General features: G+C 67.8%; 44 protein-coding genes and 1 tRNA gene (2 of these 45 running past the window's edge). 25 read left to right on the top strand and 20 right to left on the bottom strand.

Annotation, left to right across the window (positions count from 1 at the left end):
* From MJ603_RS13135 to MJ603_RS13110, 6 genes are all read right to left on the bottom strand, one after another.
* Positions 1–393 carry the start of a glycosyltransferase family 2 protein gene (locus MJ603_RS13135; RefSeq protein WP_243064170.1) on the bottom strand. The gene continues 486 nt to the left of window position 1, outside the view, so only the first 393 of its 879 coding nucleotides appear in the window; it begins with the start codon at positions 391–393; the stop codon falls past the left edge of the window.
* Positions 390–1,199, bottom strand: coding sequence for a CDP-alcohol phosphatidyltransferase family protein (locus MJ603_RS13130; RefSeq protein ID WP_243064169.1), 810 nt, complete (start codon positions 1,197–1,199; stop codon positions 390–392). The genes MJ603_RS13135 and MJ603_RS13130 overlap by 4 nt, the downstream gene beginning before the upstream one ends.
* Position 1,200: 1 nt before the next feature.
* Entirely contained in the window at positions 1,201–2,256 is a 1,056-nt protein-coding gene (locus MJ603_RS13125) for a glycosyltransferase family 2 protein (RefSeq protein WP_243064168.1), read from the bottom strand.
* Positions 2,257–2,354: 98 nt separating this feature from the next.
* Complete coding sequence (locus MJ603_RS13120; RefSeq protein ID WP_243064167.1) at positions 2,355–4,130, bottom strand: S1C family serine protease; 1,776 nt, start codon at positions 4,128–4,130, stop codon at positions 2,355–2,357.
* A gap of 193 nt (positions 4,131–4,323) precedes the next feature.
* Positions 4,324–5,067: a hypothetical protein gene (locus tag MJ603_RS13115; RefSeq protein ID WP_243064166.1), complete on the bottom strand. Its 744-nt coding sequence runs from the start codon at positions 5,065–5,067 to the stop codon at positions 4,324–4,326.
* A 32-nt stretch (positions 5,068–5,099) separates the two neighbouring features.
* Positions 5,100–5,651, bottom strand: a complete 552-nt coding sequence (locus MJ603_RS13110; protein ID WP_243064165.1) for a hypothetical protein — start codon at positions 5,649–5,651, stop codon at positions 5,100–5,102.
* Positions 5,652–5,742: 91 nt separating this feature from the next.
* Between MJ603_RS13110 and MJ603_RS13105 the strand changes: the two genes are divergently transcribed.
* Positions 5,743–6,948, top strand: coding sequence for a pyridoxal phosphate-dependent aminotransferase (locus MJ603_RS13105; protein ID WP_243064164.1), 1,206 nt, complete (start codon positions 5,743–5,745; stop codon positions 6,946–6,948).
* A 66-nt stretch (positions 6,949–7,014) separates the two neighbouring features.
* Here MJ603_RS13105 and MJ603_RS13100 read toward each other — a convergent pair whose 3' ends face one another.
* A complete protein-coding gene (locus MJ603_RS13100; RefSeq protein ID WP_243064163.1) occupies positions 7,015–7,845 on the bottom strand; it encodes a carbon-nitrogen hydrolase family protein in 831 nt (276 codons plus the stop codon).
* Between the two features lie 108 nt (positions 7,846–7,953).
* On the opposite strand from MJ603_RS13100, the gene MJ603_RS13095 reads away from it, so the two are divergent.
* The 3 genes from MJ603_RS13095 (at position 7,954) to MJ603_RS13085 (ending at position 9,657) form a co-directional block, all read left to right on the top strand.
* A tRNA-Met gene (locus MJ603_RS13095) sits at positions 7,954–8,027 on the top strand.
* A gap of 108 nt (positions 8,028–8,135) precedes the next feature.
* Positions 8,136–9,092, top strand: coding sequence for an NAD-dependent epimerase/dehydratase family protein (locus MJ603_RS13090; protein WP_243064162.1), 957 nt, complete (start codon positions 8,136–8,138; stop codon positions 9,090–9,092).
* Between the two features lie 70 nt (positions 9,093–9,162).
* Positions 9,163–9,657 carry a hypothetical protein gene (locus MJ603_RS13085; RefSeq protein ID WP_243064161.1) on the top strand — a complete coding sequence of 165 codons (495 nt, stop codon included), beginning with the start codon at positions 9,163–9,165 and terminating at the stop codon, positions 9,655–9,657.
* A gap of 29 nt (positions 9,658–9,686) precedes the next feature.
* Here the strand turns inward: MJ603_RS13085 and MJ603_RS13080 are convergent, their stop codons facing one another.
* Positions 9,687–10,361, bottom strand: a complete 675-nt coding sequence (locus MJ603_RS13080; protein WP_243064160.1) for a 2'-5' RNA ligase family protein — start codon at positions 10,359–10,361, stop codon at positions 9,687–9,689.
* A 171-nt stretch (positions 10,362–10,532) separates the two neighbouring features.
* On the opposite strand from MJ603_RS13080, the gene MJ603_RS13075 reads away from it, so the two are divergent.
* Positions 10,533–11,915, top strand: a complete 1,383-nt coding sequence (locus MJ603_RS13075) for an FAD-binding oxidoreductase (protein ID WP_243064159.1) — start codon at positions 10,533–10,535, stop codon at positions 11,913–11,915.
* Between the two features lie 105 nt (positions 11,916–12,020).
* Positions 12,021–12,971 carry an NADP-dependent oxidoreductase gene (locus tag MJ603_RS13070; RefSeq protein WP_243064158.1) on the top strand — a complete coding sequence of 317 codons (951 nt, stop codon included), beginning with the start codon at positions 12,021–12,023 and terminating at the stop codon, positions 12,969–12,971.
* Positions 12,972–13,010: 39 nt separating this feature from the next.
* Here the strand turns inward: MJ603_RS13070 and MJ603_RS13065 are convergent, their stop codons facing one another.
* Positions 13,011–13,784 (bottom strand): SDR family NAD(P)-dependent oxidoreductase, encoded by a 774-nt coding sequence (locus MJ603_RS13065; protein WP_243064157.1) that lies wholly within the window; start codon positions 13,782–13,784, stop codon positions 13,011–13,013.
* 204 nt (positions 13,785–13,988) lie between these two features.
* On the opposite strand from MJ603_RS13065, the gene MJ603_RS13060 reads away from it, so the two are divergent.
* The gene (locus MJ603_RS13060; RefSeq protein ID WP_243064156.1) at positions 13,989–16,673 is read left to right on the top strand and encodes an AAA family ATPase; all 2,685 of its coding nucleotides are present in this window, start codon (positions 13,989–13,991) and stop codon (positions 16,671–16,673) included.
* Positions 16,674–16,720: 47 nt separating this feature from the next.
* On the opposite strand, the gene MJ603_RS13055 is transcribed toward MJ603_RS13060, so the two are convergent.
* Positions 16,721–17,533 (bottom strand): carboxylesterase, encoded by an 813-nt coding sequence (locus MJ603_RS13055; RefSeq protein ID WP_243064155.1) that lies wholly within the window; start codon positions 17,531–17,533, stop codon positions 16,721–16,723.
* A 239-nt stretch (positions 17,534–17,772) separates the two neighbouring features.
* On the opposite strand from MJ603_RS13055, the gene helR reads away from it, so the two are divergent.
* The 11 genes from helR (at position 17,773) to MJ603_RS13000 (ending at position 33,664) form a co-directional block, all read left to right on the top strand.
* Positions 17,773–19,911 (top strand): RNA polymerase recycling motor ATPase HelR, encoded by a 2,139-nt coding sequence (helR, locus tag MJ603_RS13050; RefSeq protein WP_374230926.1) that lies wholly within the window; start codon positions 17,773–17,775, stop codon positions 19,909–19,911.
* 115 nt (positions 19,912–20,026) lie between these two features.
* Positions 20,027–21,640 carry a cytochrome b N-terminal domain-containing protein gene (locus tag MJ603_RS13045; RefSeq protein WP_243064153.1) on the top strand — a complete coding sequence of 538 codons (1,614 nt, stop codon included), beginning with the start codon at positions 20,027–20,029 and terminating at the stop codon, positions 21,638–21,640.
* 106 nt (positions 21,641–21,746) lie between these two features.
* Positions 21,747–24,134 carry an excinuclease ABC subunit UvrA gene (locus MJ603_RS13040; protein ID WP_243064152.1) on the top strand — a complete coding sequence of 796 codons (2,388 nt, stop codon included), beginning with the start codon at positions 21,747–21,749 and terminating at the stop codon, positions 24,132–24,134.
* 388 nt (positions 24,135–24,522) lie between these two features.
* The gene (locus tag MJ603_RS13035) at positions 24,523–26,082 is read left to right on the top strand and encodes an HNH endonuclease signature motif containing protein (RefSeq protein WP_243064151.1); all 1,560 of its coding nucleotides are present in this window, start codon (positions 24,523–24,525) and stop codon (positions 26,080–26,082) included.
* Positions 26,083–26,337: 255 nt separating this feature from the next.
* Complete coding sequence (locus MJ603_RS13030) at positions 26,338–27,285, top strand: cytochrome b/b6 domain-containing protein (RefSeq protein ID WP_243064150.1); 948 nt, start codon at positions 26,338–26,340, stop codon at positions 27,283–27,285.
* Positions 27,286–27,346: 61 nt separating this feature from the next.
* Positions 27,347–29,101 (top strand): adenosylhomocysteinase, encoded by a 1,755-nt coding sequence (locus MJ603_RS13025; RefSeq protein WP_243064149.1) that lies wholly within the window; start codon positions 27,347–27,349, stop codon positions 29,099–29,101.
* A 5-nt stretch (positions 29,102–29,106) separates the two neighbouring features.
* Positions 29,107–30,447: an amidohydrolase family protein gene (locus MJ603_RS13020; protein WP_243064285.1), complete on the top strand. Its 1,341-nt coding sequence runs from the start codon at positions 29,107–29,109 to the stop codon at positions 30,445–30,447.
* A 65-nt stretch (positions 30,448–30,512) separates the two neighbouring features.
* Positions 30,513–30,944 carry a cupin domain-containing protein gene (locus tag MJ603_RS13015; RefSeq protein ID WP_243064148.1) on the top strand — a complete coding sequence of 144 codons (432 nt, stop codon included), beginning with the start codon at positions 30,513–30,515 and terminating at the stop codon, positions 30,942–30,944.
* A gap of 247 nt (positions 30,945–31,191) precedes the next feature.
* Entirely contained in the window at positions 31,192–31,980 is a 789-nt protein-coding gene (locus MJ603_RS13010) for an ABC transporter substrate-binding protein (protein ID WP_243064147.1), read from the top strand.
* A gap of 29 nt (positions 31,981–32,009) precedes the next feature.
* Positions 32,010–32,909: an amino acid ABC transporter permease gene (locus tag MJ603_RS13005; RefSeq protein WP_243064146.1), complete on the top strand. Its 900-nt coding sequence runs from the start codon at positions 32,010–32,012 to the stop codon at positions 32,907–32,909.
* Positions 32,906–33,664, top strand: coding sequence for an amino acid ABC transporter ATP-binding protein (locus MJ603_RS13000; protein ID WP_279239290.1), 759 nt, complete (start codon positions 32,906–32,908; stop codon positions 33,662–33,664). The genes MJ603_RS13005 and MJ603_RS13000 overlap by 4 nt, the downstream gene beginning before the upstream one ends.
* Positions 33,665–33,712: 48 nt before the next feature.
* Here MJ603_RS13000 and MJ603_RS12995 read toward each other — a convergent pair whose 3' ends face one another.
* From MJ603_RS12995 to MJ603_RS12985, 3 genes are all read right to left on the bottom strand, one after another.
* Entirely contained in the window at positions 33,713–34,480 is a 768-nt protein-coding gene (locus tag MJ603_RS12995; protein ID WP_243064145.1) for an SDR family NAD(P)-dependent oxidoreductase, read from the bottom strand.
* Between the two features lie 5 nt (positions 34,481–34,485).
* On the bottom strand, positions 34,486–37,428 hold the full coding sequence (locus tag MJ603_RS12990) for a UPF0182 family protein (protein WP_243064144.1): 2,943 nt from the start codon (positions 37,426–37,428) through the stop codon (positions 34,486–34,488).
* Between the two features lie 200 nt (positions 37,429–37,628).
* Positions 37,629–38,807 carry a PDZ domain-containing protein gene (locus MJ603_RS12985; protein WP_308220598.1) on the bottom strand — a complete coding sequence of 393 codons (1,179 nt, stop codon included), beginning with the start codon at positions 38,805–38,807 and terminating at the stop codon, positions 37,629–37,631.
* 175 nt (positions 38,808–38,982) lie between these two features.
* On the opposite strand from MJ603_RS12985, the gene MJ603_RS12980 reads away from it, so the two are divergent.
* Positions 38,983–40,383 carry a zinc-dependent metalloprotease gene (locus tag MJ603_RS12980; RefSeq protein WP_243064143.1) on the top strand — a complete coding sequence of 467 codons (1,401 nt, stop codon included), beginning with the start codon at positions 38,983–38,985 and terminating at the stop codon, positions 40,381–40,383.
* A gap of 859 nt (positions 40,384–41,242) precedes the next feature.
* On the opposite strand, the gene MJ603_RS12975 is transcribed toward MJ603_RS12980, so the two are convergent.
* The 3 genes from MJ603_RS12975 to MJ603_RS12965 are packed head-to-tail and all read right to left on the bottom strand — an operon-like array spanning position 41,243 to position 44,162.
* Positions 41,243–43,045: an ATP-dependent helicase gene (locus tag MJ603_RS12975; RefSeq protein WP_243064142.1), complete on the bottom strand. Its 1,803-nt coding sequence runs from the start codon at positions 43,043–43,045 to the stop codon at positions 41,243–41,245.
* Entirely contained in the window at positions 43,042–44,010 is a 969-nt protein-coding gene (gene nudC / locus MJ603_RS12970; protein ID WP_243064141.1) for an NAD(+) diphosphatase, read from the bottom strand. Before nudC ends, MJ603_RS12975 begins: the two co-directional genes overlap by 4 nt.
* An 11-nt stretch (positions 44,011–44,021) precedes the next feature.
* On the bottom strand, positions 44,022–44,162 hold the full coding sequence (locus MJ603_RS12965) for a hypothetical protein (RefSeq protein ID WP_243064140.1): 141 nt from the start codon (positions 44,160–44,162) through the stop codon (positions 44,022–44,024).
* Positions 44,163–44,178: 16 nt separating this feature from the next.
* Here MJ603_RS12965 and MJ603_RS12960 point away from each other — a divergent pair, with 16 nt between their 5' ends.
* On the top strand, positions 44,179–45,261 hold the full coding sequence (locus MJ603_RS12960) for a macrolide 2'-phosphotransferase (protein ID WP_243064139.1): 1,083 nt from the start codon (positions 44,179–44,181) through the stop codon (positions 45,259–45,261).
* A 103-nt stretch (positions 45,262–45,364) separates the two neighbouring features.
* Here MJ603_RS12960 and MJ603_RS12955 read toward each other — a convergent pair whose 3' ends face one another.
* Positions 45,365–48,727, bottom strand: a complete 3,363-nt coding sequence (locus MJ603_RS12955; RefSeq protein ID WP_243064138.1) for an ATP-dependent DNA helicase — start codon at positions 48,725–48,727, stop codon at positions 45,365–45,367.
* A gap of 16 nt (positions 48,728–48,743) precedes the next feature.
* On the bottom strand, positions 48,744–51,818 hold the full coding sequence (locus MJ603_RS12950; protein ID WP_243064137.1) for a UrvD/REP family ATP-dependent DNA helicase: 3,075 nt from the start codon (positions 51,816–51,818) through the stop codon (positions 48,744–48,746).
* 243 nt (positions 51,819–52,061) lie between these two features.
* Here MJ603_RS12950 and MJ603_RS12945 point away from each other — a divergent pair, with 243 nt between their 5' ends.
* The 3 genes from MJ603_RS12945 to MJ603_RS12935 all read left to right on the top strand — a co-directional run bounded on the left by MJ603_RS12945 (position 52,062) and on the right by MJ603_RS12935 (position 53,552).
* Positions 52,062–52,286 (top strand): DUF3107 domain-containing protein, encoded by a 225-nt coding sequence (locus MJ603_RS12945; RefSeq protein WP_243064136.1) that lies wholly within the window; start codon positions 52,062–52,064, stop codon positions 52,284–52,286.
* 63 nt (positions 52,287–52,349) lie between these two features.
* Positions 52,350–52,661: a hypothetical protein gene (locus tag MJ603_RS12940; protein ID WP_243064135.1), complete on the top strand. Its 312-nt coding sequence runs from the start codon at positions 52,350–52,352 to the stop codon at positions 52,659–52,661.
* 18 nt (positions 52,662–52,679) lie between these two features.
* Entirely contained in the window at positions 52,680–53,552 is an 873-nt protein-coding gene (locus MJ603_RS12935) for a tyrosine-protein phosphatase (protein WP_243064134.1), read from the top strand.
* 47 nt (positions 53,553–53,599) lie between these two features.
* On the opposite strand, the gene MJ603_RS12930 is transcribed toward MJ603_RS12935, so the two are convergent.
* Positions 53,600–54,316, bottom strand: coding sequence for a ferritin-like fold-containing protein (locus tag MJ603_RS12930; RefSeq protein ID WP_243064133.1), 717 nt, complete (start codon positions 54,314–54,316; stop codon positions 53,600–53,602).
* A gap of 152 nt (positions 54,317–54,468) precedes the next feature.
* Here MJ603_RS12930 and MJ603_RS12925 point away from each other — a divergent pair, with 152 nt between their 5' ends.
* Positions 54,469–55,917 carry a DEAD/DEAH box helicase gene (locus MJ603_RS12925; protein ID WP_243064132.1) on the top strand — a complete coding sequence of 483 codons (1,449 nt, stop codon included), beginning with the start codon at positions 54,469–54,471 and terminating at the stop codon, positions 55,915–55,917.
* 85 nt (positions 55,918–56,002) lie between these two features.
* Here MJ603_RS12925 and MJ603_RS12920 read toward each other — a convergent pair whose 3' ends face one another.
* Positions 56,003–56,869 carry a PHP domain-containing protein gene (locus tag MJ603_RS12920; protein WP_243064131.1) on the bottom strand — a complete coding sequence of 289 codons (867 nt, stop codon included), beginning with the start codon at positions 56,867–56,869 and terminating at the stop codon, positions 56,003–56,005.
* A gap of 121 nt (positions 56,870–56,990) precedes the next feature.
* Here MJ603_RS12920 and MJ603_RS12915 point away from each other — a divergent pair, with 121 nt between their 5' ends.
* Positions 56,991–57,671: the 5' end (the start) of an aminopeptidase P family protein gene (locus MJ603_RS12915; RefSeq protein ID WP_243064130.1), read on the top strand. Its footprint extends 858 nt past the window's final position; the window shows 681 of its 1,539 coding nt (coding positions 1–681); its start codon is at positions 56,991–56,993; its stop codon lies beyond the right edge, outside the window.

Below are 57,671 nucleotides of genomic sequence, written 5' to 3'. Positions count from 1 at the left end.
CACCCAACGCCTGGGAGCCGGCGAATCATCGATGGTTCGCACCCGCGGCTGGAGGACACCGAGCGAGGCATCCGCGTCGAAACGCGCGATCGCGTCGATCAGAAAGGTCTCGCTTTCGACGTACTCGTCGTCGTCGAGAAAGAACAGATACTCCCCCACCGTCTTCGTCACGCCGGCATTGCGCCCAGCCGGAATGCCGATGTTCTCCGTCAGCCCGAGTGCCTGCACGCCCGCGGGAAGTCCTGTCGGCTGCCAACCGTTGCCGACGCAGACGATGTCGACGACCACGTCACGCTGGGCGAGCACGGATGCCAGTGCCCGCGCCAATTCCACGGGTCGCGTTCCCTGCGTGAGCACCACGACGCCGACAGCCGGGGCCACTCGCTCGGTCATGCTCGTAAACGCCTGGAACTCATGATCGCAAGGAAGTGCCCGATCAGAGCCAGTATCGCGAAGGCGAGCAACACGACCAAGTAGATACGCTCGGTGATCGGCGACCCGGTGAAGATCGCGATCACGGCGACGACGAACGTGAGCAGCGCGAGCTCGACGGAGTGGAACATCCGGTGGAACGGGAAGAACTTCACGGCTCGTCGAGCGAGCGCGATGAGACGCTGCTGCGGTGCGGCCTGCGCCTCCTCGTTTCCGAGGCGCGGCAGGCCGGCGTAGGCACGCGCGACCCGCATGAGATCGTTCAGCGCCTTGTTCAGCACGAGGACGAGGGCGAGGGCGAAGCCGAGCGTGGTCCAGAGATAGTCGTCGGGCGTCTCGAACGGCCAACCGGCAGCGCGGAGACCGAGCACGATCGCGATCAGCGTCTCCGTCGAATAATGGCCGACGGCATCCAGAAAATGGCCCGCCGGAGACGAGCTGTGCCGCCAACGAGCCACTTCACCATCGCAGCAGTCGAACAACATCTGCAGCTGTCCGAAGACGACGGCGAGCACAGCGCCCCAGATGCCGGGGATGAGCAGCGCGGCGGCGGTCAGCCAGCCGGACAGGATCATGAACCCCGTCACGCCGTTGGCGCTGATGCGCGTCTTGAGCAGCGCCCAGGTGAGGTACGGCGAGATGTCGCGCAGGTAGAGGTGCGCCGTCCAGTGCTCGGCGTTGCGGCGCTGACGAACCTCCGGCGGCTGAGTCACCTCGCGCAGTTCGGCGATCGACTGAGGCCGGCTGTACGAATCCGGAGCCGTCACACTACCTCCCAGATCGGCTGTGCAGGTCGTGCGACAACTCGAAGAAGCCGCCGATGAATCCGACACCCCAACTGATGTGGATGGTCGGCACGACGACGATGAATCGCAGCATAGCGGCGAACCCGTCCCTGGACGCGATCACCAGCGAGGCGATAACCACGAACAGCAGGTAGAGAACGGGAAGCGCGAAGGCCAAGGTCAGCCATCCGATGGAGGCACCGACGACGAGCCCGGCCAGCCCGACCAGTCCGATGACGATGGCGGCGACGAGCAGCACGACCAGTACGGGCGGCGCGAAATATCGCAGCGAACTCGCGGACGGGAAGCGCCGCACCAGTTCTCCGCGCCACATTCCGGTGGCGAAGAACTGATTGACGAGCGAACGGATGCTCGACCGCGGCTGGTAGGTGACCACCAGTCGCGGAGTGAACCACACCGTGCCACCCGCTGCGCGCAACCGCCGGTTGAGCTCCCAGTCCTGCCCCCGACGCACACCCTCGTCGAAAAGACCGGCCGCGACGAGCTTGTCGCGGCGGAAGGAACCGAGGTAAGCGGTCTGCGCCGGTCCTTCTTTGCCGCCGACGTGGTGCTGGGTTCCGCCGAGCCCCATGCGCGACTTGTAGGCGCGCGCGACGGCCTTCTCGAACGGCGTGGTGCCGCGGGCGTCCATCAGTCCGCCGACGTTGTCGGCGCCCGTGCGCTGCAACGTCTCCACGGCGATGCTCGTGTAGTCGGAGGGAAGCAGCGAATGCGCATCCACCCTGATCACGACGGGATGAGCGGATGCTCTGATCGCCGCGTTCAGACCGGCCGACGTCGACGCCGCCGGGTTCGCGACCACGCGCACGTTCGGATGCTCTCGGGCCAGCTGCGCCAGAACCTCTTCTGTTCCGTCGGTGCTGGGACCCACTGCGAGGGTGATGTCGTATGTCCCGCGGTAATCCTGTTCGAGAAGGCGTTCGACCGCGGCACGCACGTACGGGGCCTCGTTCAGAACGGGCATGACGTACGAGACACCGGGAAGCGCTCCTGCGCCCGCGCTGCTGGGTTCAGCCATCACATCCGCTCGTCGAATCGTCGGCTCAGCCTATCAGCGCGTGAGTCGCCGAGAGCCGGGCGCGATGGACGCCCGGCTCTCGTTGCGACGCACTCAGATCAGGAGGACAGGGTGCCGAGCGTGACGTCGGTCGACTTGTTGCCGCCGCCTCGCACATAGGTGATGGATGCCTTCGAACCACCGGCCAGAGCCCGCACCTGAGCGGTGAGGTCGGTGGCATCGGTGATCGGGTGACCGTTGAAGTTGGTGACGATGTCACCGGCCTTCAACCCCGCCTTCGCGGCTGCGCCGCCGGAGGTGACCGACTTGATGAGGGCGCCGACCGTCGTGGCATCGGTGGAGGATGCCGAGTCTGCGACCGTCGCACCCAGCAGTCCGCTGGTGGCTTTGCCGTCCTTGACGATCTCGTCCGCTACACGCTGGGCGACATTCGACGGAATGGCGAAGCCGACCCCGATGCTGCCGGACTGACTGCTCGAATCGCTCGACGAGCTCGCGCTGGCGATGGCCACGTTGATGCCGATCACCTGGCCCTTCGCATTGAGCAGCGCGCCTCCCGAGTTGCCGGGATTGATGGCGGCATCCGTCTGGATCACAGGGAGGGAGATGGTGCTGTCGGTGCTCGATTGACCGCTGCTGCCACCTTGGTCGTTCCAGAAGTTGAACGGACTGTTGTCCCCGTTGCCGTTGCCGCTGCCGCCGTTGTCCTGCTGATCCTGGCTCGGCGCGGCGGACGAGGCGATCTGGATGCTGCGGTTCAGAGCGCTCACGATGCCGTTCGTGACGGTGCCGGAGAGACCGAGCGGAGCACCGATGGCGATCGCGGTGTCACCCACGTTGACCTTGTCGGAATCCGCGAAGCTCGCAGGCGTGAGGCCGCTGGCACCCTGCAGCTTGATCACGGCCAGGTCGAGCACCGGGTCGGTGGCAACGACCTTGGCCTTGTAGATCTTGCCGTCGTTCGTGTTCACCGTGATGGTGGCACTACCGGTCTCGCCGTCGAGCGTGACGACGTGCGTGTTCGTGAGGATGTAGCCGTCGGCGGTCAGGATGACACCCGAACCGGTTCCCGCCTCGGAACTCGCCGTCGCATTGATCGTCACGACGCTGGGGGACGCCTTCGAGGCCACGGCCGTGACGTCGGTTGCGTTCTGCGCGTCGTTCACAGTCACGTTGGTCGCCCCGTTCGAGGCGACGGTCTTCGTGCCGCTCGAGTTCGCGGCATAGATGCCCACGACTCCGGCTCCGACTCCACCTCCGAGCAGGCCGGCGAGCACGAAGCCCGTGATCACGAGGCCGGCGCGGTTGCTCTTGCCGTCCTTCGGCTTCGCGACCTTCTGCGGCTGCACCGGCTGGCCGGGCTGGCCCGCTTGGGGCTGCTGACCTGCGTAGGTCTGCGGGCCGTACGCATTGGGCTGCCCCGCGTACTGGTAGTTCGGCTGCTGACCATAAGGCTGCTGCTGATAGCCGGGCTGCTGGCCGTAGTGATACCCGGCCTGCTGTGCCGCGTAGGGGTTCTGCGGGCCCTGCGGCGGCAGCGATGCGGTCGGCTGCGTCTGGCCGTTCGGAGTGCCGAACGAACCCGAGCCGTAGTCGACCGTCGGCTGTTCGGACGTGGGCTGCACGGTCGATTGCTCGGGCGCAGGCACCGTCGGCTGCTGTGCCGTCGGCTGCTCGGCGTTCGGCGCTACCGGCGATTCCGGTGAAGTCTCTGTGCTGTTCTGCGCATCGGCGGCTTCGCGCACGGCGTCGAACTCGGCTCGCGGCAAGGTGTTGTCGTGATCCTCGTGCCGAGTCGCGTCGGCACCCGAGTCCTGCGCGGGATGCTGCGGGACGGACTCCGGGTTCTCCGGGTCCTTCGGTGTGTCGGTCATTGTGTCGTGCTCCTTCCAAGCACTCCAAGCATCCGCTCTCATGCTGGGTGTGGTTTATGGGCAATCTGTGAACCGACTAGAACAATCCCATGGGTCTCACACGGTGAGCGAATCGGCTCGCCGACATTGGTGGCCGAACGCTACGAGAACCCTGACGTGGCCGCTCTCAGGCTCTCACTCCAGCCTCAATCTGTCAGCATCCGACAGCGTGCGGATCGCTCTTGCATGTTCGCTGCACGAGTACGGTCGCAGCGTCGCCGGCGACGATGGTCGACGTCGGCGCAGACAGGCTCAGCGTGCCGGGGATATCGCGCCACGCGCCGCCGCCGACCCGGAACTGCGCGGTGTAGATCACCGCGACATCGAGCGTGTAACTTCCGGACTTCGCATAGATGTGGCTCGTCGCGGTGGGGCTGAACTCCGGAACTCCGAGTGCCTTCCAGGTGCGACCGCCGGTGCTCGTTGTCGAGCGGATGCCGTCCCCATAGCCCCAGCGGAACGTCACGGGCGTGAACCGCACGTCGGCCTGCACTCCGAGCAGCGGACCGGATGCCGTGTGCGCCTTCGCGCTCGCCACGAAGTTGGCGTCGAGCCCGATCACCGCCCAGCCGTTCGGCTCCCCCGCGACCGTTGGGCGCGCGGGGTAGAAGGAGGCCAGGTCGGACATTCCGACGTCGGGATACGTGACGGCGTATCCCGACGCACCGAGACACCTGTTGCCTGCTGTCGAGCAGCGGTCCTTCGGGGTCGTCGGCGTGGATGAGTCGTCGGAGTCGTCGCCCGTCGTGGCGTCTGTGCCGGTGCCGTTGGAGCCGGTGTGGCCGCCGACGTCGACGTGGTCGCCGGCGTTGGTGCCGGTGGTGGAGCACCCACCAGTAGTCTGCTCGAACGCAGTGCAATCGCGGTCATCTGCGTTGACTGGTACCGGCGCAGCCATGCAGATCGCGACGCTCAGCACGATGCTGCCGGCTAGCAAATGCCGTCGAGTTCCCACGATTTCCGATCTTCCACAATCAACCCTGACGAGGAGCCAGCCGACTCAAGAGTGACCACGAATGCGGAGAGTGTCGCTCTATCACTTTCAACTAGCGACTCCCCACCACTATTGACAACGTCGACCTCTGAGACGTCTTCGCACGTATAAATCGCTACATGAAGTCCATCTGAACCCGGATTTTGTAATCGAACCTTTCGGTATTTGGTGCTACCCACGCTGTGCGCCCCGGCCGCTGCAAATTGTGCAGCGCTCTTCAACACCAATTGCAGCGCTTCGCCTGTGGCATACGGCTTGATGCGCTCCGGGTTCTTGCCGCCGTCGTGCGAGATCTGGTCCGACACTTTGAGGTACGCGGCGTAGGCCTTCGTCGCCGCGTCCAGTGCTTCGGCATCGGAGGCGAACAGCGGCGTGTGCGCTGCCCTCTTCGTAGGGGTCGGCGACGGGGATGGCGTGGTGCAGGCGGCGAGCGCGACGGCGACGAGCAGGGCGAGGGCGACTGCTGGCATCCGTCTGCGCAGGGGCATGGCCACCACGGTAGGACAAACGGGCGGGGTGGGCATCCGTTATCCACAGGGGCGGCGGCATTAGTTTGAGTGTGCAGAATACGGAGGCGAAATGACGACGTTGATCCCCGGCCCTTGGCAGCGTGCCGCGCACGGCGCAGGTCTGCTCGGCGACGACGGCACCGTGTCGGCCACGATCTTCGCGGAGATGAGCGCCCTGGCGGCTCGAACCGGAGCGATCAACCTGGGTCAGGGATTCCCCGACGAGGACGGGCCGGCCGAGGTGGCGGAGGCTGCCGTGCGGAGCATCCGTGACGGCGTGAATCAGTACCCGCCCGGCATCGGCATGCCCGTTCTGCGCGAGGCCATCGCCGAACACCAGCAGCGCTTCTACGGCCTCGCTGTCGACACGGATCGCGAGGTACTGGTCACGGCCGGCGCCACCGAGGCACTGGCCGCGACCCTGCTCGCGCTCGTCGAGACCGGCGACGAGGTGGTCACGTTCGAGCCGTTCTACGATGCGTACGGGGCGACGATCGCGCTGGCGGGCGGCATCCATCGCACGGTGCCGTTGCGGGCACCGGGCTTCGCGCCCGACCTCGACGAGCTTCGTGCCGCCGTGACGGACCGTACGCGGATCATTCTGGTGAACGATCCGCACAATCCCACCGGGGCCATCTTCGACCGGCAGACGCTCGAGACCATCGTCGAGCTCGCGAATCGGCATGACGCGATCATCGTGACCGACGAGGTGTACGAGCACCTCGCGTTCGATCGGCCGCACATTCCGATCGCGACGCTGCCCGGGGCATCCGATCGCACCGTGTCGATCTCGTCGGGCGGCAAGACGTTCAGCATGACGGGATGGAAGATCGGCTGGGTCACAGCGCATCCCGAGCTGATCAAGGCGATCACGGCGGTGAAGCAGTTCCTGACGTATGTGAACGGTGCGCCGTTCCAGCCGGCCATCGCTGCAGGACTGCGGATGCCCGACTCCTTCTTCACCGACGCTGCCACCACGCTCGCCGCGAAACGCGATCTGCTCTCGGCCGGTCTCGATGCGGCCGGATTCGATGTTTTCGCCTCGCACGGTTCGTACTTCGTGGTGGCGGATGCCGCTTCCCTCGGCTACACGGATGCCGTGGCCTTCTGCCGCGAACTCCCCCACCTGGCCGGCGTCGTCGCGGTGCCCATCACGGCGTTCTGCGGACCGCGGATGCGCGAGGAAGCGGCATCCCTCGTGCGCTTCGCATTCTGCAAGCGCGTGGAGGTGCTGGAGCGGGCGGCGGAGCAGCTTTCGCGCCTCGGACACGCCTGACAAGGCTCCTGAACGGGTAGCCCAAGGACCCGCGACGGCGAACCCACCGACTCCGTGGTGACGGGGTCAGTCTCGCGGGACGACGACGTAACGGCGGAGGGACAGCGCGGGATTGATGGCCCGCACTCGAGCAAGACGCTCGCGGGAGAGCCAGGCGACGGCGACGCCCGGCTGCTCGCCTGCATCCGCCAGGGTGACGCCCATCGGGTCGACGACGATGCTCGAGCCGACCCCGATCGGTCCGACATGGTCGGCGGCAGCGACGAACACCGTGTTCTCGATCGCTCGCGCAGCGATGAGGGTGCGCCAGTGCTGTTCCTTGAGGGGACCGCGCACCCACTCGCTGGGAACCAGGATGACTTCGGCGCCGGCATCCACGATCGCGCGCGTCACCTCGGGGAACCGCAGGTCGTAACAGGTCTGCAGTCCGATGACGAGGCCGTCGACGTCGAAGAGTTGCGGAGCATCCAACGGGCCGGGCCGCACCACGTCGGACTCCCTGGCGCCGAACGCGTCGTAGAGATGCTGCTTGCGGTACGAGGCCAGGATGCCCGTGCCCGGCCCGACCGCGACCACCGTGTTGAAGAAGTGGCCGGCATCGTCCGACCGCTCGGCGAGGCCGGCGACGATCGTGACGCCCAGATCGTCCGCGATCGCCGAGAGCGTCGCAGTGAAGGCTCCGTCGAGTGCCTCTGCGTGGTCGAGAAAACGCGCGTCGACGGGATCGGCGAAGTACGACGAGTACTCGGGGAGGACGACCAGCCGTGCTCCGCGGGCGACAGCCTCCGCCGCCAGGGTGCGTATCGACTCGAGGTTCGCCGTCGTGTCCTCGCCCGGCGCGAACTGCGCGACGGCGATCGCGACGGCGTCGCTCTCGGAGCTGGGACCTGCAGGCATGGATCAAGCGTAGGACGCCGCTGCCGCCTGGGCGTCACGGGAGCGAGCTGACCCGCGTTCACCTCGATTTCATCCGTGCCATACCCCCGTGTTAGGCTCATCACGTGCCGCGGGGTGGAGCAGTTCGGTAGCTCGCTGGGCTCATAACCCAGAGGTCGCAGGTTCAAATCCTGTCCCCGCAACAAAGAGAAGAAGGCGTCCCGCAAGGGGCGCCTTCTTCGTTTCATCGCAACAGGGTGTGCCGGGCTCTCTGACTGGTTGTCGCCCGTCATCTCATGGGGAGACAGCGGATGCACGCAGTCATCTTGGGCGGCACCGGTGCCCTCGGCGGTGCCACAGCCGCGACGCTCGCCGCCGCCGGATGGGCGGTCGACGTGACCGGGCGCGATCCGTCGGGTATGCCTGCCGAGCTGGAGCGCGCAGGCGTTCGCTTTCATCGGGTCGACCGGCACGATATCCACGGCATCGGCCGACTCGTCGGCGCGGACACCGGACTTCTGGTCGACGTCCTGGCGTTCAAGGGAGCCGACGTACATGCTCTGCTTCCCGTGCTGAGCGCCGTCGGACATACCGTCGTAATCTCGGGGAGAGCCGTCTACGTCGACTCCGCCGGTCGGAACATCAATGGCGACGAGCCTCCGCGATTCGCTGTGCCGATTCGCGAGGACAATCCGACTCTGCCGCCGGCCGGAGACGACGTCGACCCGTTCACCCGTGACGGGTACGCGCCGTCGAAGGTCGCCGTCGAACACGCGGCGCTCGACAGCGGGCTGCCCGTCACCGTGATCCGCCCGGCCAAGGTGCACGGCCGTTGGGCCCGGAACCCGCGCACGCGGATGTTCGTCGAACGAATGGCCAACGGGGAGAGCCCGATCGAGCTCGCCGACAACGGCTCATCGATCGACCACCTGACCGCTGCGTCGAACGCGGCCGCCCTCATCGAGTCGATCGCCGTGCAACCCGGCCGTCGCATCCTGAACAGCGCGGATCCGGACACCCCCACTGCCGAGCAGATCGTCCGCTCGATCGGAGAACGCATCGGTTGGAACGGAGAGCTCGAGCTCATCGACGACCGGACGGACCCGCAACGTGGACACCACCCCTGGCGCGCGGCACACCCGATAGTTCTCGACACCGGCGCAGCCACCGACCTGGGCTATCTGCCGGTCGGCAGCAGCCTCGACCTGCTCACCGAAGAGATCGATTGGCTGCTGGAAGCGATCGCACCAGCGACCGACGCGCGGTGACAGCCGGAGCCTGCGGTGTGAGGATTGTCTCGTCGGCTCGTGTCGACGCAGCCCTGGGGGAAGGTCTGACATGCGCAAAGGCATCATCTCGTCGTTGAGTGACAGCGAGTTCCAGCTCCTTGCGGAGACGGAGAAGGATCGAGTGGGCTTACTCGACGAGGACGAGCTCTTGGATCTGCACGGCCGTGTTCGTCGGGCACGCAACAAGTACGTCGGCGTCTACCGCCGCAACGCCGTCGGGCGCATCAGCGACACCGCGGCGCGGGGTCAGGCGTATGCGCGCAACCAACGAGACCGTGACAAGGCGGAAGTGTTCGAGGATGCCCTCGCGCGCGTCAGCCGGCAACTCGCCACGGCAGCCAGGCAGGCCTCGGTCGCCCTGCGAACCACGAGGCTGGCGGCGGTGCGCGATCGCGGATCAGGGCCGACGACGTCGCCGTCAGGGCGGTCGTCCGTCGGTCCAGGGGTCCAACGGTCCCACCAGAAGACCACCGGCGGACTCAAGCGCGACGCGGGAACCCGTGCGATGGGCGCTCGGCGTCAGGCCAAGAAGGACGGGCGGTAGCGGCCGATCGACGCGATGAGGTTCTGGTGTCAGCGCTCCGGTTGCGGAAGCGCTCCCCCGAGTTCGATACCGCCGATGACCGTCCAGTCGTACCGGTCGCGCCAGACCTGACGCTGATCGACGAGCTCGATGCGGGTCACGGATGCCGGCACGGGCGCCGCAGGCAGGTTCGCGAGATCACGCGCGAGAGCGCCGGCATCCCACTCTGCGGCACTGTAGGCGTACGTGACGTGCGGCCGCAGGGGCGTCGAGAGCCGCGCGTCGGTGAGGGGCTCCGTCAGTCCGCGAAGAATGCCGCGGAGCGCGTCGATGCGACCTGCGGAAGAGACCGGCGACTGCACGGTGTTCTCGCCCACTCGTGCTGGGCCGAGCTCGATCTCGAACGGCGGGAACGTCGCGAGCGCGGCATGGGCATCCGTGACCAGCTGTGTCTTCTGTTCCGACGTCACAGGACCGATCGACTGCAACGTGAGGTGAAGCCACTCGATCGGGGTCGGGGTGAGTTCGGCGACTCCGCCGAGACGATCGATCTGCGCTCGAGCTGATTCACGCACGAGCGGCTGGTCGTCGAACACGATGTGCCAGTGGGCGCGCAGCACGTCTACGGGCCAGCGGTGGACGCTCCAGAAATCGTGCAGGGGTGCTCCGATCGTATAAGCGGCACCCGCGACAGTGCACGGCCCGCTCTTCCGGAGCCTAGTCACGGCTGCGGAGGCTCGCGGCTTCCCGCAGGCGCGGGACGGAAACCACCCCGGGTTCTGGGGATGGCGGCCACTCGTCGATGCGCCGAGTCTTGAGGCCAGCCGCCGGACCCGAGCGGCCGCGCGCCGAACCCGACGAGCGCCAGCGATCAGAACTGCACGACAAGGATCATCATGACCGACGTCACCCCCGCCTCAGCTGAGGCTGAATCCCTGCGCGGCCTGCTGCCCGGTCGCGTCTTCCTGCCAGGTGATCCCGGCTACGACGAGGCCCGGACGCCGTGGAACACGTCGGCGCAGCTCGCGCCTGCCGCCGTCGTCGTGCCGGTGTCCGTCGCCGAGGTGCAGGCTGTCGTTCGGACGGCCGTTTCCGCCGGATTGCGCATCGCGCCGATGAGCACCGGCCACGCGGGCGCGCTGCTGGCCGCATCCGATCTCTCCGGCACCGTGCTGGTGCGGCTCTCGGGTTTCACCGGCGTCACGGTCGACCCCGAAGAGAAGATCGGGCGAGTGGTCGGCGGAACGGTGTGGAGCGAAGTCGCCGCGGCGGCGGCCCTCTTCGGTCTCGCGGCGCCGCATGGCAGCGCGGGCAACGTCGGTGTCGTCGGATTCACGCTCTCTGGAGGCGTCTCGTTCTATGGACGCGAGTACGGACTCGCCGTGAACCGGGTGCGAGCCGTCGAGCTGGTCACCGCGGACGGTATCGTGCAGCGGGTCAGCAGCCACGAGAACGCCGACCTGTTCTGGGCGATCCGTGGTGGTAACGGCAACTTCGGCATCGTGACGGCGATCGAGCTCGAACTGTTGCCGCATTCCGACGTGTACGCGGGCATGCTGCTCTGGGACCTCGACCGCGCACCCGATGTCATGCGCGCCTGGCGGGACTTCACGCAGAACACCCCGAAGTCGGTCACGACCTCGTTCCGCGTGATGAGCTTTCCGCCGCTGCCCGAACTGCCGCCATTCCTCGCCGGTCGCAACATCGTTGTCGTCGACGGCGCGATTCTCGAGACGGATGACAGGGCATCCGACCTGCTCGCTCCGCTGCGTGCACTCGCGCCGGAGGTGGACACGTTCGGCCGAATTCCGGCTCCCGCGCTGCTCGGTGTGCACATGGACCCGCTCGTCCCGACGCCGTCGGTCAGCGACCACTGCATGCTCGGGGAGTTGCCCGACGGCGCGATCGACGCGTTCCTGGCGCGCGTCGGACCTGGAACGAACTCCGGGCTCATGATCGCCGAACTGCGGCAACTGGGAGGCGCGTTCGCCGAGCGGGTCCCCGACGGCGGAGCGATCTCGAGCGTCGACGGTGCATACGCCCTCTTCGCGATCGCCGTTGCACCGACGCCCGAGGCGGCGGCGTACGGCGCGGAGGCCGCTGCCGGCCTACGCAGTTCGCTCACACCGTGGTCGCTGCCAGGGAGCCTGCTGCTCACCTTCACCGAGCATCCGGTCGGCGGCGCGGATGCCTACGGCCACGCCGGCGAGCGGCTCGCCGACGAAGCGGTGCGCCTCGACCCCCTCCAGGTGTTCACGGCCGGACACGGCATCCGCTGATCCGGGCGGTAGCGCGCCGGTCTTGCGTCGGATGACGGATGACGACGGCGGGCGCCGCTCGTAATCTGCTGGTGAAGGCTCATCGAACCCGCAGGAGGCATTCGAATGGAGACGATGCACGCGTTGCGCGCCCATCAGCGCGGCGGTCCGGAGGTGCTGAAGTACGACAGCGCACCGATGCCGATTTTGGGGGCCACCGACGTGCTGGTGCGGGTGAGCACCGCTGGAATCACGTTCACAGAACTGTCGTGGACCGAGACGTGGGAGCGCGACGGGGTGTCGCGCCTCCCGACCATTCCCGCCCACGAGGTGGCGGGCATCGTGGTGGCGACGGGCGACGACGTCGACGCCGTCTCACCGGGCGACGAAGTGCTCGGCCTCGTGCCGTTCGACCGCGACGGCGCAGCTGCCGAGTTCGTCGCGCTGCCACAGGACTGGGTGGCTCCGCGACCTCCCGAGGTCGATCCCGTTCACGCCGCGGCGCTTCCGCTCGCCGCGCTCACGGCGCTGCAGGCGCTCGTCGACCACGGCCGCATCGCGCATGGTTCGCGCGTGCTGATTCAGGGGGCGGCCGGTGCGGTCGGAATCTTCGCCGTGCAGCTCGCCCACCTTCGCGGAGCGCGCGTCACCGCTGTCGCGCGTGCTCGAGATTTCGACCTGCTTCGGTTGCTCGGCGCCGACGAGGTGCTCGACTTCACCGTCGACCGCATCACCGCGCCCGAAGGCGGATTCGACATCGCGCTGTACTGCGCGGCCGGCGTTCCCGACGAGGACACCTACGCGGCCGTTCGCGACGGCGGCGTGCTCATCGGCTTGAACGGACCGCTCGATCGTGCCCTCCTCGACCGCTTTCGGATCGAGGGGTCGTTCTTCGTGGTGTCGGCGGATCGGGCGGAGCTGGACGAGCTGGCCGCACTCGTACGCGACGGCGAACTGAGTGTGCCGATCGCCGCCACCTTCGCGCTACGGGATGGCAAGGCCGCTTACGAGTCGGGCTCCGCCGCTGGACGGCTGCCCGGCAAGACGGTGCTCATCGTGCACGACGACACCGCATGATGGTCGCAGTGCGTGCGTAACGGGTAAAGCGCGCCGCAGTCACATCGTCTCGCGCATGCCACCGTCGATCACGAAATCGGCCCCGGTGACGTTGCCGAGTCTCGGGCTGGCCAGCATCGCGACGAGATCCGCGACCTCCTCGGGCCTTGTGAACCGTCCTGTCACCATCTGCTGTTCGGCTCCCTTGCGCACGTCGTCCGCGCTCGAGCCGTTGGCCGCCGACACCGTCTGGGCGACACCTCCCTTGCCGAGCCAGAGATCGGTCGCCACCGGACCGGGGCTGATCGAGTTGACGCGAATGCCCTTGGGCCCGAGTTGCTTCGACAGCGACTTGGTCACGCTCAGCAGCCCCGCCTTCGCCGCGCTGTAGTCGAGCACGAGCGGATCGGCGAGGATGGCGTTCTCACTGACGATATTGACGATCGCGCCCCCGGACGGAATCCGATCGAGCAGGAGTCTCGTGACCCGCACGGCGGCGAGCAGATTCAGCGCGAGGGTCTGCTGCCATTCCTCCTCGGTGATCGTGCCGAAGCCACCAGGGCGCGGCGGGGCACTGCCGACGTTGTTCACGAGCACGTCCACGGGCCCGGTGATCGCCTCGCCGAGGGATGCGACACCCTCGATCGAGGAGAGGTCCGCAGCGACGAAGAGATAGCCGGGGTTCGAGCCCAAGGCATCCGTGTCTCCGGTCGGCGTGCGGGAGACACCGACGACGCGAGCGCCCTCGGCGAGAAGAGCCTTCGTGACGGCCAGCCCTATACCGCGGCCGGCGCCTGTGACGACCGCCGTGCGGCCGGACAATTCGAGATCCATGCCGGCGACGATACGGAAGCGAGAACGATGTGCCTAGTGTCGATCGACTGTTTCGTCACGCCACCTTGCGGGCGATTGGGTACCATCACTGAGAGTGAGCGTTTCTCACTTCCCAGTGCCCATTGCACCTGAGAAGAGAACCCGGCGGCCGCGGTACGACCGTGGCCGGCAGGCTCGACGACGTGCCGACGCGAGCGTGTGCGGATGAGCGATCTCGTCGGGCGCCAGGCCGAGCTTCACAGGATAGACGAGCTGATCAGGCGGCTGCCGGAGACCGGCGGATCGTTGGTGCTGCGGGGCGAGGCGGGCATCGGCAAGACGTCGCTCGGCACCGAGGCCGTTCGCCGGGCGGTCGCTCGCGGCGTCGCGGTGATCACCGTGACAGGAACGGAGTCCGAGACGGCAGTGCCGTACGCCGCGCTGCAGGAGATTCTGCATCCCTTCGCTGAACGGATGCACCACCTGCGCGAGCGGCCTCGTGCCGTTCTGCAACGAGCCTTCGGTCTGCTCGAGGGAGACACGCCCGACGTCTTCGCCGTCGCCATGGCCGTCCTCGAGCTGCTCGGCGACATCAGCGCCGAGAGAGGACTCTTCGCCTTCGTCGACGATGCCCAGTGGATCGACGGCTCGACGGCGCGGGTGCTCGGCTTCCTGGCGAGACGGGTCGCGTCCGACCCGTCGGTGCTGCTCATCGCGCTGCGCGACGGGCACCCCTCCCCCATCCTGAACGCCGATCTCGACACCATTCCGCTCGTCCCCTTGGCCGCCGCAGAATCACGGCAGCTGCTCTCCACGTTCCGGCCAGAGCTCGGCGCCGTCGCATCGGCACACGTGCTCGACCTCGCCGCAGGCAATCCACTTGCTCTTCTCGAGCTGTCGGCGGACGCAGACCCCACCATGTCGACCGAGACGATCGGCGACAAGGTGCACGCGACGTTCCTCGCTCGTCTGTCGGGAGCATCCAGAACCACGAGAGGCGTACTGCTCGTGGCCGCATTGAGCGACGGCGACGACCTCGACGAGCTGCAGAGCGCCTCGGCGGAGTTCGGCGTCGGTCCCGCGGAATTCGATGCGGCAGTCGACGATGCCGTCGGCGCTCGCGCTTTGACGGTTCGAGGCGACCGCTTCGCCTTTCGGCATCCGCTCGTGCGCTCGGCGATCGTCTCGGCAGCGACCGGGGCTGAACGCCGTGCAGCTCACACTGCGCTGGCCTCGACCCTGAGACCGGACAGCGACCGCGGCATCTGGCATCGCGCTGCTTCTGTGACCGGCACGGATGCCGTGGCGGCCGACCGGCTGGACGGCGCGGCAACGCGTGCCGCCGCCCAGGGCAACCTCTCCGTCGCCCATCGGGCATGGACCGTTGCCGCGAGGTTGAGTCCCAAGTCGGCGGATACCGCCCGCCGCACGCTTCGCGCCGCCGAGGCCGCCGTCGAACTGGGGCGGCCCGACGTCGCCGGCGCAGCGATCGTCGACATCCGCGCCGACTCGCTCACGGTCACGGATGCCGCCCGACTCGCCTTGCTGAATGCCCAGCTCACCCCGCACGCGCAGACATCCGCCGCTCTGAGGACGCTCGTCGACCACGGCCGCAGAGTACTGGCCGCAGGGGATGTCGACCTCGCGATCGATCTCGCTCTGACCATCGGCGAGAATCTCGACGCTGGCGGGAACGGAGAGGTCTCGGAGTTCGTCGGACGCGTCGCTGAGCGACTCGGGGACGACGACCCTCGACGTCTCGTCGTGCTCGCATCAACAGACCCGGCGCCCTATCTCGCGCGGATCACTGCCGCGGTCATCGCCGTCGACCCCGGGCACATGACGAAGAGCGCTGAGCTGTTGATGCGCGTACGGTCGAACGTCGATGCCGATCCCGCACTCGCCACGATGCAGCGGCGGCTCCTCGATCTCTACCGCACGCGCGGCCAGTTGCGTTCGATCGCCTTCCTGCAGCCGATTCATGCCTGGAACGAGATCACGCTCGCCAACTGGCAGGAAGCCCTGCGTTCGTCGGCAGAGGGCTCTCGTCTCGCGACCGAGATCGGAATACCGCGATGGGGCACGGGAACGCTCATTGGAGAGGCGTTCGTGTACGCGATACGGGGAGACGAGGCCAGGGCGCTTCCTCTCATCGAGGAGTCGGAGCGCGGTGCCGTGATGACGGGTGCGCACAACGTTCTCACGGGCATCCAGCTGACCAAGGGGGTCAACCACCTCGCCCATGCGCGTTATGAGGAGGCGTTCGCCGCGTTCCGGCGTCCGTTCGACCGTAGCGATCCGTCGCATCACCCCGTTCAGTCGGGCTGGATGCTCGGCGATCTGGCCGAGACGGCCGGCCACCTCGGGCGGATCGACGAGATCCGCTATCTCTATTCTCGCGATGCGTCGGCTCCGACCTCGCCATGGCAGGCGATGGCCGAGGTCTATGCGCGACCGTTCCTCGCGACCGAGGACGTCGCGGCCGAGGATGCCTTCGAGCAGGCGCTCGCGGGAGATGTCGGAGCCTGGCCGACATATCGGGCGAGGATGCTTCTCGAGTACGGCTCATGGCTGCGGCGTCGCCGGCGCATCGGCGAGGCCCGCGATCGGCTGCGCGCCGGAAAGGAACTCGCGGATGCCCTTGCCATGCGGCCGTGGTCCGAGCGGGCTCGCACAGAACTGCGGGCCGCAGGCGAGGAGACCGCGCAACGGCGCCCATCCGTGTGGGAATCGCTCTCGCCCCAGGAGCTCCAGGTCGCCGAGCTGGCGGCGCGGGGACTGTCGAACCGGGAGATCGGCGAACGACTCTTCCTCTCTCATCGCACGGTCGGGTCGCACCTCTACCGGATCTTCCCGAAGTTGGGCCTCACGAACCGAGCGCAGCTGGCATCCGCGCTGGCGGCGAACTGATCGACGAGACGACCTGCACGGCACGCACTGCGAGTCGTGCGCGCAGGCTACGCGACGGCCGCGTTCGTCACCCGGGCGTCGATCCAGCTGAGCACGCTGTCGGCGACCTCGCGCCAACCGGAATCGACAGTGAGGGAGTGACCGCGGTCCGGGAACTCAACCAGCTCGGTGACCGCCGACGAGCCCCGATACTGCTTGAGCGTCGCCTTCGTGATCGCCTCGGGAACCGTGTGGTCCTTGCCGCCCATGATGAGCAGCAGGGGTCCGCGATTTTCATTCGCCGTGTCGACCTTGGCAGGCGAGTGGATCGAGAAGTTCGCACTCGCCGCTTCGAAGAGCGGCTTGCCCGGCGACGGGATGTTCCATGCCTCGTACAGCGCATCGGATTCCTCGCGCGAGACCGCGTTGCCGAAGCTGTACCTGAACTGATCGGCGGTCAGCGACACCGCGCGCTTCTCGTTGGCGAAGTTCTTGAAGACCGGGAGCGTCGACTTCAGTGACGACAACGGCAACGGAAGCACACCCTTGATCTGCGCTGCGTCGATGGCGATGCCCGCGACGCCGAGGTTTTCGCCGAGCAGCTTCTCGGCGATCATGCCGCCGAACGAGTGCCCGATGATGATCGGCTTGGCGGGCAGCGCCCTGATGATCTCCGCGTAGTGCGCGGCGACCTCGTTGATGCCGTAACCGGCGGCATCCTGCGGGTTCGCCCTCGCCTCTGCGACGTCTGACGACTCGCCAGGCCAGGTGGGAGCGATCGGGTCGTAGCCGTTCTCGGCGAACAACTCCAGCCACGGCTGCCACGACGACGCGGCGAGCCACAGGCCGTGAATGAACACCACGGGCGTTTTCTCAGACATGACGGAACCAATCGAGTTGTGGAAGTGACGACGTGCTCGTCGTCCTGCTCTACACGCTACGAATGGCAGAGGTTGCGTGACTTCAGTCGGACGACTGAACCTTCGGGCTCCGCCCCGCCACTTCAACTGTACGTCGGCGCAGGGGGCTTGCCGCAAGACCCCCTCTGCGAGGGAGAATCGTGCCTCGCCGCGCTCGCCTGCCGCGGCATCCTCTCGACATCGGAGCCCGTTTGACCCTCGTGACCGACGCGTTCGACCTTCCCGACCGACTCGCGGCGAAAGCCGACCCCGCACTCATCGCCCGCGATCGACGGCACTTCGCCGCCATCGGCGACAGCCTTCGGCAGCAGATCGACGAGCTCACCGAACGACTCGCCGTGCTCCGTCTGCAGGCGGAACGCGGCGGTCAGGAGGCGATGGACCGGGACATCGAGATCCACCGCCTCACCTCGCAGCTACGGCTTCTGGGACGTTTCGGCCTCGATCTGACACTGGGTCGCGTCGTCCGGCAGAGCGACGGGGAGCCCGTCTACATCGGCCGTCTCGGCCTTGCCGACAGCGAGGGACGCCAGCTGCTGATCGACTGGCGCGCGCCGGCCGCCGAGCCCTATTTCGCCGCGACGCACGCGAACCCGATGGGACTCGTCAGTCGCCGCAGATATCGATGGACGCGCGGCCGCATCACCGACTACTGGGACGAGGCGTTCACGGCCCAAGGCCTCGAGAGCCGCGCGGCGCTGGACGACCAATCGGCCTTCATCGCGAGCCTCGGCAGCAGCCGTTCCGCCCGCATGCGCGATGTGCTCAGCACGATCGAGTCGGATCAGGATGCCATCATCCGCGCCGGAGCCCGCGGTGCGCTCGTCGTCGACGGCGGTCCGGGCACCGGCAAGACCGTCGTCGCCCTCTACCGGGCGGCCTACCTCCTCTACTCGCAGCCCCGGCTCACGCACGGAGGGGGCGGGGTGCTCTTCGTCGGCCCGAACCCCGCCTATCTCGCCTACGTCGACGATGTGCTCCCTGGTCTCGGCGAGGAGAGCGTGCAGATCTGCACATTGCGCGGACTCGTTCCGGAGGGCGCTTCGGCGTCGGAGGAACGGAAGCCGGACGTGGCGCGGCTGAAGGCATCCGCTCGCCTTGTGGACGCGATCGACGCCGCTGTCGCGTATTACGAGCAACCGCCGACCGCCGCCGTTCAGATCGAGACGGAGTGGGGTGACCTCGAGGTCGGTGCCGCAGAGTGGGCAGAGGCGTTCGAATCGGCTGAGGCGTCTCTTGCCCACAACGACGCACGCGATCAGGTCTGGGAGGCTCTGCTGGAGATCCTGATCGACCAGATCGACGACGAGGATGCCCCTCCCCACCTGATCCGCAGGGAGCTGGTTCGCAGCGACGAGCTGGCCGGCACCTTCGCTCGGGCGTGGCCGCTGCTAGACCCTGCAGGAGTCGTCGGCGATCTGTGGTCGGTGCCCGCCTACCTGCGGCTGTGCGCGCCCTGGCTGTCGGCCGACGACATCCGCCTGCTGCAGCGTGAGGATGCCCGCGCGTGGACCGTCTCGGACCTGCCCTACCTCGATGCCGCCCGCCAGCGGATCGGCGATCCCGAGGCTGCACAGCGAGCCCGCCGCCGCGAAGCGACGCTCGCTGCCGAGAACGAGGAGCGGGCGCGGGTCATCGACCACCTGATCGAAGACGACGACAGCGAGATGAAGCTGATGTGGATGCTCCGCGAGCAGGACACGCAGAACACGCTCGTCGACGAGGCGGCCCTGCCGCGCGTCGACTCCGACCTCCTCGCCGGCCCGTTCGCCCACGTCATCGTCGACGAGGCTCAGGAGCTCACGGATGCCGAGTGGCGGATGCTGCTGCTGCGCTGCCCGTCCCGCAGCTTCACGATCGTCGGCGATCGGGCGCAGGCTCGGCACGGGTTCACCGAGACGTGGAAGGAGCGCCTCGTGCGGATCGGCCTCACAGACGTGACGATGGCCACGCTGAGCATCAACTACCGCACGCCGGAAGAGGTGATGACCGAGGCCGCACCGGTCATCCGGGCCGTCATCCCCGACGCGAACGTGCCGATCTCCATTCGCAGCACGGGACTCCCGGTGGTGCGCGGCCCGGTCTCCGACCTGGACGCGACACTGGATGCCTGGCTGACGGAACACGACGAGGGCATCGCGTGCGTCATCGGCGATCCCGACTTCGCACCGACGCCGCGCGTGCGGTCGCTCGCACCCGAGTACGTCAAGGGGCTCGAGTTCGACCTCGTGGTGCTCGTGGACCCGCAATCGTTCGGGACAGGGATCGAAGGGGCTGTGGACCGTTACGTGGCGATGACCCGTGCGACCGGGCGACTCGTCGTTCTGACGAGCGACTGAGCGACCGGAGCGCCGCCCGCCGCGCGCCGAACACCTCCGCCCACCGCGCACCCGGCGCGAAATGTCACAAAGACGCCTCCTGTCTTGTCTTCATCAATGAGACAGGAGGCACGTCATGCGTGCAGTTCGCGGTTCCCTCACCGATCGTCTCGCGTCGGCCGCTCGCCGGTCCGGCGCGGGGCGCAGGGCTCTCGCTCTGCGGGATGAGCTGAGACGTCGCAAGGCGCCCGTGCACTGGACCAACCTGTTCGGTGTCGTCGCGCTCGCCTGCGTGATCGTGCTGTTCGTGACCGGATTCGTCCTGATGTTCTTCTACGCGCCTTCGAGCACGCAGGTGACCTATCGCGGCTCCTATCTGCCGTTGCAGGGCGCGACCATGTCGAAGGCGCTCGAGTCCACCGTGAACGTCTCGTTCGACGTGCGCGGCGGCCTGCTGCTTCGTCAGGCGCACCACTGGGCGGCGCTGCTGCTTCCTGCCGCGATCATGCTGCAGCTTCTCGTGATGTTCTTCACCGGGGCGTTCCGTCGGCCGCGACGGTTCTCGTGGGTGCTGCTGTTCGGCATCCTGATCATCGCGCTGCTCGGCGGATGGAGCGGGTACGCGCTGCCCGACGACATGCTGTCGGGCACCGGGCTGCGCATCGTCGAGGGCATCGTGCTGGCGATCCCTGTGGTAGGCACGTGGCTGTCGACCCTGTTGTTCGGTGGACAGTTCCCCGGCGACATCATCGAGCACCTCTACCCGGTTCACGTCGCCCTCGTTCCGGTGCTGCTGATCGTTCTGCTCGCGCTGCGTGCCCGCACCTCCTATCTGAACAAGCCGGCGCAGTTCGCCGGCGAAGGGCGCACCGAACGGGTGATCGTCGGGTTGCCGCTCTGGCCGAACCACGCTGCGCGGTCGGCCGGCACCCTTGCCGTCGTGACGGCGGCACTTGTGATGCTGTCCGCCGTGGTGACGATCGACCCGGTCTGGCTCTACGGGCCGTCCTCGCCGGGAAACGCATCCGCCGGAAGCCAACCCGACTGGTACACCGGGTTCCTCGACGGCGCGCTGCGTCTGGTTCCGCCGGGTTGGGAGTTCGTCTGGCTCGGCCACACGTGGAGTCTCGCGATCCTCGTTCCTCTTTTCGTGGTCGGAGCCTTCCTCGTGGGAGTGCTGGGATATCCGTTCTTCGAGGAATGGGTCACCGGCGATTCCTCCGAGCACCACCTGCTCGTCCGCCCCAGGTACGCGGCGACCAGGACCGCGATCGGAGTCGCCTCGATCGTGTTCTTCGGCGCGCTCTGGGGAGCTGCGAGCGCGGACCTTGTCGCGACCCACTTCCGGCTGGCCGTCGAATCGGTCGTCGCCTTCTACCAGGTGGCCGTGGTGGTCGGGCCGCCCGTCGCCTTCTTCATCGCGCGTCGCGTCTGTCTCGGGCTGCAGAAGCGGGACCAGGGCATCCTCCTGCACGGTTACGAGACGGGGCGCATCGTGCGGATGCCCGGTGGCGAGTACGTCGAGGGGCACCGGCGGGTCGACGACCACGCTCGCCGCAGGCTCCGCACCCCCGCCGTTCAGCAGCCGTACCTGGCGCGGCCGGATGAGCGTGGCCGGCTGCACGCATCCGATCGGGCGCGGGCCGCGATCTCCAGGTTCTTCTTCGAGGATCAGGCTGTGCCGGAAGAGGAGGATGTCACGGGTTCCTCGCCATCGGCGATACCGCCTCGCACCGACGTCCCCCGATAGCCTGGATGCCACCGGCGAGCGCTGGGACGCGCGACGCGGCGAGGTGCGGGCATCCGTGCGCCGTTGTCGCAGCCGTTGCCGTGACCTCAGGCGAGAGGGAGACACGATGAGCACCGTCACCGGAACGCAGCCGGGATCACCGGACGGGCGGGCTGACGCCCACGAGATGATCCGCGTGCATGGTGCGCGGGTGAACAACCTCAAGGACGTCAGCCTCGAGATTCCGAAACGGCGCCTCACGGTGTTCACGGGCGTCTCCGGTTCCGGCAAGAGCTCGCTGGTGTTCGGCACGATCGCCGCCGAGTCGCAGCGACTCATCAACGAGACGTACAGCGCCTTCGTGCAGGGCTTCATGCCCTCCCTGTCGAGGCCCGACGTCGATGTGCTCGAAGGGCTGACCACCGCGATCATCATCGATCAGGAGCGCATGGGGTCGGACGTGCGCTCCACCGTCGGCACGGCGACGGACACGGGTGCCATGCTGCGCATCCTGTTCAGCCGTCTCGGCCGGCCGCAGATCGGATCACCGCAAGCATTCTCGTTCAACGTCGCCTCTGTGAGTGGCGCTGGAGCCGTGACGTTCGAGCGAGCGGGCCAGCGCACGAAAGAGCGGCGGGAGTTCAACGTGCTGGGCGGAATGTGCCCGCGCTGCGAAGGCCGCGGCACGGTGAACGACGTCGACCTCACCCAGCTCTACGACGACAGCAAGTCGTTGAACGAGGGCGCGATCACGATTCCCGGCTACACCATGGACGGTTGGTACGGCCGCATCTTCCGCGGTTCCGGGTTCTTCGATCCCGACAAGCCCATCCGCGACTACACCAAACGCGAGCTGAACGACCTGATCCACAAGGAGGCGACAAGGATCAAGGTCGAAGGCATCAACGTGACCTACGAGGGCCTGATCCCGAAGCTCCAGAAATCCATGCTGTCGAAGGATGTCGATTCGCTGCAGCCGCACATCCGCGCGTTCGTGGAGCGCGCTGCCACGTTCCAGATGTGCCCGGAGTGCGGCGGTACCAGGTTGAGCGAAACCGCCAGGACGTCGAAGATCGACGGAACGAACATCGCACAGGCATCCGCGATGCAGATCAGCGACCTGCTCGAGTGGGTGCGCGCGCTGGAGGAGCCGTCCGTTGCTCCCCTTCTGACCGCCCTGCGCGAGACCCTGTCATCGTTCGTCGAGATCGGGCTCGGCTATCTGAGCCTGGACCGAGCCTCGGGCACCCTCTCCGGAGGGGAGGCACAGCGCGTGAAGATGGTGCGACAGCTCGGCTCGGCGCTCACCGACATAACGTACGTCTTCGACGAGCCGACCGTCGGGCTGCACCCGCACGACATTCGCCGCATGAACGAGCTGCTGCTGCGCCTTCGCGACAAGGGGAACACGGTGCTCGTCGTCGAGCACAAGCCGGAGACCATCGCGATCGCCGACCACGTCGTCGACCTCGGGCCCGGCGCAGGTTCAGGGGGCGGCACAGTCTGCTTCGAGGGCACTGTCGAAGAGCTGCGCGAGGCCGACACCATCACGGGCAGGCACTTGAGCGATCGGGCCAAGCTGAAGGATGCCCTCCGCGAGGCGACCGGAGCCCTCGAGATCCGAGGCGCCGACACCCACAACCTGCGACAGGTGGATGTCGACATCCCGCTCGGCGTGCTCGTGGTCGTCACCGGCGTGGCCGGGTCGGGAAAGAGCTCGCTCATCCAGGGCTCGGTGGCGAAGCGGGACGGGGTCGTCTCGATCGATCAGTCGGCGATCCGGGGCTCACGACGCAGCAACCCGGCCACGTACACCGGATTGCTGGAGCCCATCCGCAAGGCGTTCGCGAAGGCGAACGGCGTGAAGCCTGCTCTGTTCAGCGCGAACTCCGAGGGCGCATGCCCGGCGTGCAACGGCGCAGGCGTCATCTACACGGATCTCGCGATCATGGCCGGCGTCGCCACGGTCTGTGAGGAGTGCGGAGGCAAGCGGTTCCAGGCATCCGTGCTCGAGTACCGCTTCGGCGGGCGCAACATCAGCGAGGTGCTCGCGATCTCCGTTGATGAAGCGCTCGAGTTCTTCGGCGCCGGCGACGCGCACACGCCCGCCGCGCACGCCATCCTCACCAGGCTTTCGGATGTCGGACTCGGCTACCTCACGATCGGTCAGCCGCTCACGACCCTGTCCGGCGGCGAGAGGCAACGCCTCAAGCTCGCCACCCACCTGGCGGAGAAAGGCGGAATCTACGTGCTCGACGAACCGACAGCAGGCCTCCACCTGGCCGACGTCGAGCAGTTGCTGCGACTGCTCGATCGGATCGTCGACTCCGGCAAATCCGTGATCGTCGTCGAACACCACCAAGCGGTGATGGCGCACGCCGACTGGATCATCGATCTCGGACCGGGCGCAGGTCACGACGGCGGGCGCCTCGTCTTCGAGGGAACTCCGGCAGCCCTTGTCGCCGGGAGAGCCACACTGACGGGCGAGCACCTTGCGGAGTACGTCGGCGCGTGAGCGCAGCGTCAGGGCAGCGTCAGTGTCAGGGCGGGCGCAGGTCCCGGCGGGCTCAGGTCCCGGCGGGCGCAAGGTTGCGGGCGCAAGGTTGCGGGCGCAAGGTTGCAGCGAGCGCAAGGTTGCAGCGGACGCAAGGTTGCAGCGGACGCCGGGGCACGGGGCATACGGAGCGCAGATGGTCGACATACGCGTGGCTCCCTCCTGTCGCGGTTGAGCTGTCGCGATTGAAGGCGGTTGACTATGGCATCGATACTGTCTGTATCGAAACTATATTCGATTCTTCTTCACCTCGCACCCATCCAACCCAGCTCTCCGTCCCCAGCTAACGAGGCATTTCAGTTACTCAGATACGATTGTCTCTTCGAATCTCGTGCCGTAAACTGGTCGCATGAGTTTGTACACCACTCGACTGCGGGACGCGGCGGCGCAGGTCTGCACGCGCCTCGGCGATCCGGTGTGCGATCAGCGAAGCGCCAATCCCCCTCCGCTCGACGTGGTCTCGGATTCCTCGGCAGCCTCGATCCTGGACGACGTGCATGGCCTCATCGACTCGGAGCTCGAGTCACTCCTCAGCGACGCGGCATTCCTTCGCCGGATGAGCGACGTCGTCATCAGCGTCGCGGCAGGCGAGGTCGCGAAGCGATCGGAACGGTCACTGAGCCATTCGGGGCTCGCGCAACGCAACGGGCATCGCGGCGCCACACAGCTGGTGCAGTCCCTCACGGGTGAGTCGAAGGGCGAAGCCTCACGTCAGGTGAAGATCGGCGAATTGATGGGAGAGACCGTCGCCGCCGAACGCCTTGTGGAGACTCGTCGTCCCTCGACAGCAGAAGGCGGAACGGATGCTCCTGAGGACCCGCGTGAATCATCATCGCCCGGGCCGTCGGCTGTCCTACCGTGGCAGCACGCCGTGACGACCGCGATTGCCAACGGCACGTGCTCGGCCGAGACCGGTCAGGTGATCATTCGCACGTTGACGCAGGTCACCGACTCGTGTCCCGACCACGAGCGAAGGAACGCGGCTGAGCATCTGGTTGCGATCGCGACGAGCGAGGGCACCACCCTCGACGAAGTCGCGCGCGAGGCACGACGCACCCGTGATCGCATCGATGTCGAAGGAATCGAAGAACGTTTCACGCAGCGATATGAAAAGCGCTCGCTCAAGACGTGGCACGACCGTGACGGCGCGCTCAACGTGCATGCGGTGTGCGACGACGAGTCGGGCGTGTTCGTCACCCAGCTCATCGACCTCGCGATGAGTCCTCGACGAGGCGGACCACGCTTCACCCGTCCAGACGACATCTCCTGGTCGAAAGAAATGACCGCCGACCCGAGAACCGGCGAACAGCTCGCCTTCGACACGGTGATCGACGTGCTCAGAGCCGGGGCGACCTGCGATGACTCCACCGTGTTCCGCACGGATCGCCCCGCCGTTCGCGTCATCACCGTGGTCGATGCTGAATCGTCAGGCTTCGAGAGCCTCGACCATGCCTCGTGCGGCCACCTCGAGGGCGCCGACTCAGCCGTCCCGGCTTCTTTCGTTCGCGCGCGCGAGTGCGAGTGCGGCATGGTCCCGATCACGGTCGACAGAGACGGCCGAGCATTGAACCTCGGCCACTCCCGTCGCCTCTTCAACTCGGCACAGCGAGTAGTGCTCAGGGCGCGCGATGGCGGATGCCTGTGGCCGCGCTGCGATAAGCCCGCGTGGCAAACCGAGGCCCACCACATCAACCCGGTCGCCAAAGGCGGCAGAACCGACGTCGCAGACGGTGTGCTCCTCTGCGCGTTCCACCATCTCAACCTGCACAACTACGGTTGGCGCATCAGCCGAACGGGGACGAACTACTTTCTCCATCCACCGATCGTTGTCGGCAGGCCGATGCCACCGGTCATACCGTTGCGCTCGAAATCGGAAGCCTGGCCGGCGAGACACGCGGCCACCGGCTGACGGCGGATGGCGACGCTCGCCGAAGACCGACCACGCTCGTCCATCGACCGCGCTCGTCCATCGACCGATGGACCCCCACATCTCATATGACGCCGGCGGCAGCGGGACCATCGTCTCTCCCCGCTCGCCTTTCGCCTCTCGCCTCTCCCCGCTCGCCTCTCCCCGCTCGCCTTTCGCCTCTCGCCTTTCGCGTCTCGTCTCGCCTAACGAGCTCTGCACATGTCCGTAGGCCAGCGGTGCGATACCGTGAACGCGATGACAACGCAGGACCCGACGCCCGCGAGACCGACCGGCAGATGGCGTCCGCTTGCCTGGATCATTCCGGCTTCGATCGTGGTCGCTGCCCTGATCGTTCTGCTCGTGCGATGGCTGCTGACGCTTCCGATGTTCGCGGACTTCGTGCACAGCTACCCGGGCACGAGCGAACTGCCGTCATGGGCACCCGTCGGCTTTCCTCTCTGGCTGGCGATCCTCCACTTTCTGAGCGCAACGTTCCTGCTGTTCGTCGTGCTGTCTGGTTGGTCGATACGGCGCACCAGAAAGAGCGGCCACCGACCACGCGAGTTCTGGATCCGAGACAACGATCACCTCGTCAAGACGAAGAACCCGCCGATTCGCGTGACACTCACATCGTGGTGGCATCTGACCGTCGATGCTCTCTGGGTACTGAACGGCCTCGTCTATGTTGTTCTGTTGTTCAGCACCGAACAGTGGGTGCGGATCGTCCCAACGAGATGGGACATCATCCCGAATGCGATCTCGGCAGGCCTGCAATACGTCTCGCTGAACTGGCCGTACGAAGACGGCTGGATGAACTACAACGCGCTGCAGCTCATCACCTACTTCATCACCGTGTTCATCGCCGCGCCCCTTGCAGTGCTCACCGGCATCCGCCTCGCTCCCGGACTCGCCGTGCGCTGGCGCCCACTCGACAAGGCGTTCCCGCTCGGGGTGGCACGCATCATGCACTTCTCCGTGATGATCTGGTTCGTCGCGTTCACGATCGTGCATGTCGGGCTCGTGCTCATCACTGCACCGCTACGCAATCTCAACCACATGTACGGGCTGAGAGACGACACGAGCTGGGTCGGCTTCGGCGTCTTCGTCGTCTCACTCATCGTCGTCGCCGTTGCGTGGATACTCCTGCGCCCACCGCGACTGGATGCCGTCGCCGAACTCACCGGAAGCGTCAAGCGCCGGTGACTCACGAACCCCGAGCGGCCGGATGACACTGGGCATTCCTCGTCTTCCGTAGTCTTGAGCGGTGCCCACCATCACCGCACTCGACGACGCTCGTACGGCGCTGCGCCGGTTCGCACGCGCCACCAACCTGATGCTGTCGGGCCGCACGTTCATCGTGATCGGCGACGACGATTCAGCGGATGCCGTACGAACCGTCATGCTCGCATGCGGCGGCCGCGAATCTTCTGACTCGCCCGACTACGCGTTCGTCACAGCAGTCGCGAGCGAAGGAGAGGGGTCGGCGAGCGCCTCCGAAAGAGCAGTCTCCGCCGGCGCCACCGTGGTCGTCGACCTGAACGGCGCGACAACGCGGGCGCTGACGGAGCGCATGCCAAGGCCTGTGGGACCGGGCACTGCGCCCGCACGACCGGGCTCGGGACATGCACGACACGGCGTGCGTGACGGCATCCTCTCGGTTGAGGAAATCGACCTCGTGCCGTCCTGGCCCGAACTCCCCATGCGTGCCGAACTACCGGACGCCGCAGGACGCCTCGAGTGGGCCGGAGCTCATATGCCGCTCGCGGCATCCTTCGCGGCGGACCTGAAGAACGGCGGCCGGATAGCCGGACGACGAATCGCCGTCTCGATGGTGCTGGAACCGAAGACCGCAGTACTGGCGCTTCTGCTTCGAGACGCCGGAGCCGACGTCGTCGTCTTCGCCCACCGTTACGAAACCGACGACGACGTCGCCGGCGAGCTTCGGTCTCGCGGCATCCCGGTCTTCGCCGACTCGTCAGGCGACAGCGAAAACGATCGCCGACTCGCCTTGCAACTCCTCGACACGGAACCCGAGCTGCTTCTCGACGACGGCGCCCACGTCATTCGTCTCGCGCAGGAACTGCGCCCGCACCTCGCCGAGCAGATGATCGGCGCCGCAGAGGAGACGACGAGCGGCGTGCGCGCCCTGCGCGATCTGGAAGAACACGACGACGACGGACGACGCGGGCTACGGATGCCCGTCGTCGCCGTCAACGACGCCGTCACGAAGACCCGTTTCGACAACCGCTACGGCACAGGTCAGTCGTGCGTGTTCGCCCTCGCCGACGTGCTGGAGGCCGCCGGGTCTCAGCGGCACGGGACGGGTGGCGGGCTCGTCTCATCACTGAGCGGTGCCACCGTGACCGTGATCGGCTTCGGTCCGGTGGGTCAGGGTGTTGCGCAATTCGCGGTCGCGCTCGGCAGCGAGGTGCGGGTGGTCGACACGGATCCGCGCGCGGAGCTCGAAGCCGCATTCACCGGGTATCGCACGGGAACAGCCGACGCTCTGACAGCCGACGCCGACGTGGTCGTCTCCGCGACAGGAGTCGCTCACACGATCTCCCTCGACCTGATGCGATCCGCCGCCGACCGCACGGTGTTCGCCGTCGCGGGCGGTATCGACGACGAGATCGAGACCGCTCGACTGCGCGACGAGACGACGGTCGAGCGCGTCGACGAGCATCTCGAGCGATTCACCTTCGACGAGGGTCACTCCGTGTGGGTCGTCGACGACGGGGGCTGCGTCAACATCACCGCCGGCGAGGGCAATCCGATCGAGATCATGGATCTGTCCTTCGCCGCCCAGCTCCAGGCCGTGAGCACACTGCTCTCCGGCAGCCTCCGTGAACCGGGGCTGTACCCACTACCCGTCGACGCTGATCGGGAAATCGCGCGACGAGCTCTCGCGCTCAACGGCTTCCGCGGCCGAGCCGGCGCAGGCAACCGGGGTGCGGTCGGCCGCGGGGGTGGGGTCGGTGCCGATCGTGGCGCGGGTAACTGCAGCGGAGCGGCATCGTGACTGGCATGGTGACCGGCATCCGAGTGTTCTCCGCGTCGCTCGTGCTGCCCGTGACCGCACCGCCGATCGTCGATGGTGCTGTGGCGGTGCATGACGGACGCATCCTGCACGTCGGAGATCGCGACTGGGTACTCGCGGCTCTTCGCGAACGAGGCGAGGAGTTCTACGAGACGCACGCTGACGGCATCCTGACGCCGGGGCTCGTGAACGCGCACACTCACCTGCAGTACAGCGGCATGGCCGAGGTCGGCCAGGGCCGCTATCACGGCTTCGAGGACTGGGCGCAGTCCTTCGACGCACGGTACGAACAGCGACACGACTGGCGAGCGGATGCGGTCGACGGCGCGGCCCAGCTCCTCGCGTCGGGTGCAACGGCGGTCGCCGACGTGGTGACGGACCTCGAGGCGTCGAGCGTGCTGCACGACACAGGCCTGCACGGCATCGCGTACTGGGAAGTGATGAGCTGGCAGGATGCCGCGTGGCGCGAACGCGGACGCGAGCAGGTGCACGCCGAGCTCGACCGCATCCCGACGACGCCCGGTGCCGGCCTGGCGCCACACGCACCGTACTCGCTCGACACTCTGCCGCTGCACGAGATCCCCGACATCGTGCGGGAGCGTGGGCTGCGACTGCACATCCATCTCGGCGAGTCGCAGTTCGAAGGCGAGCGCGTTCCCACCGACGGCGGTGAGCGCCACGAGAACTGGCGATTCGCCGGCGTGCAAAGCTTCCGTGCGCTGCGCGAACTCGGCTTCGGCACGAGCGCGACCGAGTTCGTCGACCAGCTGGGCGTACTCGGGCCGGATTGCCACATCGCGCACGGCGTGTACGTGACCGAGCAAGACAGACGACTGCTCAGGCTGCGCGGCACGAGCGTCGCGCTCTGTCCGCGGTCGAACGAGGTGATCGGGCTCGAGCCTCCGCCCGTTGCCGACTACCTGCGAGAGGGCAACGACATCGCGGTCGGGACGGACTCGCTCTCGTCAAGCCCGTCGCTCGACCTGATGGCGGATGTCGCCCACCTGCATCGTCTCGCGAGGGCGCAGGGATACCGCGGCGGCGATCTGCACGCCAGGCTGCTGGCAGCCGCGACGCTCGGCGGAGCCCGCGCGATGGGCCTCGACGTCGGTCCACGACGCCTTGGTCAACTCGGCGTCGGCGCCGTCGCCGATCTCGCCTTCTTCGACATCGCGGTGACGTCCGCAGCGGATGCCGTAGCCGAGCTCATCGAAGCCGGTGCCGGCCGCTGCGCCGCGACGTACGTCGACGGCCGCGAGCGCTGGTCGCAGGCCGGCTGGGACGACGAAGAGCACGACGCCGACCGCGACGGCGACGGCGGGATGTGAACGGCGAATCCGACCCCGAATCCCCCGCACGCGATGCCCGAGGCACTTGATGGAAGAGGACACACATGGAACGACCGGCGCGAGCCGAGAGGCTCGATCTGGAGCGGCATCCTGAGGGTGGATGGTTCCGGCGTACGTGGACGTCGCCCCTCACCGTCGACCTGCCGCGTGGACCGCGGGCTGCGGCCTCGCTCATCCACTACCTGCTCGAGGACGGGGACGCCTCCGCGTGGCACGTCGTGCGCTCCGACGAGATCTGGCTCTGGCACGGCCCTGGCAGGCTGACACTGCAATTCGGCGGTGAGGGTGAAGCACCCGAGCTTGGTGCGACGGTCGTGCTGGGAGGAGACATCCCTGCCGGCGAACGTGCGCAGGTGGTCATCCCGGCCGGCAGCTGGCAACGCACGCTGCCATCCGACGGCGAGACGCTCGTGAGCTGCGTCGTCTCCCCCGAGTTCCGCTTCGACGACTGGAAGTTGGATACGGGTCAGAGGTGAAGCGACCGGAACGCGATTCCCCCCTGGTCACGGGGCGTAATCGATTCGCCGGACGACAATCCTTCCACATAGGATCATTCGTGCATCAGAGGGGAGCGCACTCCCGAATGCACGGCCCCGACGCCGTATGCGGCCCACCGTAACCGGACTGCGGGCAGCAGCCAGCTCCTCTCCTTTCGCTTCTCCGAAAGGTCAACTCGTGTCCCGAAGCCCCCGCCGACGTGCGCGCGTCCTCATCGTCGCCGCCGTGAGCGCAGCGCTCTTCGCGCTCAGCGCGTGCAGCTCCACCTCCACCACGACCACGCACGGCCTCGAAACCGTCACGGCCGGAAAGCTCACCATCGCGACAGGCCAGCCGGCCTACTCGCCGTGGGTCATCGACAACAAGCCGCAGACCGGCAAGGGCTTCGAAGCCGCCATCGCCTACGCCGTCGCCAAGCAGCTCGGATTCTCCAAGAGCGAGGTGACATGGGTTCGCACCGGCTTCGATGCAGCCATTGCGCCTGGGCCGAAGGACTTCGACTTCAACCTGCAGCAGTTCAGCATCACCGACAAGCGGAAGAAGGCCGTCGACTTCTCCTCGGCGTACTACACGACGACCCAGGCGATCGTGGCGTTCAAGGACACGCCGGTGGCATCCGCAACCTCGACGGCCGACCTGAAGAAATACAAGATCGGCGTGCCGGCGGGAACCACCAGCTACGACGTTCTGATCAAAGACGTCGGCGGCACCCCCGCCGTCTACAACTCCGAGGATGACGCGGTGCAGGCACTGAAGAGCAAGCAGATCGACGCGATCGCCGTCGACCTGCCTGCAGCGTTCTACATCACCAGCGCTCAGTTGAAGAACGCCACCGTCGTCGGACATTTCTCCGACACTGCCGGCGGCGACGACTACGGCCTGGTGCTGGCGAAGAACTCGCCGGAGACCAAGAAGGTGACGGCCGCCGTCGACGCGCTGCGTGCAGACGGAACGCTCGCGGCGCTGCAGAAGAAGTGGCTGTCCGACACCGTTCACGTGCCGACCTTCAAGTAGACCTCAACGTAAGCGGTACTCTCTCGCCTGTGTCCAGCACCTCCCCCGCACCCGACGCGGCTACCCGAGGCACGAGCGCGTCCGAGCCTCATGCGCTCAGCGCGATCGCACTCGACCGTGCTCGTTTCCGCAAACGGCAGACCACGCGCTCGGTCCTGATCGGGCTCGTGAGCACCGTCGTCTTCGCCGTGATCGTGTGGATCACGGTGGTGAACACGCCGGGCTGGGCGATCGTTCAGCAGTCCTTCTTCGATCCGAAGTCGGCGTGGGAGGCCCTGCCGAGCGTGCTGCTGGGCCTGTGGACGAACATCCAGGTGCTGTTCTTCGCTTCGATCGGTGTGGCGATCTTCGCCACGGCGCTGGCCGCGGTGCGCTCGTTGCGCGGTCCGGTGTGGTTTCCACTGCGATTCCTTGCGACCGCCTACACCGACCTGTTCCGTGGGCTCCCCGTGCTGATCGTGCTCTACCTCGTCGGCTTCGGTATCCCCGGGCTGGGGATCTTCCCCAGAGTCGCTCCTCAGGTCTGGGGCACGATCGCGCTCGTGTTGACGTACTCGTCGTACGTGGCCGAGGTGCTGCGCGCCGGCATGGAGGCGGTGCATCCGTCGCAACGGTTCGCCGCACGATCGCTCGGGCTCAGCCACACGCAGACGCTCCGGTTGATCGTGTTCCCCCAGGGCATCCGCAAGGTGACGCCTGCGCTGATGAACGACTTCGTCTCGATGCAGAAGGATGTCGGCCTCATCTCGGTGCTCGGAGCGGTGGATGCCGTGCGCGCGGCCCAGATCAACGTCGCCGAGACCTACAACTTCACCGCCTACGTGGTGGCCGGCCTGCTGTTCGTGCTGCTGAGCTGGCCGATGATCCGGCTGACGGACTGGTACACGGCCAGGGCGCAACGCCGTGAGCAGATGGGCGGTGTGGTATGAGCGAGGCGACGACTGATGCTCCCGTGCTCAGCATGCGCGGCGTCTACAAGGCATTCGGCGAGAACACGGTGCTGCGCGGCATCGATCTCGACGTGCACAAGCACCAGGTGGTCGTGCTGATCGGCGCGAGCGGCTCAGGCAAGTCGACGCTGCTGAAGACCGCGAACCTTCTCGAGCAGATCGATGACGGACAGATCTTTCTCACCGGAGAAGACATCAGCGACCCGCGCGTCGACGTCGATGAGACGCGTGCACGCATCGGTGTCGTGTTCCAGCAGTTCAACCTGTTTCCGCACCTGAGCGTGCTCGACAACGTCACGATCGCGAACCGGCGCGTGCACAAGATGCCGAAGGATCAGGCGGAGACGATCGCCGTCGAGTTGCTCGGCCGCATCGGCCTCGGCAACAAGACGAAGGACTACCCCGACCGGCTCTCCGGAGGCCAGCAGCAACGCGTCGCCATCGCGCGCGCCATCGCCAGCAACCCGGAGCTGCTGCTGCTCGACGAGATCACCAGCGCCCTCGACCCTCAGCTGGTCGGTGAGGTGCTCGATCTGGTCGCCGAGCTCAAGGCGACGGGATCCACCATCGTGATGGCGACGCACGAGATGTCGTTCGCCCGCCGAGCGGCGGACCTCGTGGTCTTCCTCAAGGGCGGCGTGCTCGTGGAGCAGGGTCCGCCCGAACAGGTCTTCGACGACCCGCAGAACGAGCAGACCCGCGACTTCCTCGCTCGCGTGCACACCGTGGGGTGAGTGCTTCGGGGTGAGCTCATGGCTCGTCGTGCTTTGGCAGACGCGAACTCAGCGCGCCGTCCAGCCCCCGTCGATCGCCAACGTCTGGCCGGTGATCAGCGATGCGGCAGGCGATGCCAGGAACACCGCGGCACCGGAGACCTCTGCAGGCACCCCGATACGGTGCAGCGCCGCGATGCGCTCCACCGTGTCGGCACGGAATTCCGGATCCGACAGCGCGGCCTCGGTACCGTCCGTGGCGATGAACGTCGGCGCCAGCGCGTTCACCCTGATGCCGTAGTCGCCCCACTCGACGGCGTGGCACCGCGTCATGTGCACGACGGCGGCCTTCGCAACGCAGTACGGCGACTCGCCCGGCAACGCGACCAAGCCCGCTTGCGACGCGATGTTCACGATCGCGCCGCCACCGGCATCCCTCATGTGCTTCGCCGCGTGCTGGGAGAGGAAGTACGTCGACCTCGTGTTGAGCTGCCAGACCCGGTCGAAGTCCTCCTCTGTGACGTCGATCGCCTGGCCGAGGATGCCCCCGCCCGCGTTGTTGACCAGCGCATCGAGCCGCCCGAACTCGCGTACCGTCTCGTCGATGGCAGCCCGCGCACCCGCCAGGTCGGTGACGTCCAGCCGCACGGGAAGTGCCCGCCGGCCGAACGACTCGACCTCGGATGCCAGCCCCTCGTCGTCATGCACGTCACGCAGACCGATCGCGACGTCGGCCCCGGCACGGGCGAACTCCAGCGCGATGGCCCGGCCGAGCCCGCGCCGCGCACCCGTCACGAGCACGGTGGTGCCGCTGAGATCGAATGGGGAAGCGGCCATGGCGACTACTTCGAGGAACTCGACCCGGACGAGATCGCCTGCTCGGCTGCGAGGGCGTCGGCGATGTCCTTCTTGAGGCGGGCATCCGCTGTGCCGTACGCCGTCCAGTCACCCGACTTGAGCGCGGCGTCGCGGTCCGCGAGCGCCTGCTTCGCATCGTTCAGCGCGGCCTGCAGCTTCTGGTTCTGAGTCGTGTCGGCCGACGAACCCGATCCCGTCGATGAGCTGCCGGAGCCGGCACTGCTCGAGCCCGATCCTGAGCCGGAGCTCGAGCCCGCTGCTCCGGTGTCGCCTGCCGTCGCTCCCGAGTCGCCGCCGAACAGCACGTCGAGCGCGCCGTCGAGCGTGTCTTCGAATGCGATCTTGTCACCGAACGAGACGAGCACCTTCTGCAACAGCGGATAACTGGTCGACCCGCTCGATTGCACGTAGACCGGTTCGACGTACAACAGCCCGCCGCCGACCGGCAGCGTCAACAGGTTGCCGTTGATCACCTTGGTCGATCCCTGTCTCAACAGGTTCAACGCGGCGGACACACTGGGATCGGAATCGAAGCTGTTTTGGACAGAGCCCGGCCCCGGAATCGTGTCTTGCGACGGTATGCGCAGCAATCTCAAGGTCCCGTAATCGGACGCCTTCGTGCCGGACTTGTCCCCCGCATTCGAGTCGACCGCCAGATATCCCTTGAGGATGCTGCGGTTCGACGCACTCGTGGACTGCGGAATGAACGTCGTATAGAGCGAGAACTGCGGAGACGTCTGTCCCGGCATCTGCATCGTCAGATAGTAGGGAGGCTGTTGGGACGTGGCATCCGCTGTGCTCGGATCATCGGGGACCTGCCACGCGTCGGTGCTCGAGAAGAACGAGCCGGGATCGGTCACGTGGTACCGGGAGAGGATCTCGCGCTGCACCTTGAACAGATCAGCCGGGTAGCGAACGTGGCTCATCAATGCGCCGCTCATGTCGCTGATCGGCTTGACGGTGCTCGGGAAGACCTTCTCCCACGTCTTCAGCACCGGGTCGGAGGCATCCCACGCGTAGAGGGTGACCTTGCCGGTGTACGCATCGACAGTGGCCTTGACCGAGTTGCGGATGTAGTTGATGTCATCCATCGCGTAGCTCGGGGTCGCCGACGTCTGCGAGTCTGCGGTGGCGTCGCTGTACGACACCTCCTGCGAGTACGGGTACTGGTCGCTCGTGGTGTAGCCGTCGATCATCCAGACGATGCGGCCGTTCACCACTGACGGGTAAGGGTCGCTGTCGAGCGTGAGGTACGGAGCGACCTGCTCGACGCGCGATGCCGGGTTGCGGTTGTACAGAATCTGCGAGTTGGAGTTCACGGCGTCGGAGAGCACGATCTGCTCATCCTGGAACTTGATCGCGTAAGCGAGTCTGGTGAAGAGGTTGTCGAGCTTCGGACCGCCGTTGCCGTCGTACGTCGTGTACGTGGCCTGTTGACCGCCGGAGCCGGCCGGGTAGTCGAGTTCGACCGGTTTCGAGCCTGAGGGCGCGCCGACGATGGAGTACTTGGGAGAGCCCTCGCCGAAGTAGACGCGCGGCTGATACGTGCCGAGCTTGCCCGAGGTCGGGATGCCCGACTCCAAGAAGTCCGGCTGCCCGTCCGCATCGCGCTTGTTGCCGTAGGCGGCGACGAGACCGTAGCCGTGCGTGTACACGAAAGTCTCGTTGTACTTGCCGGAGTTGCCCAGTCCCGATTGCTCCAGCTCGCGCACCGCGACGACGGTGTCCTGTTCCTTGCCGTTGATCGTGTAGCGGTCGACGTCGAGGTCGGTGCCGAAGCCGTAATACTGCCGGAACTGCTGCAGCTGCGAGAACGCGCCGGAGACGACCGACGGGTCGAGGATGCGGATGCTCGCGGTGGTGTCGGCATCTTTGCGCAGGGCGCCTTGCTCGGCATCCGTCTTCGCGTCGTACGTGCTGGTCTTCACATCGGAGACATCGTAAGCGTCTCGTGTGGAGTCGATCGAACGTTGTATGTAGCTGGATTCGAGGGTCTTCTCGCTCGGCGCGACGATGAGCTTCTGCACGCCCCAGGGATAGATGGCGCCGACGATGATCGCCGACACGATCAAGAGTGCCGTGCCGACCAGTGGGTAGCGCCACCGACCGATGAAGGCGGTCAGCACGAACAGCAGCGCGACGACCACGGCGATGGCCGCGAGGATGGCGCGGCCGGGGATGGTGGCGTGAACGTCGGTGTACGCCGCGCCGTTCACACGAGCACCGACGGCCGAGTCCGTCACCGATGCGTAGCGGTCGAGCCAGATGCTCACCGCCTGCAGCAGCAGGTAGACCGCGGCGAGCACCGCGATCTGCACGCGCGCCGCGCGCGAGATGCGCACCTCGCGCCCGTTGACGCGCACCGAGCCGTAGAGGTAGCTGGTGGCGATCGTGGCCAGCAGCGAGATGATCGCGACGGCGGACAGGAAGGCGACGATGCTGCGGTAGAACGGCAGCGCGAACATGTAGAACGAGACGTCGAGGTGGAACTGCGGATCGGTCTGCCCGGCCGGAACACCGTTCAGCCACAGCGCTGCGGACTTCCAGTTGCCGGCGGCTGCCGCACCCGCGAAGAGGCCGAACACGATCGGAATGCCGTAGGTCGCGAGCCTGCGCAGCGGCTCGACGACCTGCTGGTAGCGTCCGACACCCGAGTCGAGCTTCGCGTAGACCGGGCGCAGCCGGTAGGCGAGGAAGAGGCACAACCAGAGCGGAACGGCCAGGCCGAGAAAACCGAGACCGAACATCACGCCGCCGGCCAACCACTGAGTGGTGAGCACATTGACGTAGCCGAGCTGCTGGAACCAGAGCACGTCGGTGTACAGGCTCGTGAAAATGAAGAACGCGATGACGAGCACCACGACGATGCCGAGCGTGATCCAGATGGCCGCACGACGACGGGGGCGGCCTACTGCTGCGGATGTCACTGAGAGTCCTCTTCGGGGGCTTCGCGGAGAGTTGCCCTCCGTCAAGAAGGAACTGCCCGCTTCGGGCGCTAGAGATCCATCCTAGGGCGAGCGTGCCCGGCGACAGTGGGAGAGCGCCTGGGAGAGACCTGGATGTCTGGTAAAAGCTCGCCGACGCCCTTCGACTACGCGCTGCGCGCTCCGCTCAGGGACTCGAGGCGTCAGGAGGTCGGGCAGGTGGCCAGGCCGGACGTGCTGGAGCCGGTGCGCACGGCATCCAGCACCTTGATCGAATCGCTCAGTGTCTTCACCGCGTAGACGTGAAGACCGTCGGGGATGTGCCCCGTCACCTCGTCGCAATTGGACGCTGGCGCGAGGAAGACAGTGGCGCCTGCGTCGCGCGCGCCGTACATCTTCTGCCTGATGCCTCCGATCGCGCCGACGTTGCCCTCGTTGTCGATCGTGCCGGTTCCCGCCACGTGCGCGCCCCCGTTCAGGGAGTCGGGAGTGAGCTTGTCCATGATCCCGAGCGCGAACATCTGCCCGGCGCTCGGACCGCCGACGTTGTCGAGTTGAATCGTCACCTCGAACGGAAAGTCGTATTTCATCGTGGCGCCGATGCCGATGACGACCGACCCCGACGCCTTCTCGGGCGTCACACTGAGCGACTTCTGCTTGCCATCGCGCAGCACGACGATCGTGGCCGGCGTGTCCGTGCCGTTCTTCTTCACCTGATCCCTCAGCGATTGGACGCCCTTGATCGCGACCCCGTTGACGGTGAGGATCTCATCGCCGACCTTGACGACGCCCTTCGCCGGCCCGTCGACGACCTGCTGTACGACGACGTGCTGCGGAAAGTCGTAACCGAGCTGGTTGAGGGCCGCTGCGACGGCATCCTTCTGCGAGTCCGTCATCGCCTGCGCGTTCTCGGCGTTCTGCTGAGTGACGTCTTCACCCGGCGGGTACGCGACACCCACCGGGATCACCTCGTGCGACGACGAGAACCAGGCCTGGATGACCTGCCCCCAGTTGGGAAGCTGCTGCGGCGTGCCGATCTCCGACACCGTGAGCAGATCGAGCGCCCCCTTCGTCGGGTACGTCTTGTGGCCGCTGACCACGATCAGCGGCTTCTTCTCGTCGGCGTTCGTCGGCGTCTGGCCGACCGGATGGTTGTAGCCGAGCGTGTTGAAGACGGGTCCTGGTGCCTCGATGACATAGGGCGCAGGCGACAGCGCCATGACCATGAGCAACACGAACGCGACGACGACGAGCACCGCGCCGATGCTGCCGCGCCGCGAAAGTCGAGGGGATTGCTCCGACTCGTCGACGGCGTCCGGATCGGGTCCCGCCGAGTCGCCCGACGCCGCCCGCGCGTGCGGATCATCGGAGAAAAGGGTCACGCTGCTCTCCTCGTGTTCGCGACAGGCGGACGATGGACCACGTCAGCATAGGGGAATTCCCACCCGCGGCCGATGTGCGCGGGGCTAGCGTTGATTGTGCGCCGCAGCGAGAAGCACGAGCGCTCCCCCATGCCGGTTTCCCCGATACCCGGGGATCGACGAGAAGAGGCATCGCGTGTCCGAAGACGACCGGAACGAACCAGACGACGAGTTCCGCGACATGCTGCGCCAGTTCCTGTCGGGGAACGGGTCGTTCGACCCCCAGCAGCTGGCGGGCGCGGCGGGGCTCCCCGGCGACGCCGCGAGCATCCAGGCGCTGATGAGCCAGTTGCAGAGCGCACTGCACTCCTCCGGTGACGGGATCAACTGGGATGTCGCGCTCGAGCAGGGCACCACGATCGCGTCGAAGGACGCCGTCGAGGCCACTCCCGCCGAGCGTGCTGAGCTCGAGCAGGCCTTCAACGTGGCTGCGCTCTGGCTCGACGAGGTGACCAGCATCTCCGAGCTGACGTCGACGCCGATCCTGCTCAGCCGCAGGCAGTGGGTGAAAGACACCATGCCGGTGTGGACGCAGCTCGCAGAGCCCGTTGCCACCAGCATCTCGGATGCCCTCACGCAGGTGATGCAGGAGCAGGCGCCCGAGGAGATGCAGGGCATGCTGCAGAACGCCGGCCACATCGTGCGAGCCGTCGGTGGCACCCTGTTCGCCATCCAGCTCGGGCAGGTCGTCGGGCAGCTCTCCGGCGAAGTCGTCTCCGGCGGCGACGTCGGCATCCCGCTGCTGAAAGACGGCACGGCGGCCTTGCTGCCACAGAACGTCGCGGCGTTCGGCGAGGGACTCGACATCCCCACGGACCAGATCGCGCTGTATCTCGCCGTTCGCGAGCTGGCGCACGCCAGGCTGTTCCGGCATGCGAAGTGGCTGCGTCTGCAGCTGATCACCTCGATCACCGAGTTCGCGCGCGGCGTCACGATCGACATCGACCGCATGCAGGAGCTCGCTGAGGGCTTCGACCCCTCGAACCCCGAGGAACTGAGACAGGCCATGGTCAGCGGTGCGCTCATTCCGCCGAAGACCGAGGCGCAGGCGGCGGCGCTCGGCAGGCTCGAGACGTTGCTCGCTCTCATCGAGGGCTGGGTCGACGTGGTGACAGCGAAGGCGACAGGCAGGCTGCCGAAGTCCGACGCTGTCGCCGAGACGGTTCGGCGCCGACGCGCAGCAGGCGGTCCTGCCGAGTCGGCCTTCGGAACGCTCGTCGGCCTCGAGTTGCGCCCGCGGCGTCTGCGCGAGGCGGCAGCGATGTGGAAGCAGGTGACGGATGCCGTCGGCGACGACGCGCGTGACGATCTGTGGTCGCACCCCGACCTGATGCCGACCTCGGAGGACGTGGACGACCCGAGCGCTCTCGTCGCGCGGCTGACGGCATCCGCCTCCGGAGTCGAGCCGGAGTACGACGAACTCGACGAGGCGATCGCCGCCTTGCTGCGCGGAGAGGCGATCGAGGGCGATGCCCCGCAGGAGCCGGGCGACGACACCCCGGACGTCGACGGCGACGACGGGCCCCGGCCCGTCTGACTCCAGCCCGCATCCGGGCTGCGAGGGCGCCCTTCGACTCGCTTCGCTCGCTCAGGGACCTGGGTCCTGTGGACAACGCCTGTGCGCTCGGCCGCGTCTCGGCATGATGGCGGCATGATCTTTCGCCTCGATCCGGCCGTCCCGTTGGTCTGGCGCGATCCGCAGACGCTGCAACTGGGTGTGGATCGCGTGGTGTGCGTCTTCCCCGAGGTGACCCCTGTGCTCGAGCGGATGCTCGCAGCCCTGCGCACCGGCGCCGCGCGTTCGCTGCTGGAGATGACGGCATCCACCGGCGGTTTCGGACGGGCAGCGGGTGCGGAGGTCGACGCGCTTCTGGCGTCGGTCGCGGGAGCGCTGCTGCCTCCGGCCCCGACCCCTGAGACGAAGCCGTCGACGATCGTGATCGACGGCGACGGTGCGACGTCGGAGCGGTTGCTGCGCCTGCTGCGCGAGGCGGGGCACCGGGTGGTCACGGCCGATCGCATCGATCAGGAACGCGACACCGTTGCCGCAGCGGTGATCGTCGGGTCTCATGTGATCCCGCCGTGGCGGCACGGTCCGTGGCTGCGCCGCGACATTCCGCACCTGCCCGTCGTGTTCGGTGACGCCGGTGCCGAGGTCGGACCGTTCGTGGAGGCCGACGGTCCGTGTCTGCGGTGTCTGTCGCTCGCCCGCACCGACGCCGACCCCGCGTGGCCGGCGATCGCGACGCAGCTCGATGCGCACGCACCGGCATCCGAGCCGCCCCTGCTCTCCGCTCAGGTCGCGTCGCTCGCTGCACGGTGGCTGGACGCCAGGGTGCGCTCGAATGACAGATCGCATGCTTCGACGAGCATGTGCATCGAACCGGACGGGCGTGTCAGCGCACTGCAGCACTCGCAGCACGGTCTGTGCGGATGCCGAGGTCTGCCAGAAAACGTGACGGCTCTCGTGGGCCGACCGCGCTCTCAGCCCAGCTCAGCGACAGCCGGCGCCTCGCACGCGTAACGCCGACGTAGAGCAGCCTGCGCTCCTCTTCGACGGCCTCCGGCGTGCGGGCATAGCCGATCGGGACGAGGCCGTCGCCGAGGCCCACGATGTGCACGTCGTCCCACTCCAGACCCTTTGCCGCGTGCAGTGTGCAGAGCGTCACCGCGGCGATGCGCGGCTCGTGCTGCGCCGCCTGCCTGGCCAGCAGGTCTTCGGTGAACTCGCGGAACGTGGTGCCGGCCGGAACGTCGTCGACCAGGCCCATGATCGCGTTCAACGCCTCCCACCTGTCGCGTACGCTCCCACGGGCCTGCGGCGCGTCGAGGGTCCAGCCGAGCGAACGCAGCACGTCGCTCACCGACTGGAACAGCGGTTCGTTCGCGACCGTCAACGACGCGGCACGCAGCGTCATCACGGCCTGCCGCACCTCGGGCAGTTCGAAGAATCGCGCGCCGCCGCGCACGTGATAGGCGACTCCGGCGTCCGTCAACGCCGCCTCGAGAGGCACAGCCTGCGCGTTCACGCGGTAGAGCACCGCGAGGTCTTGCGGCTTCGCGCCTTGCCGGATGCTCGCGGCAAGGCATGCGGCGACGGCCGCGGCCTCTGAGGTGTCGGTGTCGTAGCCGGTGATGGTGGGAGTCGGGTCGTCGGGTGTCGGGGAGGTGCGGGGCGGGGCGGGGCGACCGTTCGACGCGGCTGCGCCTCGCTCAGGGAGCTGGGGGAAATCAGGCCGGAGGGCGTGCAGCATCAGCGCTCCCGGTCTGCCCTGCATCAGGTGGTTCGCCGCGTCGACGATCGGAACGCTCGAGCGGTAGTTCTGTTCGAGACGTACGAGCGCGGCATCCGGATAGCGTCGCGGAAAGTCGAGCAGAAAATCGCTGGAGGCTCCCGCGAACGAGTAGATGGTCTGGCTCGCGTCGCCCACAACGCACAGGTCGGAACGGTCGCCGAGCCAGAGGTCGAGCAGGCGTTGCTGCAGCGGCGAGACATCCTGGTACTCGTCGACGATGAAGAAGCGGTACTGCTCACGCACGTGCATGGCCACCGACGGTTCGGTCTCGATCATGCCTGCGCAGGCCTGCAGCACGTCCTCGAAGTCCAGCTGCCGGCGGTCGTCCTTGAGTGTCTCGTATGCGCGTTGCAGGTCGACTGCCTGACCGGGGCTGAGCGAACCGGGGGTCGCACGTGGCTGGCCGCCGTCGGGGCCGGTTGCGAGCATCCGCTCGTAATCGTCGATGCTGAGCTCGCTCACCTTGCGCCACTCGATCTCGGCGGCGACGTCGCGCAGCGTCGCGGTGTCGACCTTCACGCGGATGCGCTCCGCCGCCTGGCCGAGCAGCTTCGCCTTGCCGCCCAGCACGCGGGGCAGCGACCCGCCGACCACGAACGGCCAGAAGTAGTTCAGCTGGCTGAGCGCCGACGCGTGGAACGTGCGGGCCGCGACGCCCACCGTGCCGAGCGCACGAAGCCTGGTACGAAGCTCCGAGGCGGATCGGGCGGTGAACGTGAGCGCCATCACCTTGTTCGGCGCGTAGACGCCGGTGGCGACGCCGTAGGCGATGCGGTGCGTGATCGCACGCGTCTTGCCCGTTCCGGCTCCAGCCAGCACGCACACCGGGCCGAGCAGTGCTTCGGCCGCCACTCGCTGGGCGGCGTCGAGGCCGTCCAGCAGGGCGTGGGCGGAATCGGTCACGCGGCATCCGATCGGGGCACGGGCGGTTCGTCCAGCGGCCCGCCGTACCAGTCCCGCACGATCGCGTGGGCGATCGACGAGCCTCCCGGCAGCAGGATGTCGTCGCGCTCGCGCCAGATCTCCTCCCGGCTGAACCAGCGCAGTGCCAAGATCTCCTCGCCGTCCGGTCGCAACTCGGTGCGACCCGGCACGGCTCGTGCCTCCATGCCGATCATGACGGATGCCGGGAAGGGCCACGGCTGCGAGCCGAGGTACACCGGATCGGCGACGATGACGCCCGACTCCTCCTCCACCTCGCGCAGCACGGCTGACTCGAACGACTCCCCCGCCTCGACGAACCCTGCCAGCAGCGACCAGCGGTTCGTCTCCCACAGGGCGTTCGAGCCGAGCAGGATGCGGTCTTCGTCGTCGAGCACGCGCATGATCACGGCGGGATCGGTGCGCGGGAACACCTCGTTGTTGTCCACGAAGCAGCGGCGCATCCAGCCGCCCAGCTCAACGACCGTCGGCGTGCCGCAGCGCGGGCAGTGCGTGTGCGATGCGTGCCAGTTCGCCACCGCGACGGACTCCGTCACCAGACCGGCGTCGCGGTCGCTGAGGCGCGTCGCGAGGTCGCGGAGCCCGCGCCACTTCGTCTCGTCGGGCTCCAGCTCTGCTGCCGCGGCATCCGTCAACACGGTGAGGATCACCGGCGTGCCTGCCGGCTCCTCTGCGGCCGCCTCGAGCGTGCGCCCGAGGTAGACACGCGTCAGTGCCGAGGTGACCTCGTCGGTGCGGAACAGCGTGAGGAGCGCTGCATCGAGCCCGGAGTCATCCGTGGTCAGCACGCGCCCCTGCCAGAGCGGGAGCACTCGCGTCGTCTCGTCGGACAGCAGCTCGTCGAAGAGCGCCTCTCGGCCACGGCTGACGCCGTCCCGATCGACGGTGGATCTCGACAGCGGAAGCGGTCCGAGTGGGCTCGGCATCGATGGACTCCTCACGAGACGTACAAGGCGGGTGCGCGAACCATGCTCGCGCTGATCAGCTCACGTCGCAGCGAGTCGAGGCGGCCCGACACGCCGTAAGCGCCCGGGCTCGCGGCGAACGCGTGGCGAACGACCTCGGTGGCGAAGGGCACGCCTACCCTTGACGTTATGGCCAGATCCCACCTCACTCTAGCCGCGCTGGCCACGTCGGCCGTGCCCGACCTGGACATCGCAGGCACCCGCAGTTTCAGCTACGACCTGCACGGCGATTTCGAGTCAGCGCTGCTCACCAGTCGTGACGGCACGGAGCTCATCATCCGCGTTCCGGCGTCGCAGGATGCCGAAACCGAGCAGAGCGCCGACCTCATCGCGTTGCGCGCCCTCACCTCCGGGGTACGGGCGAGACTTCCCTTCGACGTACCGGAATACGTGGGTCAGACCCCGGTCGGCGGCACGCGCGCCGTCGTGTTCACGTTCCTGCCCGGCGACAAGGTCGCGCTCGAGAATGTGCAGCCCGGCGATGGGCTGGCCGCCTCCATCGGACGCGCCATCGCGGCCGTGCACTCGCTGCCCACGTCGTTCGTGACGGATGCCGGCCTGCCGACATTGAGCGCCGCCGACTGTCTCGCCGCGACGAAGACCCTCATCGCCTCCGCGACAGGAACCGGCCTGGTGCCGGCGGCACTCGCGAAGCGCTGGAGGGAGGCCGTCAACGACGAGGACCTCTGGCGCTTCCAACCCACCGTGATCAACGGCGCACTGACGATCGACTCCTTCATCGTTCGCGAGGAGTCCGTCGTCGGACTGCTCGGGTGGTCAGCACTTCGCGTCGGCGATGCCGCCCGCGACCTGCACTGGGTGCTCGGCATGCGTGCGGATTCCGCGGAGACCGCGATCGAGGCGTACTCGCTCTCGCGCGGGGCGTCATCCGACCCGAACCTCCTGTTCCGCGCGACGCTCTATGCCGAACTCGAGCTCGCACGGTGGCTCATGCACGGACGTGAACTGCACGACCAACTGATCGTCGACGACGCCGTCTCGATGCTCGACGGACTGGTCGAACGGGTGCACGACGACGACGCGGATCCGCTCGCGCCGCGCACGGGCCCGATCATGGCGATCACCGACGTGGAGGCGCTGCTCGAGGCGACCCCTGTCGAGGGCGAGCCGGGCGACGCATCATTCGGGCTCCCGCCGGTGACCGAGGAACGGCCGCCGGCCGAGGACGACTTCGACCGCGACGACGACTGAGCTCTCCAGGTCACTGAGCGGAGCCCGCAGGGCGCCGTCGAAGTGCTGGTGCCCTTCGGCTCGCTCCTCCCCGCTCAGGGAACTGGGGCCCGGTCGGCCGAGTTCAGGCGGCGACGAAGCCGCTGCCGGAGCTGGCCGTGTTCGCCCTCCACAGCTCGAGCAAGCCGCCCTCGTCGACGAGCTCGGCCGGGCGGACGATCAGGTCGTCGGCGACGTAGTAGAACGCGGCATCCACCAGATCGGGGTCGATCCCCTTCCAGCGCGCGAACGCCACCCGGTACAGCGCGAGTTGCAGCTGCTTGCTGGCGAGGTCGTCGGCGTCCTTCGGCGGCCGACCCGTCTTCCAGTCGACGATCTCGTAGCGACCGTCTCGTTCATAGACGGCGTCGATCTTGCAGATCACCAGTCGTCCATCGAACGGCAGGTGGATCTCCCGCTCGACCTCCACGGGTCTGCGATCCGCCCACGGCGAGTGCTCGAAGGTGCGCTGGAGTGCGGAGAGCCGCTCACCCTCGAGCCGTTCGGCCGTGCCGGGTGAGTCTGCTGCGCTTGTCGGATCGTTCGCGCCGGATACGTCTGCTGCGCCTGCTTGGTCGCCGGCCTCCTCGACTCCTGCGTACTCGAAGCCTCCGAAGAGGCCGAGCTCGTCGTCCGACTCCCCCGCGAACGCGTCGATCACCTCGGTTCTGCCTGCGATTCCCGAGCGTCGCTCCACCCAGGCGTGGAAAAGGGTGCCGAGGCGGGTCGCTCGATACGGTCGTTCCGGCATCGGCCTGCGGAGCTCCTCCGCCACCTCGCCCGGCCGTGAGACGTAGTCCTTGAAACGCGAGGCCGGGATGCGCGTCGGCAACTCGACAGTGGCGTATGCCGCCAGCATCCGCTCGCGTTCGGCGAGCAGCACCTCGAGATCGCGGGCCCATCGTCCCGATCGGCCTGGCTCCGCCTCGCGAACCAGCTCGGCGGCACGCTCCACCGCCGCCCGTCGTCCGCCTAGTGGATCCGGCGGCCACGTGATCGTCTCCGAGTTCTCGCCGAGCGGGTTCTCCTCGTGGGCGGATGCCTCGGGCAGCACCGCGACGATACCGGCCTCGGCCAACTCGGCGAGATATCTGCTCGGACGACGCGGGCGGGTCTGGGTGGCCCAGAACGATCCGGTCAGCAGCAGACTGTGCCGTGCGCGCGTCACTGCCACGTAGGCGAGCCGGCGTTCCTCGCGCTCGTAGTGCGCGCCGACATCCTGCTTGAACGTCTCGCGTGCGTCCCTGGCTTCCTTGCGCGTCGTCGCGCCTCGCCAGTCGAACGTCGGGAGCTCGTCGGCGTCTCCGCGGAACTCCCACGGCAGTCGCCCGAACCCCAGCCACGCGTTCATGCCCTCGACCGGGGTCGACGGCAACTCCGCCTCGACCACGCGCGGCACCACCACGTGGTCCCACTCGAGCCCTTTCGATCCGTGCACGGTCAGGACCTGCACGGTGCCCGGCTCCGGCTTCTCGCTTCGAGGGGCGAGCGTGTCGCGTCGCTCGGCCTCGCGCAGCCACCCGAGGAAGCCGGGCAGTCCCGCCGTCTCGCTCACGGACAGGTAATCGGCGAGTGCGTCGAAGAAGGCGTCGAGCGCTCCGTGTCCTCCGGTGCGGGACTCGTTCGCCGCGAGCTCGATGTCGAGCCCGAGTTCGTGCTCGACGAGCGTGACGAAGTCGAGCAGGCCGAGGCCGCTGCGTGCGCGCAGGCGGCCGAACAGGCGGCCGGCCTCGCGCATCCTGCTCAGTCCGGTCTGCGAGATGCCCTCGAGCATGCGGTGGCCGTCCGGCGCGTGCACGATGGCGTCGAGCGCATCGACGATGGATGCCTGCTCGCTGTCGATCACGCTCGCCCGCAGAGCGGAGCGCACCTCGGCATCGAGCCTCTGCTGCCGGTAATCGTGCTCGGCCAGCCATCTGGCCGCCTGCCGCAAGCCACGCAGGTCGCGAACACCGATGCGCCACCTCGAACCCGCGAGCATCCTGACCAGTTCGGAGCCGGCGGTCGGATCGTCCACGACGCGCAGGGCGCACACCAGGTCGGCGATCTCTGGCTCCGCGAGCAGCCCGCCGACGCCGAGCACGTGGTACGGCACGCCGTGCTCACGCAGGGCAGCGGTGAACGCCGCCTGCGTCGAGCGGGACCGGAACAGCATGGCCGCGCTGGAGGGGACGGATCGGCCACGATCGTCGGTCACCGGCTCGCCGTCAGCATCGATCACGCGTTCCACGAGTCGCTCCCGCAGCCAGCGTGCCGCGGCATCCGCCTCGTCGGCGAGCGTCTCGGCGAAGACGGCGTCGACGTCGCGGCTGCTCGCGGTCGGCGACGGCGTCAGTTCGGCGACCGCGACGCGTGAACGGGCGGTGAGGGGCTCGACCAGCAGATTGGCGGCATCCAGAATGCGCGTGCCGTTGCGCCAGCTGGTCGTCAGCGAGAACTTCTGGACGTCGCTCGCACCGAACGCCGGCGCGAAGTGCTCGAGGTTCGACGCGCTCGCACCTCGCCAGCCGTAGATCGACTGGTGCGGATCGCCGACGGCCATCACGGCCTGCCCCGCGAAGAGGGCGGCGAGCAGCCTGGTCTGCACGACCGACGTGTCCTGGTACTCGTCGAGCAGCACGACGCGATGCCGGGCACGGATGCCGTCCACCACCTCACGGGAACGCCCGACGATCTCGAGGGCGAGCGCGACCTGGTCCGAATACTCCACGAGCCCGCGATGCACTTTGGCGTCGTCGAACTCACGGGCGAGATCGAGCAGCAGCGGAAGGTGCCCGACCATGCGCGCAGGCTCGACGACCTCCTTCTCGTATGCGCCTCTTCCGCCGTTCGGGAGTTCCTCGAGCCGCGCGAATTCCGTCGCAGTCGCCGCCACGCCCTGCGCGTCCGCCGTGTTCTCGCCGAGCGCGTGGGCAAGTTCGAGCACGGCCCGTGTGACGGAGTCGACCGACTGGTCCAGGCCGTGAAGGCGATCGTCGTCGCTGCCGATCACCACGCTTCTGGCGAGCTGCCACGCCGAGGCCTCGCCGAGCACGACGCCGTCGCTCTCGCGGCCGAGCAACAGCGCGTTGTCGCGGTACAACGTGTTGGCGAAGGCATTGTAGGTGGACACCTGCGGCGGATCGAACGCGTCGGGCTCCTCGATCAGGCCCGCGTCGGCGAGCCGCGCGACGCGGTCCCGGATGCGCTCCCGGAGCTCTCCGGCCGCCTTGCGCGTGAACGTGAGCCCGAGCACCTGGCCGGGCTCGACCATGCGGTTGGCGAGCAGCCAGAGCACCCTGAACGCCATGGTCTCCGTCTTGCCGCTGCCCGCCCCCGCCACAACGAGCGCCGGCTCGAGGGGCGACTCGATCACGGCACGCTGCTGCGCGGTCGGCCGGTGGCTGCCGAGGGCGTCGGCGATGGCATCCGCGCTGACCACGTGGAGGGCGACGGATGTCGCACGCATGCTCCCCTCGTCTCGTTCAATCACTGGTCACCGCTTTCACCCGGTGCAGGCGTCGCACTGCCGCAACGGGTCCTCGGTCGACGACCTCTGCGCGTCCTTCGAATTCGGCGACGGCGATCGCCGTCGCGGCCTGCCGGATGCGCTCCCTGAACTCCTCGAGACCTTCGTCGTCGAGCACCGCCTGCTCACCCTCCCGATAGGACTTGCCACGCACCCCATCGCGCACGAACAGCAGCTTGGCGCCTGCCGCCCTGTGCGGTGAGAACGGCTCGCACAGCTCGTCGAGCTGCCCCGAGGCGTATGCCAGCTGATAGACGCCGAGCTGCGGCATCGCGGCGAGTTTCGCGGCGTTGGTCTGCGGCGTCCCGGTCTTGAGGTCGACGATCGTCACCCCGCCGGATGGGTCGGCTTCGATGCGGTCGATCATGCCGTGCACCTGAGCGCGACCGACGTCGAGCGCGAACCTCTGCTCGGCCGCCACCACGCGTACGCCTGCCCGATCGGCGTCTGCGAGGTATTCGGAGACGCCCGTCACGAGGCGCCGAACCGCTCGCTTCTCGCGAGCCGCGATCCAGGGCGCCTCGAACACGAGTTCGTTCCAGCGCGACTCGACGGCGGCGAACAGCGCGTCGACCGCCGGATCGTCCGCGGTCTCCATCGCCCAGTGCACGATGGTGCCGACCCCCATCGCGGTGCTCGTGCTCGAACCGGCGATCTCGTCGAGGAACCAGTCCAGCGGCGACTCCTCGATGGCCTCGATGCGCGACGGTGACACCGGGACGGTCTCGTCGTCGTCATACAGTGCTGCGGTGCTCGACGGCGCGACGAGTCCGTGCCAGCGCGACGGGTCTGCCCCAGGAACCCCGGCCGCGGCGAGCTCGGCGAGGCCGGATGCCGCTGCAAGGCGGCCGGCCTCCGTCGCCACGTCGCTCGTCAGCTCGCGCCTCAGCAGTCCCGTGAGTCCGCGCAGCGTCATCGGTGGCGCGGTGGCGCTGACGCTCGGGGTTCCGCGCGGCGCGAGGCCGAACAGCACGCTCGGCTGCTCGTCGTCGTCGGAGACAGCCGCCAGCACGACCTGTCGACTTGCCCGGGAAACGGCGACCGCGAACATCCGCAGCTCGTCCGCCAGCACCTGTTTTCGGGCATCGAGCACCACCGGCTGCTCGCCGAGGGCTGCCAGCACGAGTGCGTCCGTGTTCAGCAGCGTGCCACGCACGCGCAGGTCTGGCCAGACGCCCTCCTGCAAGCCGGCGACGACGATCACGTCGAACTCCCTGCCGACGACGCCGGACGGCGTGGCGACGAGCACGGACTCCGTCGTGCCGGTGGGCGACAGCGTGTCCTCTGGCACGTCTGCATCGAGCATCCTGGCGAGGAACACCGACGGCGGCGAATCCGGCTCGCGCTCTCCGAACCGCTTCGCCGCCGTGAACAGAGCAACGACTCCGTCGAGATTGCGATTCGCCTCGGATGCCGCCATGCCGGTTCCCGACGCCGCTTGCCGCCAGCGCGGACCCACCCCGGACTTCTCCCACACGATCCACAGAAGCTCTTCGATTCCCGCGCCCGCTGCGGATGCCGTGCGCACCGCGTCGAGGATGCGCGCGAGTCGGTCGGCGTCGCGGGCGATGCGGTGGTCGATCGTCGCGAGCCTGCCAGGTGCGTCCATCACCTCGACGAGCAGCGCGTCAGCGGCGCGGTTGCCGCCGGAGGCGACCTCTTCGGTGCGCAGCGCGACGCGCAGCCTGCGGATGGCGAGCCGGTCCAGTCCCCCGAACGGACCGAGCAGAAGAGTCGTGACGGCGTCGACGTCGAGACTCGCCCTGCCGACCGCGAGGTCGATCAGCTCGAGGAGGGCCCGCGCCGCCGGATCGTCGCGCAGAGCCGTGCCGGCAGACGTGCTGCGGGTGGGCACCTCTCCGGCGGAAAGGGCCCGCGCGACGCCGTCGATCAGCGCCCCCGAGCGCACCACGACGGCCAGCCGCGACCACGGGACGCCGTCGATCAGGTGCCGTTCGCGCAACAGCCCGGCGATCGCCGACCACTCTCTGGCGGGCGTCGCCGCCTCGATCGTGATCAGCGGCGGCAGTCCCCGATCGTCTTCCGACGCCGGCAGCGCACTGCGGTGTCCGACGATGCCCGCAGTTCCGATCCGTTCGGTGAGCGAACGGGTGAGGTCTCGGAGCGCTCCAGGCTGACGGTGGGCGACGCGCAGGAAGTGCACCGGCATCCTCCGTCCGAAACGAGCGACCACATCGGCCGAGCCACCGCGGAACACGCTCGTCGAGGCGTCGGGATCGCCGAACGCCACCACGGCAACGCCGCGGGACTCGAGTGCGCCCAGCAGCGCGAGGCCGAGCTCGGTCGCCTCCTGCAGATCGTCGACGACGACCAGCCGCAGCCGGTCGACGGCATCACTCACGTCGCCCCGTTCGATCGCGGCAACGGCGTAGCGCACGAGCTCCGCCGCGTCCAGCTGATCGGGCCTGGCGCTCGTGATCGCGCCCAGGTAGTCGTCGATGAAGTCGGCGGAAGCCACCCATTCCGGATGCCCGTTGCCCACGCCGAGCTCCCGCATGCGCTGCGGCGTGATCTCGTGCTCCGTCGCCCGCATCATGAGTTCGCGCAGTTCGGTGCGGAACGACCGCAACCCGCGAACCGACTCGTTCAGCGGCTCCGGCCAGTCGGGGCCAGAGCCGTCTTCGACGTGACCGGCGAGCAGTGCGGCGACGTCGGCATCCTGTTCGGCGCCAGTCAGCAGGGTAGGCGGCTCACCGCCCGCTTCGATGGCCGCCTGAGCGACGACGTCGAAAGCAAGCGATGACACCGTGCGGGCGAGCGGGCCGTTGACGGCCTCCCCCACCCGAAGGCCGAGCCGGTCGCGCAGCCGGGTCGCGCTCGCACGGTCGAACGCGAGCGCCAACACGGACTCCGCCGGAAGCTCGAGCCGGTGAACGCGATCGGCCACCAGCTCGACGAGGGTCGTCGTCTTGCCCGTTCCGGGCGCTCCGACGACGAGTGCCGACGCCGCCGCATCGAGCGCCAGAACGGCACGTTGCGATGCGTCGAGTTCGGGCTCCTGCTGCGTCACGGTGTTCACGATAGGGGCGGCAGCCGACATTGCCGAGGCGACCCTCTGGCGTCTCGGCACCCGGCGCCGCAGCGTCAACACGAGGGTCCAGAGCACCGCGAACTGCGCGCATTTCTGCCGTCAGTGAACTGCCCGGATCGATGCGAGCCCCTGCCGTAGTGTGACTGACGGATGCCCGGGTACCGCACGTTGCGGATCGGCGCAGGCAGGGCATCCCTCGCACGACACAACGGAAGGCCCTTCGTGGAAATTCGCATCGGAATCGTCAACGCACCCCGTGAGCTCACCTTCGAGTCCGGCCAGTCGGCCGCTGAGATCGAGGCCGCAGTGACCGCCGCGCTCGGCGGGGGAGAGAGCACCCTTCAACTGCGCGACGACCACGGCAGCCTCTACATCGTCCCGACGGCCGGCATCGCGTACATCCAGATCGGCAGCGAGGAATCGCGCCGAGTCGGCTTCGTCGCGTAACCTGGCCCGGCGGACCTTCACGGCCCGCCACGGCAGATTACGCGGACTACGAAGGCACGGCCAATGGAGCTTCTGTTCATCACGCTCGCCGGCGCGATCATCGGTCTGATCGCCCGATATACGCTGCCGTACCGGCACGCTCACGGAAGTGTGCTGGTTCCTGCAGTCGGCGCCGCCCTCGCGGCCGCGCTCTGGGTCGGCCTCACCTGGGCGGGCATGAAGTGGAACGGCGGGTGGATCTGGTGGATCACCATCGTCGGCACCGCGATCCTCACGGTCGGCGTCGACCTCCTTCTCGGGGCGCTGCGCACCAGGGCCGATACGTCGAGGCTGCATCGCCTCACGCGCACGGGCATCCCGTCGACCGGCGCCTGAGAACGACAGGGCTCTGAGTTGTCTGAAGCTGAGACGTCCGAAGCACCCGACGACGACGCTCCGGATGGAGCGGATGCCGTCCCCGGCACTCTCCTGCCCGCCGACGCCGTGCCGAACCTCCGGGACATCGGCGGCTATCGCACCACGGACGGCAAGCGCGTGCGCCTCGGGCTCGTCTACCGCTCGACCGCGCTCGACAGGGCGACCGAGTCGGACCTGACCCGGTTGCAGGATCGCGGCGTACGAACGGTGTTCGATCTGCGCACCGCCGCGGAGCGAGCGGCGAGCCCGGATCGGCTGCCGATCGGGGCATCCGAGGTGGACCTCGACGTGATGGCCGACGCTCCTGGCGCGACGCCTGCGCGAATCGGCGAGCTGTCGTCCCAGCCGCAGAAGGCCAGCAAACTGCTCGCCCGCGCCGACGTCGGAGCCGTGTTCGGCACCGCATACCGCGGGCTGGTCTCCTTGCCCAGCGCCAAGGCCTCCTACCGTGACCTCTTTCTTCGGCTGGCCGATGGGGACTCACTTCCCGCGCTGTACCACTGCACGACGGGAAAGGACCGCACGGGTTGGGCGACAGCGGCTCTGCTGCTCCTGCTCGGGGTGCCCGAGCAGACGGTGGCCGAGGACTACCTGCTCAGCAACGACTACCTGATGGCCGGGCTGAAGCCGGTGCTCGACGGGTTCGCGGCGAAGGGCGGGGACCCCGAGGCGCTGCGACCGATACTCGGCGTGAAAGAGGAGTACCTCCGGGCCGCTCTGGACGAGATGCACGAGCACTACGGATCGATCGAGCGCTACTTCTCCGAGGGACTCAGCCTGGATGCCGATGTGCAGCAGCAGCTGCGCACCACGTTCCTCGAGTCCGCACCCGCCCCGCCGGTCGAGTAGCGCGCGGCGGGGCCGCCCGCGTATCGAGACCCCCTCCGCATCGCCCGTCAGGCGGTGAGGCCGAGCGCGTCCATCCGCCGGGTATGGGCTCCGATGATCTCGGTGAAGACCGGGTCGATGCGCTCCTCATCCGAGCGCTGATTGCCCGACAACTTGAGTGCAGAGCGAGCGACGAGCAGCGTGTCGCCGACCAGCCTGCGGCCCCACATGGCCAGGCGAGAGCCGAGCGTGACATCCTCGGCGATCTCCTTGGCCAGGATGCCCGCCAGCTGCTCGGTGCCGGTCTGCGAACCGAGCATGCTCGCGGCGCGCGGACCGACATCCCCCGGCAGTCCTTGGGCCAGGCGCATGAAGAAGTCGCCGAGCAGTCCGTCAGTGACGTAGATGCCGAGCAGGGTCTCCTGCCAGTCGCGCCCGATCGTGATCGCCTGGAATCCGTCGATCGCACGGGCGAAGGGCGCCATCACCTCGGCCGGCTCCGCGTCGTGCCTGCGGATCTCTGCCAGAACTGCCTGGTGGCGGCTCAGTGCCGCGCCGGCGGCGAGCGCCACCGACTCCTTGCTGGCAAGCGACGGCACCTGCTGCACGACACGCGACAGCGTCTCGAACGCCTGCAGTTGCAGGTAGGCGACCTGACCGAGGTAGGGAAGGAGGTCGGGCGCGATGTCGTGCAGATCGACACGCACCGTGGATGCCTGTTCACGCCGCGGCTTGAGCTTCGGCGCGTCGACGGGCGTCGACTTGCGGGTGAACCAGGATGCCACGTGCGCAAGCTTACATACGGGCGGCCCGGTAGACTGGCCTGGCCGTCGGCGCAGGATCGACGGCCCTGCGCCCCGGAAGACGTGATGACCGTGCGGGCGCGGCCACTCGGATCCGACCGATCCGCATCACTCTCTTCGACAGGCAGACCAACGTGACGTTCTCCGAATTGAACATCGACGCCGACATGGTGCAGGCACTCGCCTCCCACGGCATCACAGAACCGTTCCCCATCCAGCAGCAGACCATCCCACTCGCCCTCAGCGGCCAGGACATCATCGGTCAGGCGAAGACGGGCACCGGCAAGACCTTCGGCTTCGGCCTTCCTCTGATCCAGCGTCTCGGCGAGACGCCCGCACCGGGCGTGCAGGCCCTCGTGGTCGCACCGACGCGCGAACTCGCCATCCAGGTGGCAGAGGACCTCGAGCTGGCCACCTCCGGCCGTCCGACGACCGTGGCGTCGATCTACGGCGGCAAGTCGTACGACGGGCAGATCGAGCAGATCAAGGCAGGCGCCCAGATCATCGTCGGCACGCCCGGCCGACTGCTCGACCTCGCGGGCCAGCACATTCTCGACCTGTCGCACGTGCGCGAGATGGTGCTCGACGAGGCGGACCGCATGCTCGACCTCGGCTTCCTGCCCGACGTCGAGAAGCTGTTCTCGCTGACGTCGGCCACCCGGCACACCATGCTCTTCTCCGCCACCATGCCGGCGCCGATCGTTGCCCTCGCTCGCCGGTTCATGACGCGTCCGATCCACATCCGCGCGTCCGAGCCCGACGAAGGCCTCACGCAGGCCAACATCAACCACGTCGTCTATCGGGCTCACGCGCTCGACAAAGACGAAGTGATCGCGCGCATCCTCCAGGCGGAGGGTCGCGGCAAGACCGTGATCTTCACCCGCACGAAGCGGGCTGCCGCCAAGCTGGTTGAGGAGCTCAGCGACCGCGGCTTCAACGCCGCCGCCGTGCACGGCGACCTCAGCCAGGAGCAGCGCGAGAGGGCGATGACCTCGTTCCGCGCAGGCAAGCGAGACGTGCTGATCGCCACGGATGTCGCGGCCCGCGGCATCGACGTCATCGACGTCACTCACGTGATCAACCACACCATCCCCGAGGACGAGAAGGCGTACCTGCACCGCGTCGGGCGCACCGGACGCGCCGGCCGGCAGGGCACGGCCGTCACGTTCGTGGACTGGGACGACCTGCACAAGTGGGCGCTCATCAACCGCGCGCTGGACTTCGGCCAGCCGGAGCCGACCGAGACGTACTCGTCGTCGCCGCACCTCTACAGCGACCTGAACATCCCGACGGATGCCAAGGGCCGGCTCAAGCCGACCCCGCCGATGAAGCAGGAGCGTCAGGCATCCGAGCCGGGCTCCAGTTCTCGCCGGGGCGGATCGGCGGACAGCCGCAACCGCCGTCGCACGCGAGGGGCGTCGGATTCCGCTCCCCAGACTTCGGCGCCGGATGCCGCAGCACCGGCCGAGAAGGCGGCTGCCGGTACTCACGACGGCCAGGGACACCAGCACCACGACGGCAACAGCGCTCCGCGTCGCCGCCGTCGCCGTCGTCCCTCCGGCGGAGCTCCCGCAGCCCAGTAGCGCTCCAGCCGAGCGTGCTGCGCTCACCCCCCTGAGCGAGCGCCGCACCCCAGTCCCCTGGGTCATCCCGCTTCGCGGCAGAGGCTCAGCCGGTGCGCGCCAGGTAGGCGGACTCGTCGAGGATGCGCTCCAGCGACTCCGGCGGCGTCGTGTTCTCGCCGAGCCGGTTGGGTTTGCCTGCCCCGTGGTAGTCGCTCGAGCCTGTGAGGATCAGCCCGAAGTGCTCGGCGAGCTGCCTCAATGCAGCCTTGCCGTCTTCGGTGTTCTCGCGGTGGTCGAGCTCGAGGCCCGCGAGGCCGGAGTCGACGAGGCGCTGCAGGTAGACATCCTGGATGATGCCGTCGCGTCCGCGCGTCGCGGGATGGGCGAGCACCGGAACGCCTCCCGCCCCCCTGATCAGCCGTACACCGTCGAGCGGCGTGGGGGCGTAGATCGGCTCGTAATAGCCGCCCCTTGGATGCAGCAGCGTCTCGAAGGCGGCCGATCGATCCGGCACGACGCCGCGCGACACCAGGGCGTCGGCGATGTGCGGCCGTCCAACCGTCGCGCCAGGCGCGGTGTGCGCAAGCACGTCGTCCCATGACAGGTCGTAGTCCAGTCCAAGCCTCGCCACCATCGTCTCGGCCCTGCTGCGGCGCGCGTCCCTGATGCGCAGGGTCTCCGCCGCCAATGGCTCGTCGGCCGGGTCGAAAAGGTAGGCGAGCATGTGCACGCTCTTCCAGCCGTAGCGGGTCGACAGCTCCATGCCGGGGACGAACGTGAGGCCGACCTCGGATGCCGTCGCAGCGGCATCCTCCCACCCTCCTGTGGAGTCGTGATCGGTCAGTGCTACCGTGCCGAGTCCTGCACCGGCGGCCGCGCGCACGAGTTCGGCGGGCGACTCCGTGCCATCCGACACGCTCGAGTGCGTGTGCAGATCGATCGGGGCCCGGAATGCGCGGGGATCGGCCATCACCCCATCGTATTGCCGCCCGCCGACCGCCCGGCGCCCACTGCCCATGCCCGTTGCCCGTAGCGTCCGTCGCTGTCGGACCCCGGCACGATGCTCAGGCGAACGGCGAGAGAATGGAGACATGGCCGACATCGACTCCCCCGAGACCGCACAGACCGCAACCCGTCCCGCCGTGACGGAGACGCCGACGCCGCGTGCGACTCAGAACCGCTCGACGACCCCCGCGTCGTCGTCGTTCGCCGAGTACATCGGCTCTGGCTGGGCCGAGCGCACCGAGGTCGTTCCCCCTGCTCGGGATGCCGCAGCGCCGGCCGCCGCGAACCGCGCCGCGATCTCGGCGAAGCATCCTGGCAAGCGCCTGGTCGTGCCCGCCGGGCGTCTCAAGCAGCGCGCGAACGACACCGACTATCCGTTCCGCGCGCACTCCGCCTTCACTCATCTCACGGGCTGGGGATCGGATTCCGAGCCCGGCAGCGTGCTCGTGCTCGAGCCGACGGACGCCGGCCACGAGGCGACTCTCTACTTCCGCGAGCGCGCAGGACGCGATTCGGACGAGTTCTACGCGAACCCGGAGATCGGCGAATTCTGGATCGGCCCGCGCCCATCGCTCGCCCAGGTCGCAGGCGACCTTGCCCTGCCGACGCATGCGATCGCCGAGCTCGATGCCGTGCTGGATGCCGTCGACGAGTCCACCCTGATCGTGCGCGAGTCGGATGTCGATCTCACCTCCCGCGTCGACGCGCTCCGGCTGATCCAGCTGCACGATCAGGCAGCCGATGCCGCCGTCGAAGACGAGGATGCC

The sequence above is a fragment of the Humibacter sp. RRB41 genome, from assembly GCF_022761015.1.
Lineage (GTDB): Bacteria > Actinomycetota > Actinomycetes > Actinomycetales > Microbacteriaceae > Humibacter.
This window is presented reverse-complemented; position numbering and strand designations above follow the sequence as displayed.

Excerpts from the sequence above, each read along its gene's own strand:
- MJ603_RS13125 (WP_243064168.1), bottom strand. The coding sequence starts at position 2,256 with ATGGCTGAACCCAGCAGCGCGGGCGCAGGAGCGCTTCCCGGTGTCTCG.
- MJ603_RS13120 (WP_243064167.1), bottom strand. The coding sequence starts at position 4,130 with ATGACCGACACACCGAAGGACCCGGAGAACCCGGAGTCCGTCCCGCAG.
- MJ603_RS13115 (WP_243064166.1), bottom strand. The coding sequence starts at position 5,067 with ATGGCTGCGCCGGTACCAGTCAACGCAGATGACCGCGATTGCACTGCG.
- MJ603_RS13110 (WP_243064165.1), bottom strand. The coding sequence starts at position 5,651 with ATGCCCCTGCGCAGACGGATGCCAGCAGTCGCCCTCGCCCTGCTCGTC.
- MJ603_RS13105 (WP_243064164.1), top strand. The coding sequence starts at position 5,743 with ATGACGACGTTGATCCCCGGCCCTTGGCAGCGTGCCGCGCACGGCGCA.
- MJ603_RS13100 (WP_243064163.1), bottom strand. The coding sequence starts at position 7,845 with ATGCCTGCAGGTCCCAGCTCCGAGAGCGACGCCGTCGCGATCGCCGTC.
- MJ603_RS13090 (WP_243064162.1), top strand. The coding sequence starts at position 8,136 with ATGCACGCAGTCATCTTGGGCGGCACCGGTGCCCTCGGCGGTGCCACA.
- MJ603_RS13085 (WP_243064161.1), top strand. The coding sequence starts at position 9,163 with ATGCGCAAAGGCATCATCTCGTCGTTGAGTGACAGCGAGTTCCAGCTC.
- MJ603_RS13075 (WP_243064159.1), top strand. The coding sequence starts at position 10,533 with ATGACCGACGTCACCCCCGCCTCAGCTGAGGCTGAATCCCTGCGCGGC.
- MJ603_RS13070 (WP_243064158.1), top strand. The coding sequence starts at position 12,021 with ATGGAGACGATGCACGCGTTGCGCGCCCATCAGCGCGGCGGTCCGGAG.
- MJ603_RS13065 (WP_243064157.1), bottom strand. The coding sequence starts at position 13,784 with ATGGATCTCGAATTGTCCGGCCGCACGGCGGTCGTCACAGGCGCCGGC.
- MJ603_RS13060 (WP_243064156.1), top strand. The coding sequence starts at position 13,989 with ATGAGCGATCTCGTCGGGCGCCAGGCCGAGCTTCACAGGATAGACGAG.
- MJ603_RS13055 (WP_243064155.1), bottom strand. The coding sequence starts at position 17,533 with ATGTCTGAGAAAACGCCCGTGGTGTTCATTCACGGCCTGTGGCTCGCC.
- MJ603_RS13045 (WP_243064153.1), top strand. The coding sequence starts at position 20,027 with ATGCGTGCAGTTCGCGGTTCCCTCACCGATCGTCTCGCGTCGGCCGCT.
- MJ603_RS13040 (WP_243064152.1), top strand. The coding sequence starts at position 21,747 with ATGAGCACCGTCACCGGAACGCAGCCGGGATCACCGGACGGGCGGGCT.
- MJ603_RS13035 (WP_243064151.1), top strand. The coding sequence starts at position 24,523 with ATGAGTTTGTACACCACTCGACTGCGGGACGCGGCGGCGCAGGTCTGC.
- MJ603_RS13030 (WP_243064150.1), top strand. The coding sequence starts at position 26,338 with ATGACAACGCAGGACCCGACGCCCGCGAGACCGACCGGCAGATGGCGT.
- MJ603_RS13020 (WP_243064285.1), top strand. The coding sequence starts at position 29,107 with ATGGTGACCGGCATCCGAGTGTTCTCCGCGTCGCTCGTGCTGCCCGTG.
- MJ603_RS13015 (WP_243064148.1), top strand. The coding sequence starts at position 30,513 with ATGGAACGACCGGCGCGAGCCGAGAGGCTCGATCTGGAGCGGCATCCT.
- MJ603_RS13000 (WP_279239290.1), top strand. The coding sequence starts at position 32,906 with ATGAGCGAGGCGACGACTGATGCTCCCGTGCTCAGCATGCGCGGCGTC.
- MJ603_RS12995 (WP_243064145.1), bottom strand. The coding sequence starts at position 34,480 with ATGGCCGCTTCCCCATTCGATCTCAGCGGCACCACCGTGCTCGTGACG.
- nudC (WP_243064141.1), bottom strand. The coding sequence starts at position 44,010 with ATGCCGAGCCCACTCGGACCGCTTCCGCTGTCGAGATCCACCGTCGAT.
- MJ603_RS12960 (WP_243064139.1), top strand. The coding sequence starts at position 44,179 with ATGGCCAGATCCCACCTCACTCTAGCCGCGCTGGCCACGTCGGCCGTG.
- MJ603_RS12955 (WP_243064138.1), bottom strand. The coding sequence starts at position 48,727 with ATGCGTGCGACATCCGTCGCCCTCCACGTGGTCAGCGCGGATGCCATC.
- MJ603_RS12940 (WP_243064135.1), top strand. The coding sequence starts at position 52,350 with ATGGAGCTTCTGTTCATCACGCTCGCCGGCGCGATCATCGGTCTGATC.
- MJ603_RS12920 (WP_243064131.1), bottom strand. The coding sequence starts at position 56,869 with ATGGCCGATCCCCGCGCATTCCGGGCCCCGATCGATCTGCACACGCAC.